Genomic DNA, 57,671 nt, shown 5'->3' on the forward strand with positions numbered 1-57,671 from the left:
TGACGAATTCGAATTGGTCTATCAGTTACAGAACAGTGTTTCATCCCGCGAGGCGACCGGGTTCGAGGTCCTGTTGCGGTGGAACCACCCGACGCAAGGGCGCGTTCCACCGTCGGAGTTCATCCCGATTGCAGAAGAAACCGGGTTGATCCGGGAAATCGGACTATGGGTTCTTCGCACCGCCTGCCTCGAAGCCGCGGAATGGAAATCGCCCTTTGACATTGCGGTCAATGTCGCCCCGCAACAACTTGTGCAGCCGTCATTTGTCGAACATGTCGCGGATATCTTGATGGAATCACGCCTGAACCCCGAACGGCTGGAACTTGAAGTGACCGAGGCCAGCATCATCGACGATCAGGCAACAGCGCTCAAGGCAATGCACAAGCTCAAGGCACTTGGCGTTCGCATTGCGATGGATGATTTTGGCACGGGCTATTCGTCCCTTGCGACGTTGCAGGCGTTTCCCTTTGACAAGATCAAGATCGACCGCAGCTTTGTTCAGGACGTGCACAACAACGAGCAACGCGCCGCCATTGTCCGATCCACCCTCATCCTCGGGGATGCGTTGAACATTCCCGTTCTGGCTGAAGGCGTCGAAATTGAAGATGAGCTGAGTTTCCTAAACGCAGAAAACTGCGATGCAGCGCAGGGTTTCCTGTTCGGCAAGCCCTTGAGCCATGAACAGATGAGACAGTTTGTCGACAAGTCGGAAGATCGCGAAGCGTCCTGATCCAGCATTTTTTGGGCGACGATTTTGATCCGCAAAAAGGGCAGCTTACTGCTGCAAACAGCGGATCTTTTGTCTGACACGCTGTATCAGAGGTCGCGTATTTTCGTTCGCGGTCTCGCTCGGCGCCAGGTCAGGCAAGCGATCACGTTTGGCACGGCGTTTTTCCATCCGGCGGATCATGCGCACGAAATCGTCCAATGTCTCGTCTCCACTCAACTGCGCCTCAGCAGGGGACACAACCTTGCATCCCTGCTGAAGCGAAGAGTGATCACACAGAAAACTCATCAAGAAACTACTCCACTCGTTACGCATACCGTCCAACACGAATCGGTACGAGATACTTATAAAAGTGAATTAAGACTATATTTGGGCATTCATTATCCTATATAAATGACCTTCCGGAACCAACCTTGAATGACCTATCCGATTAGAGCCAATTGCCCCGCTCAGAGTGGCAGCTTACCTGCATATCAGTGTCCCATTTCAACAAGCAGCGCGCTTGGTGCGATCAGTATCAACCTGCATGAACGCGGGGTCAAACCCGGTGTTTTGCCGCCTAGGCCGTTGGATTATATGGCTGTTAACAGGTTCTCGCTTCACTAACGCCCCGAGAAACACGCGGTCTATCACTGCAGACCAGCCTGCCCAGGGCAATGGCCTTGGCTAACCGGATCAACAGAGACCTGCACTGGCGTTTTCTCAAAGCAAACAACCTTAATGCCCGAGGAAAGCCGACCGTTCGATGGACCAGACCAAGATCTTGATTGTTGATGATTTCGAAGAAGACCAGGAAAAACTGATCTCTTTAATCCAAAGCGCGGGCGGGGAATTCACATTTGAGACGGTCAAGACCGGAGATGAGGCTGTTTCCGCCTTTGAAACCCGCGGACATGACTGCGTCATCGTCGATTACCGCCTTGCCCATGAAAACGGGTTGGAAATCCTGGAACGCCTCAAGGCGGTAGATCCGTTCTGCGCCGCGATCATGATATCTGGTCAGGGATCGGAACAAATTGCCACCAACGCCATGAAATCCGGTGCGGTGGACTACCTCGTCAAAGGAAGCATTTCCGGGCTGTCAGTCCGCACCACCATCCAAAGGACAATCAAACGCTGCAAGGAATTCCGCAAAGCGAATACCAAGCAGATGGAACAAAGACAGTTTCTGAACACGCTCGTGCATGACATTCGCGCGCCTTTTATTCATATCCGCAATTCAACCAGCATGCTGGTCGAGGACCTCAGGACAGGCAGCTTCGATGACATTGACACCCTGGTCGATGTGCAAACCGCGGCGCTCAACCACGCAGAGGCGTTGATAAAGACCTTGCAGGCTTACGCTCTGCTGGATGACGAAGTGGGCTTTGCGACGGTCGATCTGAATGACGTCTTCGACCTTCTGGGCAAGATCCTGCGGTCGGGTTCGAAAAGTGCGCATGTGAAGCTGCGCTTTGATACGTTTCCCGACGTCGAAGGCCATTCGCCACAAATCAGCCAGCTGTTCCAAAACCTCATCACTAACGCGATCAAGTTCAACGAGGCGGCTTCGCCGGAGATCCGCGTAGGTTTGGCAGACGAGACCGACAACACTGTCACGGTCTGTGTGGAAGATAACGGCGTCGGTATCGCACCGACGGATCACAAGGCGATTTTTCAGCCCCTCAAGAGGCTATGGAGCAAGGACGAATATGCCGGTACCGGGCTCGGCCTCTCCATCTGCCAGAAAATCGTTGGACGGCACGGTGGCGAGATCTGGTGCGAGTCCGTGCCCGGCAAAGGCAGTAAGTTCTTTGTCAAGCTACGCCGCGCCCGCAAGAACTAAGTCGTCAAGACCTGGGAGCACCTGTTCAAGACGTCGCCTACGGCGCAATTGAGCACGGCCACCCAACAGCGCGCAGAGGCACTTTTTCACCAGCACAGACATGACGTTCCCCCGATGGAGACGCGCTTCTCCTTTTCGCAGCACAAAAAGGTTGATGATTGGTTAAGCCCCCGTCGCAAGATCTCACTCTTCGTTAGCGGTTGAACCCGGAGAGTACGCGGAGATTAGCGACAGGGGATTAAATTGGCGACATCTAAGAAACCCGTAGCAGAAACACCGCCCGAACTCGACTACCGGGCGATCCTGACAATGTTGACCGCGCTGAAACGCGGCGAGTTCTCCAAACGGGTGCCGGAGGGGCTTACAGGTCTCGAAGGTAAGGTCGCAGATGCACTGAACGACCTGGCGGAGATGAATGAAGTCTTTGCCAACGAGATCACCTCTATGGCGGAATCAATCGGAAACGGGCGATTCAAGACCCGCATTTCCAAGGCGCGCCGGCGCGGGGGATGGTCCGCGGGGATTGATGGCGTCAACGAAATTGCCAATGAGCTTGCCGGTCATGCCAACGGGATCGTGACGGTTGTGGGATCGGTTGCCAAGGGTGATCTGCGCCACAAAATCGACATCGACGACCGCGACGAACCCCTTGCGGGGGACTTCCTGCGCCATGCCAAGGTGGTCAATTCGATGGTCGACAAGCTCGATGAGTTTGGCACCGAAGTGACGCGCGTCGCACGCGAGGTTGGCGTTGACGGCAAGCTGGGCGTGCAGGCCCATGTCAAAGGGGTGTCGGGGGCGTGGAAGGACCTGACGGACAACGTGAACCTGATGGCCAACAACCTAACCAACCAGGTGCGCGACATTGCGCAGGTGACCACGGCGGTGGCCCAGGGCGATCTGTCGAAGAAAATTACCGTTGAGGTCCGGGGCGAGATCCTGGAGCTGAAGAATACGATCAACACCATGGTGGATCAGCTTGGATCCTTCGCGGACGAGGTGACCCGCGTGGCCCGCGAAGTCGGGACGCAAGGTGTGCTGGGCGGGGTGGCCGAGGTACGCGGCGTCGCCGGTACATGGCGCGACCTGACCAACAGCGTGAACCAGATGGCCGACAACCTGACCAGCCAGGTACGCAACATCGCGGAAGTGACAAATGCGGTGGCGCAGGGCGACCTGACAAAGAAGATCACCGTGGACGCGCGCGGTGAGATCCAAGACCTCAAGAGCACGATCAACACCATGGTGGATCAGCTTCGGTCCTTTGCGGACGAGGTGACCCGCGTGGCGCGCGAGGTGGGGACCGACGGCGTGCTTGGCGGGCAGGCCGAGGTGCGCGGCGTGTCGGGGACATGGCGCGAATTGACCGAAAACGTGAACTCCATGGCCAACAACCTGACCGATCAGGTGCGCAACATCGCCGACGTTGCCACCGCGATTGCCGAGGGGGATCTGTCGCGCAAGATTACCGTGGATGCGAAGGGTGAGATCCGGACCCTTAAGGACACGATCAACGCAATGGTCGACCGGTTGCAGGGGTTCCAGTCCGAGGTGACCCGCGTGGCCCGGCTGGTGGGTACCGAAGGCACGCTTGGCGTGCAGGCCGAAGTGCGCGACGTGTCGGGCGTCTGGCGCGAACTAACCGAAAACGTGAACCAGATGGCCACCAACCTGACCGATCAGGTGCGCAATATCGCGGAGGTGACGACCGCCGTGGCGAATGGCGACCTGTCGCGCAAGATCACCGTGGAGGTGCGCGGTGAGGTCAACCAGCTCAAGCAGACGATCAACCAGATGGTGGATACGCTCAATGGTTTCGCGTCGGAAGTGACACGGATGGCGCGCGAGGTGGGGACCGAGGGGGTTCTTGGCGGGCAGGCCGAGGTCCGCGATGTGGCCGGTATCTGGCGCGAATTGACGAACAACGTGAACCAGATGGCGAACAACCTGACCAACCAGGTGCGTAACATTGCCGAGGTGGCGCAATCGGTGTCACAGGGCGACCTGTCGCGCAAGATCACGGTGGATGCGCGCGGCGAGGTGCTTGGGCTCAAGGAAACCGTGAACTCGATGGTGGACCGGCTGAACTCCTTCGGGGCGGAGGTCACGCGGCTTTCGCGCGAGGTGGGCGTGGATGGCAAACTCGGCGGGGTGGCCGAGGTCGAAGGGGTGCGCGGCCTCTGGAAAGAACTGACCGACAACGTGAACCTGATGGCCACGAACCTTACCGATCAGGTGCGTGACATTGCGGACGTGACGACGGCGGTGGCGCAGGGTGACCTGTCGCGCAAGATCACGGTGGAAGCCAAGGGCGAAATCCTCGAACTGAAGAACACGATCAACGTCATGGTCGATCAGCTTTCGTCGTTCTCGTCAGAGGTGACGCGGCTTGCGCGGGAGGTGGGCCTTGAAGGCAAGCTCGGGGGGCAGGCCGAGGTGCGCGGGATTTCGGGGACATGGCGTGAGCTGACCGATAACGTGAACCTCATGGCCACCAACCTCACCGATCAGGTGCGCAACATCTCGCAAGTAGCAACCGCGATTGCGCAGGGTGATCTTGAGAAGACAATCGTTGTGGATGCGCGGGGCGAGGTTCTGGACCTCAAGAATACGGTCAATACGATGGTGGACCGGTTGCGGCAGTTTGCCGGCGAGGTGACGCGGGTGGCGCGGGAGGTGGGGACCGAGGGCAATCTTGGCGGACAGGCGCGGGTGGAAGGTGTGGAGGGCACCTGGCGCGACCTGACCGATAACGTGAACCTGATGGCGAGCAACCTGACCGCGCAGGTGCGCGACATCGCCAAGGTGACCACGGCGGTGGCGCAGGGTGATTTGAACCAGAAGATCACTGTGGAAGTGCGCGGTGAGATTCTTGAATTGAAGAACACGATCAACGTCATGGTCGATCAGCTTTCGTCCTTCGCGGACGAGGTGACGCGGGTGGCGCGGGATGTGGGGGTCGAGGGGAAACTCGGCGGGCAGGCGGATGTGCGGGGTGTGTCTGGCACCTGGCGCGACCTCACCGACAACGTGAACCTCATGGCCGACAACCTCACCAACCAGGTGCGCGACATCGCGCAGGTGACCACGGCGGTGGCGCAGGGCGATCTGTCGAAGGAAATCACCGTGGAGGTGCGCGGTGAGCTTCTTGAGCTGAAAAACACGATCAACACGATGGTGCAGCAACTGTCGTCTTTTGCCGATCAGGTGACGAAACTCGCCAGCGACGTCGGCACCGAAGGCATTCTTGGCGGGCAGGCACAGGTGGATGGCGTGTCGGGCATCTGGCACTCGCTGACCGAGAATGTGAACTCGATGGCGCGGAACCTGACCGAACAGGTGCGGGGCATTGCGACGGTGGTGACCGCGGTGGCCGACGGTGACCTGAACCAGATTATCACGCTCGAGACCAAGGGCGAGGTGGCGACCTTGGCCGACACGATCAACGGCATGATCAAGACCCTGTCGACCTTCGCCGACGAGGTGACAAACGTGGCCCGCGATGTGGGTATCGAGGGAAAACTGGGCGGGCAGGCGGACGTGCCGGGCGCGTCGGGCACGTGGCGCGACCTTACCGACAACGTGAACGAGTTGGCCCGGAACCTGACCAACCAGGTCCGCGCAATCGGCGAGGTGGCAACTGCGGTGACGAAGGGCGATTACAGCCAATCGGTACAGGTCGAGGTTCGTGGCGAGATTGCCCTTCTGAAAGACAACGTGAACCAGATGATCTCGACCCTGTCGGATTCGACTGCGATCAACGAACAACAGGACTGGCTCAAGACCAACCTGGCGGCCTTCACGCGGATGCTGCAGGGCGAGCGTGATCTTGCGACCGTGGCGCAGAAGGTCATCAGCGAACTGGCCCGCGTGATCGACGCCCAACACGGCGCCTTTTACCTTGCCGAGACCGTGGACGAGGAGGTGCGCCTGAAGCTGGTGGCGTCCTATGCCTATCGCAAGCGCAAGAATGTCGCGAACGAATTCAAGCTGGGCGAAGGCCTCATCGGGCAATGCGCGCTTGAGAAGCAGTGGATCGACGTCCTGACGGTGCCCGAGGATTACATCCAGATCAATTCGGGACTGGGCGAGAAATCCCCGACGAACATCCTGGTCAATCCGGTCATCTATGAGAACGAAGTCAAAGGTGTTGTCGAACTGGCATCGTTCCACGAGTTTACCGATATCGAGCGGAGTTTCCTTGAGCAGTTCTTCGAAACACTCGGCACGATTATCATCAGTATCGAATCCGGTCAGCGTACCGAAGAGTTGCTGAAGCAATCGCAGCGCCTGACCGAGGAGTTGCAGAACCAGCAAGAGGAACTGCAGCAGACCAACGAGGAGCTCGAAGAAAAGGCCCGCGAGGTCACGAAACAGAACGAAGAGGTTGAGCGGAAGAATATCGAGGTCGAAAACGCTCGCGCCGAATTGGAAGAGAAAGCGAAACAGCTTTCCCTCACATCGAAATACAAGAGCGAGTTCTTGGCGAACATGTCGCATGAATTGCGTACGCCGCTGAACAGCCTTCTTATCCTGTCGCAGCAGCTTGCCGACAACCCGGACAAGAACCTCAACACCAAACAGATCGAACATGCCAAGACCATCTTCAGCTCGGGTCGCGATTTGCTCTCGTTGATCAACGAGGTGCTCGACCTGGCGAAGGTGGAATCGGGGACGATGGCAATCGAAGTCGCCGACCTGGGTCTCGATTCCCTGCGTCAGCGGATCGAACAGAGCTTCAACGCGATTGCGCAGGACAAGAAGCTCAAGTTCGAGATCACCTTCGGCAAGGACCTGCCGGAAGCGATCAAATCGGACGAGAAACGGTTGGTGCAGGTTCTGCGCAACCTTCTGTCCAACGCCTTCAAGTTCACCGAAACCGGTTCCGTCAAACTATCGGTCGATCTGGTGAAAACCGGGTGGCGCCATTCCATTGCCGCGCTCAACAATGCCGAGAAAGTGATCTCATTCGCCGTCACCGATACCGGGATCGGAATCGAAAAGGACAGGTTGGGTGTGATCTTCGAGGCCTTCCAGCAAGCCGATGGTGGCACGAGCCGCCGGTATGGCGGTACCGGTCTGGGCCTGTCGATCAGCCGCGAGATTGCCAACATGCTGGGCGGCGACCTGATCGTCGAAAGCACGGCGGGCGAAGGGTCGACCTTCACGCTCTTCCTGCCGACGCAGATGGATCAGGCACCATCACTTGCGGAACAGGTTGACGAGATCGAGGACGCCGAGATTGTCCCCGAACCAAAGACCAAAACCAAACCTCCTGCGAAGTCCGCCAAGAAGGCCAAGTCCGATCTTGGCGATGACCGGAAAAAGGTTGATGAAAACAGCCGCACCCTGCTCATCATCGAGGACGATCTGTCTTTTGCCAAAATCCTCATGGACCGGGCGCGCAAACATGACTTCAAGGTGCTGGTTGCGGGTACGGGTCAGGATGGTCTGGCGATGGCGCAGCAATACAAGCCCGATGCCATCACGCTGGACCTTCACCTGCCCGACATGCACGGATGGGTGATCCTTGACCGTCTCAAGCATGACCCCGAACTGCGGCACATCCCCGTGCATGTCATGTCCGTGGACGAGGATGTCGAGCGGGGCCTGCAGTTCGGTGCCATTGACGTCGTGCGCAAGCCGCTCGATCCCAAGGCGTTGAACATCGCGATCGAGCGTATTTCCAACTTTGTTGACCGCAAGGTGCGCAACCTGCTGATCGTCGAGGATGACAAGGTACAGCGACAGGCGATTGTTGACCTGATCGGCAACAGCGATGTCGTGTCCCATGGCGTCAAGAGCGGCGAAGAGGCGCTCAAAGTACTGAAACAGAAGCAGTTTGACTGCATGGTCATCGACCTCAAGCTGCCGGGCATCAGCGGGTTCGAATTGATCCAGCACATCCGCGATGACGAAACGCTCGCGAAGCTGCCGATCGTGATTTACACCGGCAAGGAATTGTCGCGCCGCGAGGAGACCCGCCTGAGGAAGCTCACGGACAGCATCATCGTCAAGGGCGTCAATTCGCCGGAGCGTCTCCTGGATGAAACGGCATTGTTCCTGCATCGGGTCGAGGCCAACCTGCCCGACTCCAAGCAGAAGATCATCCGCGAGCTTTACCTGACCGATCCGGCATTGGCGGGCAAGAAGGTCCTGATTGTCGATGATGACGCGCGCAATATCTTTGCCACCACCAGCATCCTTGAACGCTACAAGATGAACGTCGTGAATGCCGAAAGCGGTCAGGACGGCATCAACCTGCTCAAGAGCACGCCGGATATCGACCTGGTGCTGATGGATATCATGATGCCGGAAATGGACGGCTACCAGGCGATGCGCAAGATCCGCAAGATGAAGGGCTTCAAGTCACTGCCGATCATTGCCCTGACCGCCAAGGCCATGCCGGAAGATCGCAGCAAGTGCATCGAGGCCGGTGCATCGGACTACATCGTCAAGCCGGTCGACGCACCGCAGCTTGTCTCGCTGATGCGGGTCTGGTTGTACAAATGAGCAAAAAAGGAATGACCTCCACCCGAAGTGATATACAGGACATAGAGACCACCCTCCTGCTGCAGGGCATCCAGCAGACATATGGATACGATTTTCGCGAATACGCCCGCGCAAGTGTCATCCGGCGGCTCAGGAAATTCATGCGCGATCATGATCTTCCCACGGTCTCTGCCCTGCAAAACCGCGTCTTGCACGACAGTGCCGCCATGTCGAAACTTGTCGACACGCTTTCGGTGAATGTCACGTCGATGTTCCGTGACGCAGAATTTTACCAGGCCTTGCGGAAACATGCGATCCCGCGCCTGCAGACTTATCCCTATCTCCGGCTGTGGGTGGCGGGGTGTTCGACCGGCGAGGAGGCCTATTCATTGGCCATCCTGCTGCATGAAGAGGGGCTTTTGGAGAAAAGCCGGATCTATGCGACGGATTTTTCCGACAAGAACGTGCAACGGGCCAAATCCGGCATCGTCGCTTTGAAATCCATGAAGACCAACACCCAGAACTATATCCGCGCAGGCGGGCACCGGGATTTTTCCGAATACTATTCGGCGAAATACGGTCAGGTGATTTTCAAGAAATTCCTCTCCGAAAAGATCTCGTTTGCGCAACATAACCTGGTCACCGATCAGTCGTTCAACGAGTTTCACGTGATCCTGTGCCGGAACGTGATGATCTACTTCAACAAGAAGCTCCAGGAACACGTGATGCATCTCTTCAACGACAGCATCGCACCCCTGGGCTTCTTGGGATTGGGCGTGAAAGAGGCGATTTTCCCGACCAGTTTTCGGAAGCTCTATTCCGAACACGGGGATGGCACACGACTGTTTCAATTAGTGAACTGATGACGCATCCGATGATCTGTATTGGGGGGTCAAGCGGCAGTATCGAGGTTCTCCACGATATTCTGGCGGGCCTGCCCAAGACCTTCCCAGCCCCGGTGACAATCGTCCTGCACAGGCACCGGGACTCGCAGGAGACGCTTTTGCGCCTGCTCAGGAGCCCGGGCATGCCGGCGATTATCGAACCCTATGACAAAGAGGTACTTTCAAGCGGTGCTGTCTATCTTGCGCCGCCAAACTATCACATGCTGGTGGATGGTACCGCAATCAGCCTGTCGGTAGATCCGCCAATTCGCCATGCCCGGCCAAGTATCGACGTCCTTTTCGGATCGGTGGCGCGATCCTATGGTCCGCGTTGCATTGTCATCATTCTCAGCGGAGCGAATAGCGACGGCGCCCGCGGGGCGGCATGTATCCATCGCCGCGGCGGCCGGGTTCTCGTGCAAGACCCGGCAACGGCTGCCTCTCCGGTCATGCCACAAAACACCTTGCAGCATGTACCGACGGCGCGGGTGTTATCTCCGGCCGAAATCGGCGCTTATCTTCTGAAATTCCTGGCACCGGAGAGGCCGACATGACCGACGCACAACCCAAGCCTCGCATCCTGGTCGTCGATGACGATGCCGGGTCGCGCACGGCCGTCAAAGCGGTTCTCGACGATCTCGATATCGACGTTGTCGAGGTGGAATCGGGCGAAGATGCCCTGCGCGAGGTCCTGCGTCAGGATTTCGCGATGATCATCCTTGACGTGTGGCTCACGGGGATGAACGGTTTTGAGACCGCGCAGGCCATTCGCGAAAGAGAGCTGTCGCGTGAGATCCCGATTATTTTCCTGACCGGTCACGAACAGGCGGAGCTTCAGGTCAACCGAGGCTATGACCTCGGGGCCGTGGATTACATGCTCAAACCCATCGTGGTCGAAAGCCTCCGGGCCAAGGTGAAATTCTCCGTCAAGTATCACCTCGAAATCCTGAAGGTCCGGGAAAACGAAAAGCTCCAGACAGCCTCCCGCAAGCTGGCGGCGCTGGTCTCGGAACTGGAGCGGTCGAACCGGGCGCTGGACGAGTTTGCGTATATCGCCTCGCACGACCTCAAAGAGCCCCTGCGCGGGATTGCGATCAACGCGAATTTTCTTCTGGACGAAGAGATCACCGATCCCGTGCGCAAAAGAGGCGAGCGGATTGTCGAGTTGAGCATGCGCATGGAGCGCCTGATTGCGGATCTGTTGCGGTTTTCCCGGCTCGGGCGCGACGAGAACGTGGATCAGATCGTGAATGTCGCGGAGGTCATCGAAAAGAGCCGCGACCTCTTTGAGGAATTCAAGGACGGTGACAAGACGCAACTGGTCGTCGAGACGCCTTTGCCGGATGTAAAAGCCGATCCCGCACGTGTCCTCACAGTGTTTCAAAATCTGATGTCCAACGGTTTGAAATACAACCAGTCAAATCCCAAGATCATCCGGGTCGGTTTTGCCGATCAGATCGTGATGGATGGTGGGCCGCTGTCGAACGTCTTCTATGTCAGCGATAACGGGATCGGCATCGACGCCCGGTACCATGAGAAGGTTTTCGAGATTTTCACCCGGTTGAACGCCGAAAGCAGCTTTGGCCAGGGGACGGGCGCGGGCCTTGCCTTCGTGCAGCGGATCATCGAGGAGCAAAAGGGCGACCTCACCATTCGTTCCGCCCCGGGTGAGGGATCCACCTTCTATTTTCCCCTTCCGATGGCGGGATAGTAGCCCGTTCGATTGCACTGCACCCCCCGAAAACACCAGGGCGATCAGGGATCGAACCCGCCGGAAATCGCGCCGCTCTCTGGAAAATTAACTTTTGGTTTAGCCGGAAATGGCATGCTTCCGGATCAATCAAGGGACATTCATTCATGTCAAGGGACGACACGCCGCCGGTTGTTCTTGTTGTCGAGAATAATGATGACGATTTCGAAGCGTCTGAAGTTGCGTTCCGGCAACGTCAGGACACGCCCATCAAGGTCGTCAGGTGCACATCCGGACGAGACGCGCTCGACTATCTCCTGGCGGAGGGTCCTCATGCGCCGCCGAATGACGGGGTGCGACCGGGTTTCATTCTGCTGGACCTGAACCTGCCGGGGATGAGCGGTCGCGAAGTGCTGATTCAGATCAAGAAAAACCCGGCGCTTCGGATCATCCCGGTCATCATCATGACCTCATCCACGGATCAGCGCGACGTTGACGAATGCTACCGGCACGGCGCCAACGCCTATGTCAAAAAGCCGATGGACCTCAAAGAGTTCTTCAAGGTCATCTTCTACCTGCAGCAGTTTCTGTTTGATGTCGCCATCCTGCCGGTCGCCGACTGACGCTTATCGGCGTTTCGTTGAGACGACGTCGCACCATTTTCGTTTGCGCCGTCGATGAAAGGCCAAAAAGCCTTAATACCCTGGCTCAGGTCACCTCGATCCGGGTGCCCTTTTCGGCATCAAAAAGGTGGATGTTCCGGGGCTCAAACCCAAAGGACATGGCCGTGCCCGGAGATGACGTGACATGGCCGGGCAGGCTTATGACGATCTGATCGTCGGTACCCTCCAGAAGTCCGTGCAGCAACGTGTTGGCGCCCAGTTGTTCCAACAATTCGACACGAACCTTGATCGGACCGGCCTCATCCGCCACGAGATGTTCCGGCCGCAGCCCAAGCGTGACCTGCCCCGAAACAGGGGCGGTGACGTCGATCGCGGCCCCGTTGCCGAGGGTCAGCGATCCGCTCTGCGCCGTCGCATTCAGGAAATTCATCGCCGGACTGCCGATGAAACCGGCCACAAACACGGTCTGCGGGCGGTCATAAAGCTCGATCGGCGTGCCGAATTGCTCAACATATCCACCGTTCAGCACCATCAACCGGTCGCCCAATGTCATCGCCTCGACCTGATCGTGGGTGACATAGATCGAAGTGACCCCGAGCCGTTGTTGCAGCTTGCGGATTTCAAGGCGCATCTGCACCCGGAGCTTGGCATCGAGGTTTGAAAGCGGTTCATCAAAGAGGAAAACCTGCGGGTCACGCACAATGGCCCTGCCCATAGCCACCCGCTGCCGCTGCCCGCCGGAGAGCTGCCGTGGCTTGCGGTCGAGATAGGGCCGGATTTCGAGGATATCGGCGGCCTCTTCAACGCGGCGGTTGATCTCGTCCTTGGAAATCCGGCGAATCTTGAGGCCATAAGCCATGTTCTGCCGCACACTCATATGCGGATAAAGCGCGTAGTTCTGGAATACCATGGCGATGTCGCGGTCTGCCGGTTCAAGGTCATTGACCCTCTTGTCGCCGATGCTGATCTCGCCGGAGGTCACCGTCTCAAGGCCCGCCACCATGCGCAGCAACGTGGATTTGCCACAGCCCGACGGGCCGACGATCACGATAAACTCGCCGTCCTCGATCTGCCCGTCGATATGGTGCAGCACCTCCGTGTCGCCATAGGCTTTGACCAGTTCTTTGAGGGTGATGGACGCCATGGTTCTCTGCCTATTTATCTGTCTCGGTCAGGCCCTGCACAAAGAGCCTTTGCATCGCGATCACCACGAACACCGGCGGGATCATCGCCAGCAGCGCGGTCATCATGATGATGTTCCATTGCGGGGATTGTTCCGCCGCCTCAAGCATTTGCTTGATGCTCATCACGATGGTGGTCATGTCGGTATCGGTCGTGATGAGAAGCGGCCAAAGATACTGGTTCCAGCCATAGATGAAGAGGATCACGAAGAGCGCCGCGATATTGGTGCGCGAAAGCGGGATCAGGATATCCCAGAAAAACCGCATCGGCCCTGCGCCGTCGATCCGCGCGCTTTCCAGCATTTCGTCCGGGATGGTCAGGAACACCTGCCGGAACATGAAGGTGGCCGTGGCCGAGGCGATGAGCGGGATCGACAGGCCCCAATAGCTGTTGAGCATGCCCAGATCGGCCACCACCTCGAAGGTGGGCAGGATGCGGACCTCCACCGGCAGCATGAGGGTGATGAAGATCATCCAGAAGAAACCCATGCGGAAGGGGAACTTGAAATAGACAATCGCAAAGGCCGAGATCAGCGAAATCGCGATCTTGCCAAAGGCGATCAGGAGCGCCATCGCCAGGGAGTTCAAGAGCATCCGCCAGACCGGTGCGACCTCGGTCCCCGACAGGCCGCCGCCGAAAAGCGTTTGTTTGAAGTTCTCCCAGAAATAGGGGCCCGGCAGCATCGGGATCGGGGCTTGTGTCATGCGCACCGCGTCGTGCGAGGCTGCCACAAAAGTGATCCAGATCGGCAGCGCCACGATGGCCACGCCGAGGATCAAAACGAGATGCGTAATGAGGTTCAGAACGGGGCGATTTTCGACCATCAGTATTCCACCTTCCGTTCGACATAGCGGAACTGGATCACGGTCATGGCGATCACCAGGATCATCAGGATCACCGATTGCGCCGCCGATCCGCCGAGGTCGAGGCCGACGAAACCGTCATTGAAGACCTTGTAGACCAGGATCGTGGTGGCATTTGCCGGACCACCTTGGGTCACCGCGTGGATGATCCCGAACGTATCAAAAAACGCATAAACCGCGTTGATGACCAGCAGGAAGAAGGTGGTGGGTGAGACCAGTGGAAAGATCAGATCCCAGAACCGGCGCACCGGTCCGGCACCGTCAATGGCGGCGGCCTCGATGACCGAGCGCGGGATGGATTGCATCGCGGCGAGATAGAAGAGGAAGTTATAGGCGATCTGTTTCCACGCCGCGGCAAAGATCACCAGCGTCATAGCCTGCTTGCCGTTCAGATAGTGGTTCCAGTCCACCCCGACCATGTCGAGCAGGAAGGGAAAGATGCCAAGCGTCGGGTTGAACATGAATACCCAGAGCGCGCCCGCGAGGACCGGGGCGACCGCATAGGGCCAGATCAGCAGGGTGCGATAGGTGGTTGCCCCGCGCACGACCCGGTCGGCGAAACCCGCGAGGATAAGCGCGATCGACATCGACAGGACCGCCACCGCAAAGGAAAAGAACATCGTGCGCCAGAAGGTCGCCAGGTATTGATCGTCGCCAAAGAGCAGTTGGAAGTTCTCGAACCAGACGAACTCCGTCGACAGGCCAAAGGCATCTTCGATCAGGAAGGATTGATAGATCGCCTGGCTGGCGGGCCAGATGAAAAAGACAAGCGTGATCAGGATCTGCGGCGCGACCAGCAGATAGGGCAGCAGGGACGCCGGAAAATGGACCCGTTTAAGCATCTGAGGTGAGATTGTCCGTCATTGACTTTGACGGCCCGGCGATCCTGACCGCCGAGCCGTACTTTTCCGCGGTGATCAGTTCGCGGAGCGTTCGAACTTGCGCAGCAGGGCGTTCCCGCGTTCGGCGGCAGCATCAAGCGCCTCTTGTGCGGTTTTGTCCCCGGCCCAAAGCGCCTCCATCTCTTCGTTGATGACATCGCGCACCTGCACAAAATTGCCGAAACGCAGCCCGCGCGAATTCGGCGTCGGCTCGTTCAGGCTCAGTTGCTTGATCGCGGTGTCGGTACCGGGGTTGCTGTCGTAGAACCCTTGCGTCTTGCTCAACTCATAGGCCGCGGTGGTGATCGGCACATAGCCGGTCTCCTGGTGCCACCAGGCCTGCACTTCGGGCGAGGAGAGATAGGTCATGAACTTGGCCACGCCCTTGTACTCCTCGTCCTCATGTCCGGCCAGCGCCCAAAGCGTGGCCCCGCCGATGATCGAGTTCTGCGGCGCATCGGCCACGCTTGTGTCAATCGGCAACATGGTCTGACCGAATTCGAACTCGGCCTGCGACTTGATCGAGCCATAATAGGCCGACGAGTTCATCCACATGCCGCATTCGCCATTGGTGAACATCGGCAGGCTGTCACCGCGACGACCGCCATATTTGAACAGGTTGTCCTTGCTCATTGCCGCCACGTTATCGAGACGCGCGGCAACTTTGTCGTTGTTGAAGGTGAATTCGGTGTCGAACCCGGCAAAGCCGTTCTCCTTCGTACCGAGGCCAATATCGTGCCAGGCCGAATAGTTTTCGATCATCACCCAGGATTGCCAACCGAAGGAGAGGCCACATTCCATGCCGCTGTCGACCAGCGCCCGTGCGGCCTTTTCAACGTCTTCCCAGGTCTCGGGCGGGGTCACACCGGCGGCCTCAAGCGCGTCGGCGTTATACCACAATACCGGCGTGGAGCTGTTAAACGGCATCGACAGCAATTCGCCCTCCGGGGTCTGGTAATACGAGATCACCGCGGGCAGGTAGTCGGACTTGTCGAAGGCTTCGCCTGCGTCGTTCATCAGGGTTTCAATCGGATAAATCGCACCTTCGGCAGCCATCATCGTCGCTGTGCCGACCTCGAACACCTGCACGAGGTGGGGATGCTCTTTGGCGCGGAAGGCGGCAACCGCAGCGGTCATGGTTTCGGTATAATTGCCCTTGTAGCTGGGGACGACCTTGTAGTCGGACTGACTGGCGTTGAAATCCGCGGCGATCTTATCGACCCGCTCGCCGTTGGTGCCGCCCATCGCATGCCACCATTGAATCTCGGTCTGAGCAAATGCCACGCTGGCGCTGACGGCCAAAGCGGATGCACTCATAGATAGAATCGTCCAGTTCATGTCAGTCTCCCGTGTTGTTTCCCATGGATCATCAAGCAGCGTTTGCGATAACTCAAGCGAAAAGCCGTAGCAGTTTTGTAACTTCAGACAATGCGTCGATGTCGCTGTTCGGTGTATATTTGGGCGCCGGTCGTGGGAAACTTGGACTCATCACTTGGATGATCCGGGGTCGGTGCATGCTGACACAGATCACCCAACACTAACGGCGTGGCCGGTCCTTGTCTGCGAGGTCGATCAACTCTCGGCTGAAAATCTGCCGCGCAACCTCATCCGGGTCACCCTCGAAATTGCGCGCGGCCATGTGACCGGCATAAACCGCATCGGCGATCAGACCCGGTTGCGCCGCGTCCCCGATCAACTCCAGCGTCCTGAACGGCGTGCCGTCCGCATCCTGTCGTCGCTGCAACGCGTCAAAGAGCGCGACCTCGCGCTGCCGTTCGGTCACCAGCACCACCGCGGCACAGGGAAGAGACGTCTCGGCCCCGGAATAGGTGCAAGCGACGTCGCAGGACGATGCCCCGATGGCAGTCACGGCGTGATTTGCCATGATCCTGACGCCCCGCGCGATCAGGGATTTCTGAATGCGGGTCTGTTCCAGCGTGTTTTCCGTCCATGGCGAGACAATGGGAGATGGCGTCACCAGAGTCACCTCGTGTCCCGCCACGCTCAGATGATCGGCCAGCACGCCGCCAAGGTAGATCTGATCGTCGTCATAAATCACGACTGGGCCGCATGTGGGGAGGTGCCCTTCCATGATATCATCCGGTGTCAGGATCGCCATCCCCTCGGCCATCGGCAGCGGTTTGCGGCGATGACGGCCGACGCCATCGCGCCGCCACCGCGCGCCCGTCGCCACAAAGACGTTGGGGATGCCAAGGCCCACGATATCATCGGCAGTGAGCGCACTTTCCCGATAGATCGAGACATTTGCACGCTGTTGCAGGTCATGGATCCGATGATCCGCGACCCGCTTCCACGCCCCGAGGCCGTGCAGCCCGGCCTCCCGCGCGGCGCGGCCGCCAAGTTGGCCGGTACCCTCCGCCAGGGTCACCTCATAACCGCGTTTTGCCAGTTGCATGGCGCATTCAAGGCCCGCAGGCCCTGCGCCGACCACCAATGCGGCGTCTTCACGAACCTTGGGGGCGATTTTCTCGGGATGCCAGCCACGCCGCCATTCCTCGCCCATGGTCGGATTCTGGGTGCAGCGGATCGGGATGCAGAGATTGTCGCAGGACACGCAAATATTACACCCGATACATTCGCGGATCTCGTCGATCCGTCCTTCTTCGATCTTCCGCGGCAGGAACGGATCAGCAATCGAGGGCCGCGCGGCACCGATGAAATCCAGAACACCCTTGCGGACCAGCGACGCCATCATGTCCGGTGAGGTAAACCGCCCGACCCCCACGACCGGCTTGGTCGTCACCTGTTTGACGAAGTCGATATAGGGGTTCTGATAACCCTCGTTCGGCTCAAAACGCGAGGTGGCGGAGTCGTTGGACCAGTCCGAGACATTCACATCCCAGAGATCCGGCATTTCAGCCAACATCTCCACCACGGCGCGGCCTTCTTCCGCCGCCTGCATGCCGTCGCTTCCACTCATCTCATCGACCGCGAACCGCATGGCGATGGCGCATGTGTCGCCGACCGCCTCGCAAGTCTCCTCCAGCACTTCGCGCAGGAGCCGCACACGGTTTTCCAATGACCCGCCATATTCATCCATCCGGTCGTTCAGGTCCGGCAGGAGGAAATGATGCAAGAGTGTCATGCGATGCCCGGCATAGACGTAAACGATATCGAACCCCGCGTCCCTGGCTCGCCGCGCGGCGTCGCGATGCCATTGGCGGAAGGCGCGAATGTCGGATTTGTCCATGGCGCGGGCCTGCCGCGGGCTTAGGCCATGAACGACCGCATCAGACGGGGCCAGGATCGGGGCGCGAGTGACCTGATTGGCGACGTGATAGCCGTTATGGGCCAACTCGATTCCCGCCAGCGATCCGGCCTCGTGGATCGCCTCCGTCACCAGTTGCAAAGGCGGCAGGTCGTTATCGTCCCACAGCCGATGCTCGGGAAAGGGTGACAGATCCGATGTCGGGTGGATTTCAGTTTCCTGATTGCACACCACGCCCCAACCGCCCTCGGCCTTGATCCGGCGTAACGTCGCCTCGGCCTGCGGATGCAAATGTCCCATCCCGGTACAATGCGGCACCTGATAAAACCGGTTTTTGGCGGTAACAGGGCCGATTTTCACCGGTTCGAACAGGATGGAATAGGGGTCATTCATGGGGTGGCAGCCTTTGGGAAAACCTGACCAAAGACTGACCAAGTGCCGGTGCGCCTGTCAATCGCCTCGACCGCTGCTGTCCGCGGCTCCCGCCCGATTTGGCGCGTGGCAACCGCCTATTGCTTGACGGTCTCGACGTCTTCTTCATCGACCAGTTCGGCATCCGGCACATCGGGATCCGACACCGGCACGGTATTGTCTTCGCCCTCATCGCCGGTCTGATCTTCGATGGCCCCCACGATCAGCGGCAACATCTCGACCCCGGTCGAACTGCTCACCGGTGCCGCGGGCGGCGCGGTACAACTCAGCGTATCGAAGGACTGGCAATTGTCGCAGGCTGGCACCCACTCCGCGTGGATATGATGGCAATTGTCGCAGACCCATTGCGGTCCCCGCGGCGCCGACAGCGCCCGCGCCAGCCACCCTTTGACCACCGCGTCGGACGCGCCCTCACCCCGTTCGACCGCCGCCATGATCGTCAAGGCGCGGGCATCCGGATCCACCTCGGCCAGATCCCCAAGCGCCCGGCGGGCGGCGGGGAAATCCTCGGCAGCGATATGAAGCTCCGCTTCGAGCAGTTTGGTCTCACGGTCTTCAGGGTGGGTCCTGAGCAGTTTAGCAAACCGCTTCAGCCGTGCCTGCGGCGTCTCATCCGGCTCTATTTCAGCGAAAACCGCGGCCAGGTCCGGGTGCGGCCGGGCATCCCATGCCTTCTTGATGACCCGCGCGGCGTATCTGTTTGACCCTTTTTCGATATACCCCCGCGCGGCCAGAACGGCGGCGGGGATCAGGTCGGGCGACAAACGATTGGCTTCGATCGCGGCTTCGCGGGCCTCGATATCGTTCCCTTCGTCCAGGATATCGCGCGCCTCGGAGAGCGCCAGAACCGCATCGCGCCGCTTGTGCACATCGCGCGGCAGCGTGCCATGTTTGAGCTTGGCGTTGAGCGTCTTGCGCGCGCCGGTCCAATCTTCGTTCTGCGCCTGGAGGGTGAGCAGTGTATCCTGGATCTCGGCATGTTTCGGCTTCAGCGCAAAGGCCGTCTCAGCCAGTTTCAACGCCGTGTCCGTGTCGCCATCGGCAAGTTTCTGGCGCAGGATCCCACGCACACCCACAAACCGCGTCCGTTCGTTTTTCAGCAGCCGCTTATAGACCTCTTCGGCCTTGCGCCGGTTGCCAGACATCTCCGCGGCCTGCGCGGTAATCAGGTTGGTCAGCTCCGGTTTGCGCAGATAGCGTTCCGCGCGGCTGGCCTTGGACATGGCCAACTCCCCCTCGCCAGAGGCAAGCGCCATCATGCCATCGGACAAGGCCTGGTAGCCCTTTTGCTGCCGGTTACGGTCGAAATACCGCGAAATTGCGGTTTCGTCGCCGTTGATGAACCGCAGGACCGCCACCAGAAGAGAGGCCAGTTTCAGGAAAACCCAGATCGCGACAATCAGGGCCAGAAGGGCAACAACGGCGGTGATCGGTGTCAGGTTCAATTCCTGCCCGGCCATCACGATCCGGACGCCCCCTTCAAGCTCCAGCAGGTAACCCGCGCCAAAGGCCGCTGCCGCGACAAGGGCAATGAAAACAACTATCTTGGTAATCGACCACAGCATTACGCTTGCCCTCTCGGTATCAATTTAGCTTCGCGCTCAATTCCTGCGCGGCGGAAACGGCATCCTTGCGGCTTTGGACCTGGCCGGTCCAACCCGCCAACTCTGCGCGGCCTTCATCGGGAAGGGCTTCGATCTCGGCCAGGGCATCGGCAAGTCGGCCTTCGCGCACCGCCGCCTCAACCCGCGACAGAACCGCGTCGGGATCGTTGCCCTCACGCGGCTCCAGTGACCTCGCCCCAAGTTGCGTCCGCAAAAACGCACCAAATCCGCTGCCTTCGGTGTCTCCGGCGGCATCCCGTGATGCCGACAGCGCGGCGCGGGCCGCATCCGGGAAACTCTCCTGCAGCGCCGTCAAAGAGGCCACGCCGCCCGAGGCAGGTTGCGCCAGCGCGTCCGGCACGGCTACGCCCAACCCTTCGAGATCCGCAAGTGCCGCATCATACCCCGTCCCGGCATCCAGCGCCGTCATGACCCGGGTCAGCGCCGCCCGCTGCAACGTCGCCTGCGCGGCAGCCTGGGCGTTTTCTTCGAGGATCGCAGAATGTTCGGTCATCGCATCGACCGCGGCACGCAGGTTATCGAGTTCCTGCTGCTGCGCGGCCAGCGCCGCACCAGAGGCGCCGTCGCCAACCGGCTCGCTGGCAAGATTCGACAAGCGTGACTCCAGCTCGGTCATACGGTCCGCTAGGCCGGCAATGGCCGCCTGATTGTCTGATTGCGCATCCTCAAGACCGCTAAGGTCACCCCCCAGTTCAAGCGCCTCGGCCCGGCTGGTCAAATCGGACAACAGGGCCGTCTGATCGTCGATCTTACGCTGCAATTCCGCGATCAGGGCCTGATCCGCGCCGGGTTCCGGCAGCACGAAACGCGCCAGGCCAAAACCAATCGCGGCCGCAACCAGCCCGCCCAGAACCATGGGTACGAAGCCGCCCTGCCGAATGACAACGGGTTCGGGTGCCGGACGCGGCGCGGGTGCATCCTCGGCGGCATAAGCCGTCGTACCCTCGGTGTCATCTTCGGATTTGTGCTCGGCCGGGTCGGGTTGCTCTTCGGCGTTTTCGGCATCCTCAGCGGCCGTTTCATCGTCTGCGTGTTCGATTTCCGCCCCGGGCTCCTCGGGCGCTTCAACCGGATCGGTTTCCTCTACGATCTCGGCATCTACCACGTCTTCGATGGGTTTCTGGTCGCTCTCGGGAACTTCGGTCGCATCATCAGCGGCCATTTCTTCGACCTCGGATTTCTCAACCTTCGAAGATTTCTTTTTATTCGCCAACGTCAGCCACCCTTTTCGAATCTCGCACCGCTACGACACCTCAACGACCTTACTGCGCCCGTTTTCCTGTCTCAAGCGACTTCCCCTGATCGACCAGCCGCTGGATCACATCCAGCATCGCGGCGGCATCGGGCCGTTCGGCCACGATGAGTTCACCATCAAAGCCATCCGGCACCATCGCAGCCACCGCAGCACTCAGGGCAACAACAGTCATTTTAGGTCGCCCCTTGCCATTGGCGAAGAATAATTGCGCGGTGCGGGGCGAGAACAGGGGAAGAATGACCGGTCCATCCCCCCGAAGCAGCCGTTGCGCCTGATCTGACAGCGGATTCGGCACCTGCCGGTAAAGCACCGCCTCACTTGTTGGAATGCCACTTGCGCCAAGCCGCCGTGCAATATCGCCCACGGATCGGTCACCCCGGATATGCAGGCACGGACCGGTCACGGCGTCCGATTGCACGCGCACGACCAGATCATCCGCGGCGCCCGAGGATGAAATTGCGGTCAGCCCATGATCGCGCGCCACCTGCGCCGTCGCGTCACCCACGCAATAGCAGGTGATATCGCGCCGGTCGCTGGCCCTTGCAAAAGCCTCGACACCATTGCGCGAGGTGAAGATCAGCCGTGTGATGCCGTCCAGATCGGGCAATTCCCCGGCAAAAACAATCTTCAACAGCGGTGAGATTTCGATGGCGACGCCACATCCGACCCGCTGCCTGATCGCGTCGGCAAACAGCGCGCCTGCCGGGTCGGGCCGGGTGATCAGGATCGTGGGCGTCATCAAAGCTCTGGTGTTGTTTGCCGGACGCTCCGGTGATACCTGCCAGAGGGGCAACACGCAACGGGCGACCAAATGAGCACGGCGCTGACACTTCTGGGGCTTGAAAGCAGCTGCGACGATACGGCGGCAGCGGTGGTGCGGATCGTACCGGGCCAGCCCGCGCAAATCCTGTCATCCGTCGTTCATGGGCAGGAAAGCCTGCATGCAGATTTCGGCGGTGTTGTCCCCGAAATCGCCGCACGTGCCCATGCCGAAAAACTCGATATTTGCGTGAAACAGTGTCTAACTGAAGCCGATTGCGGCCTTGACGATCTCGATGCCGTGGCAGTGACTGCAGGGCCGGGGTTGATCGGTGGCGTGATGTCCGGTATCATGTGCGCCAAGGGGATTGCGGCGGGGGCCGGTCTGCCCCTCGTGGGGGTCAATCACCTGGCCGGGCATGCCCTAACGCCGCGCCTGACGGACAACGTGCCTTATCCCTATCTCATGCTGCTGGTTTCTGGCGGGCATTGCCAGCTCCTGATCGTTCGCGGCCCTGATGATTTCACCCGTTTGGGCGGCACCATCGATGACGCCCCCGGTGAGGCATTTGACAAGACGGCGCGCCTTCTGGGCCTGCCACAGCCCGGGGGGCCTTCGGTAGAGCGCGCCGCCACCAAGGGTGATGCCACGCGGTTCAGGTTTCCCCGCCCCCTGCTCGACCGCGACGGGTGTGACATGTCCTTTTCCGGTCTCAAGACCGCTTTGCTGCGCACCCGCGATCAGGTTGTGACGGAGAAAAGCGGCCTATCGCGCCAGGATCGCGCCGACCTCTGCGCCGGGTTTCAGTCGGCAGTGGCGGATGTGCTGGTTGAGAAAACACGCCGGGCGCTGGCGCTTTATCTCGCCGAGAAACCGGGAGTGGCCAGTCTGGCCGTCGCCGGGGGTGTTGCGGCAAATAGGGCGATTCGAGGTGGGTTAGAGACTGTTTGCGCCACGGCAGGTTGTCAGTTTATGTCGCCTCCACTCGCGCTCTGCACCGATAACGCGGCGATGATCGCCTATGCCGGGGCCGAATTGTTTTCAGTAGGTCAGCGCGACGACATGACCCTTGCCGCGCGGCCCCGATGGCCCCTGGATAAATCCAGCCCCGCGCTGCTTGGAAGCGGCAAGAAGGGGGCCAAGGCATGATTTACGTGTTTGGAGCAGGTGCCTTTGGGACCGCGCTGGCGATCTCGATTGCCGGGAATGGTCCGGTCACCCTCTGGGCGCGGGATGCAGAAAACGCCACCGAAATAGGCAAAACCCGTGAAAACGCCGCGCGTCTGCCCGGTGCGGCCCTTCCTGCGCCAATGAACGTCACCGCGGAGATGCCGCAGGTGACAGCCACCGATATCTGCCTCTTGTCGGTCCCGACACAGAAACTCCGTGGTTTTTTGACCGAGCACGGTGAACACCTCTCCGATGCGCATCTGGTCGCGTGCTGCAAGGGCGTCGAGCATGGAACCGGTCTGGGGCCGGTTGAGATCATCGCCGAAATCGTGCCAACAGCGGTCCCTGCGATGTTGACCGGGCCGAGCTTTGCCCATGACATTGCCAAGGGAATGCCCACGGCCCTGACCCTCGCCTGTGCCGATGACGCAGCAGGGGAGGTGCTGCAGCAGGCGCTGACCACTCCCAATCTACGGCTTTACCGCACCACCGACACCATAGGCGCGCAATTGGGCGGTGCTTTGAAGAATGTCGTGGCGATTGCCTGCGGCGCGGCGATGAGCGCAGGCCTGGGCGAAAGCGCGCGAGCAGCCTTGATGACCCGCGGTTTCGCCGAAATGTCGCGTATGGCCGCCGCGTTGGGGGCCGAACCGGACACGCTCGCTGGTCTTTCCGGCTTCGGCGATCTGACGCTGACCTGCACCTCGGAACAATCCCGAAATTACCGTTTTGGGCAGAGTTTGGGTCGAAACGAGCCTTTTGACGCCGCGATCACGGTTGAAGGCGTGGCGACCGCCCGAGCGGTGCAGGAACAGGCCAACGCGATGACAATCGACATGCCGATCACCGACACGGTCGTGGCCCTGACAGATGGAAAATTGCGTGTCGACCAAGCCATGGATATGCTGCTCTCACGACCACTAAAGGAAGAATGATGCTGATTGCCCTGATTGCCCGAGACAAACCCGGTGCCCTGCAAATCCGTCTGGATACGCGCGATGCCCATGTTGCCTACCTCAAGGAGACCGGCGTATCGCAGGCCGGGCCGCTTTTGGATGACGAGGGGCAGATGTGCGGGTCGCTGATCGTGCTGGATGTCCCGGACATGGCGGCGGCGCGGGCCTGGGCCGACAAGGACCCGTATGCCCATGCCGGGCTTTTTGCCGATGTGCAACTAATCCAATGGAACAAGGTGATCTGAGCGATGCAATACTGGCTGTTCAAATCCGAACCCTCCACCTGGAGCTGGGACGACCAGATGGCCAAGGGCGATATCGGCGAGGAATGGGACGGCGTGCGCAACTATCAGGCGCGGAATTTCATGCGCCAGATGGAGATCGGTGATCGCGGGTTCTTCTATCACAGCCAGACCGAAAAGGCGGTTGTGGGCATTGTCGAGGTTGTTGCCCTGGCACACCCCGACAGCACCACCGACGATGAACGATGGGAATGCGTGGACATCAAGGCCATCAGCCCGGTCAAGACACCCGTGACGTTGGAGATGATCAAAAATGATCCGCGTCTGGCCGAAATGGTGTTGGTGAAAAACTCGCGCCTGTCGGTTCAACCGGTGGCCGAGGCCGAATGGCGGATCGTATGTGAGATGGCCGGAGTCGACCCCTAGGGCGGGGCGTTGAAACAGGTTGAAAGACGAGGGAGGGAAAGATGGAAATTCTGAACGTGTTGGTGGCGGGGATTGCGTCCTATGCCTTTGGCGCGGCATGGTACATGACCTTGTCCAAGCCGTGGATGGAAGCCTCTGGGGTTGAGGTTGGCGCCGATGGGAAACCCGCCAACAATTCAAACCCGGTGCCGTACCTGATCGCCTTTGTCATGGCGATCATCGTCGCGGGCATGATGCGGCATGTCTTTGCGCTGAGCGGGATTGATACCTTTGGCAAGGGGCTGGTTTCGGGCCTTGGCATCGGGCTTTTCATGTCGAGCCCTTGGCTTGCAACCTGCTATGCGTTCGGGGGCAGGCCCTTCAAGCTGACCTTGATCGATGCAGGCTACGTCACTTTCGGCAGCGCCATCATGGGCGCGGTCCTGACGCTTTTCTGAGGCGCAAAAACGAACGGAGGATGCAGGCAAATACGCCGGCACCCTCCGTTTCCCCACGTGCTCCCTACACACCACACGCGTATCTCGAATTAGGTTCCGGCCATACTGGCCTATGCGGTGGACCATAGACCAGGTTCGGTTTTTTCACAAACATCAAGTAGTTAGAATTCGTCTCAAAAGACGCAAAGCAAAACGCCCGCCGGTGGGCGGGCGCATCTCATGCTCGGATGGCAAGATATCAGCCGTAGACTGACTCTTTCCCGAAATGCTTGGTCAGCATGTAGTAGACGACAGCGCGATACTTGTTGCGCTCGGAACGGCCATAGGTGTCGATCACCTGATTGATCGCGTCCATCAATTGCGGCCCATCGGCCAGACCCAGTTTCTTGACCAGAAAGTTATCCTTGACCGTTTCAAGCTCGGCCGGTTGTCCGGCGGCCACGGTCGATGCGTCGGCGTCGTAAATCGCCGGGCCGCAGCCGATTGTCACCTTGGTCAGCAGATCCATATCCGGTGTCATGCCGCATTTGTTACGCAGGTCGTCCGCATATTGTGCGATCAGATCGTCACGTCGTCCCATTAAAGTCTCCCTCCTGTCCGGCAACATGCCGGCTCATTCCACTATTCAGCCCCAAGCGGTGCTGGCGACACGATAACCACTGAGGCCATCTGCTCAAAGGGAAAACTTGATGGCTTCTCCCCGTCGGCCATCAACGGCACAAACCCCACCCGCTGCCCTGCAGGTGAAAATGGTCCGCGTGGAGCGCGTTGTAATCGGGGCCGAGGCTGACCGGGAACCAGAGGCATGCGCTGGCAAACGCATCTCGCAGGAAGCGTGCGGTGGCGTCCTCGCCATCCCAATCGGCTTTGAGCCGGATCACCCGGCCATCTTTCGTGCGGAAGCCGGAGATGTCGATCGCATCCGCCGTTGCGTGACTGCTCATGCGCCCACCGGAACCGCCGGGGGTTCGTATCTGGCGACAATTATAGCTTGAGAAATGGCGGATATCGCTCACCTGCGTGTCCAGATGCCGTGCCGCCGCGACTTGAAGCCCGTGCTTTTCCCACATGGCGAGGCGCAAGGCGGTTTGGCATCTCGTCTCAACCCGGGGCAGCCGGGCATTGCCAACCTCCGTCAAGGCAATGCGGGGGGTGATGTGGCATTGCGGACTGTCCTGTAACGGCGCCAAGCGGGTGAATGCCGCGCCTTCCAGTGCCTGCAAGCAGGCGGCATCGGAGGAAAGCGCGTTGCGAAGTTTCCATTTTGTCAGGCCGGTCAGGGGGGCCTCGACATCAAGCGGAGTGAAGGGGTGCCAGGGGTCCGGAAGTGGCGATTTCGGGTGAAACAGGGTCACATATCCACCGAACAGGACCACGATGAGACCCAAACGCAAAACCGCCCGACGCAAGGCCGGGCGGAATGCTTTCCAGTCGTAGCGCATCCGCTCAGTAGCGGTAGTGCTCGGGCTTGAACGGTCCCTCGGGGGTCACACCGATGTAAGACGCCTGATCCACGCTCAGCTCGGTCAGCTTGACGCCGATCCGGTCAAGGTGAAGCCGCGCAACCTTCTCATCAAGGTGCTTGGGCAGGATATAGACCTGGTTGTCGTACTCATCGCCCTTGGTCCAAAGCTCGATCTGCGCCAACACCTGGTTGGTGAAGCTCGCCGACATCACGAAGGACGGGTGCCCGGTGGCATTGCCGAGGTTCAAAAGACGCCCTTCGGACAGAAGGATCAGGCGATTGCCCGACGGCATCTCGATCATGTCCACCTGGTCCTTGATGTTGGTCCATTTGTGGTTCTTCAGGTTCGCCACCTGAATTTCATTGTCGAAATGGCCAATGTTGCCGACGATCGCCATGTCCTTCATCTCGCGCATATGCTCGATGCGGATCACGTCCTTGTTGCCGGTGGTGGTGATGAAGATATCGGCGCTATCGACAACATCTTCGAGACGCACGACCTCGAACCCGTCCATGGCGGCCTGCAGCGCGCAAATAGGGTCTACTTCGGTGACTTTGACCCGTGCACCGGCCCCGCGCAGGGACGCAGCGGAGCCTTTGCCCACATCGCCGTAACCCATGACAACGGCAACCTTGCCCGCCATCATCGTGTCGGTGGCGCGGCGGATACCGTCGACCAGCGATTCCTTGCAGCCGTATTTGTTGTCGAATTTCGACTTGGTGACGCTGTCATTCACGTTGATGGCCGGGAAGGGCAACTGGCCCTTCTTGTGCAGATCATAGAGGCGATGCACGCCTGTGGTTGTTTCCTCGGAAACGCCCTTGATCGCATCCCGGGTCTTGGTGAACCAACCCGGTGTTTCGGCCATACGCTTCTTGATCTGCGCAAAGATGACCTCTTCTTCTTCCGAGGTCGGTGTTTCGATCAAGCCGATCTCGCCCGCCTCGACTCGCGCGCCCAGCAGGACGTAAAGCGTGGCGTCGCCACCATCGTCGAGAATCATGTTCGCGCCTTCGGGGAACATGAAGGAGCGGTCGAGGTAATCCCAATGCTCTTCCAGCGTCTGGCCCTTGACCGCAAAGACCGGCGTGCCGCCTTCGGCAATCGCGGCAGCCGCGTGGTCCTGCGTCGAAAAGATATTGCACGAAGCCCAGCGGACATCCGCCCCCAGAGCCACCAGCGTTTCGATCAGAACGGCGGTCTGGATCGTCATGTGCAGGCTGCCGACAATCCGCGCGCCTTTCAGGGGTTTGCTCTCACCGTATTCGTCGCGCAGCGCCATCAGGCCCGGCATTTCCGTCTCTGCGATATCGAGCTCTTTGCGGCCAAACGCCGCCAGGCTGATATCCTTGACCATATAATCTTTCGCCATACCCGTGGCTCCTTCAAGCAATCTGTTTGTGGGGCAGATAGCATCAGAGTCCCGGTTCGGCAATGCGGCTTCGAGCGGCGCGCCCGAGCGTCGGCATCGCGGTGCCGTCCAGAGGCCGCAATATCGTGGTGTTTTGATGCCGCGCAGGCAATCAATTATGCGTCATCGCGCGACAGTATGACCGCCCGTCCCGTGTCGCCGTTCGCTCAGCGGTCAGGAGTTAGCTCTCGGTGCCTTCCGGCTCATCGAGCAGATGCGCCTGGTACCAATCCGTGCCGGTCGCGACGATACAGGCCATGCCTTCCGGCGTGGTCAGGATCACGGTGAAGGTGCCGGTCTCTTTCGACGCCCAAACCTCGACCACCGAGCTTTTGCTTTGCGAGGCCTGCAGCCCGCCACCGGCGAAGCTCTCTGAATACTTGGTCTTCAACCGCTCGACGACCATATCGCGCTTGGCACAATTCGCGGCAAACGCCGGCAGGGACGCCACAATCAGAGAGATGCTCAACCCCGCCCCGATCAGATGCTTGTACATTGCAAGCTCCTTTTCATTTTTTAGGGGGCGGTACGCAAAGGGAGGATTGCGTACCCCCCAAACTGCATTGCTTCTTTCGCGAACGTGACGAATGTTCAAGTCCCGATCACGAAATGGCAGCAGATCGTGAGGCAAGAGTGCGACCGAAATGTGGCAGAAATGTGGCAACCGGTGGTGCCGATGCCTAGCTGTGCTTCTGATGACGCATTTACATGGGCCAGCCCCGCAGGCTAGGCACGAAAACACCGCGAAGGATGGGATGAACCATGTCACAGAACCGGAAGATCGGCTTTTCAAGCGCCGCCGCGCGGGTGCAATACCTCTTGCTCATGGGGCTTTTCCGGCTGGCAGTGACGCGCGGCCTCTATGGCCGTTTCGCGCGGGGTCTGGGCCGTGTGTTCTCGCCGCAAAACGCGGTTTTTGTCCGCCAGGGCGACGAGCCGCCGTTCAAGATCTATCTCAACGACGGCTACTGGACCCGGTTTGCGCTTTATCACACCGACTATGAGACCGAGGTCGAGACCGTGTTGCATCACGCGGCGGGGCATACGGATGTCTTTTGCGACCTTGGCGCCAACAAGGGGTATTGGTCGGTCCGGGCCGCGCCGCTCTTTTCGCAGATTCATGCGGTCGAGGCGGCGGCCGGGACGTTCGCGTCCCTGACAGAGAATGTCGACACCCTGCCGAATGTCACCCGTCACAAACGGGCGATTCACGCGGAATCGGGTCGAAAGTTGCAATTCCTGAACGTCCCGCTCAGCCACGCATCGGCCCGGATCGCGGAGGCAAACGAGGGTGCCGATGAAACCGTCGAAACCATTGCGATTGATGACCTGATCCCATCTGGGACGGCGGCATTGATAAAGCTCGATGTTGAAGGGGCAGAAATCGCGGCCTTCGATGGTGCAGGGCGGGCGCTTTCGGACGGGTCGGTGTTCATCTACGAGGATCACGGCAATGACCCCGCGTGCCTGCCGAGCGCACATGTCCTTAAAAACCCCGAAAACAGTGTCTATTTCGTCTCAAACACGCCCCGGAAGCTCTGTACCGTGGCAGAGATCCGCGCGGTCAAGACGGACCCTTTCAAGGGTTACAATTTTCTGGTGGCGCGAGCGGAATCGGAATTGTTGCGCGCCATCCTCGAAGGCTTTGCAAAACCGGGCGGGTGAGGCTACGAGTATCGAACCCAACCCGCGAGAGTAATCCCCCGTGCGAAAACCCCGTGCCTGGCAAAAGATGCTATCCGGTCGCCGCCTCGACCTGCTGGACCCGACCCCGGTGGATATCGAGATCGAGGATATTGCCCATGGGCTGTCCTTCGTGGCGCGATGGAACGGGCAAACGCAGGGGGATTTTGCCTATTCGGTGGCCGAACATTCGCTGCTGGTTGAGAATCTTTATAGCCGTCTGAACCCCAAGGCGCCCGCGAAATGGCAACTCGCCGCACTTTTGCACGATGCGCCGGAATACGTCATCGGCGACATGATTTCGCCGGTGAAAAACGCCGTTGGGCCGGGATATGGGGAGCTGGACCTGCGGCTGACCGCGGCCATTCACCTGCGGTTTGGCCTGCCTGCGGCGGTGCCGCTTGCGGTCAAGAAGCAGATCAAGAAAGCCGACAAGATCAGCGCATGGATGGAGGCGACCCGCATCGCCGGTTTTTCCGAGGCAGAGGCCAACCGGTTCTTCGGCAAACCGGATGCGTCGATCATAGATGGTTTGGAACTGCGTCTGCGCCCGCCGATGGACGCGCGGAACGATTATCTGGCCCGCCACGCGGAATTGCTCGCGCTGATCTGAGCCATGTCACAGGAACCCAAAGGCACACTCTATTACGTCGATGGATCGCCATTTGCCCGTTTGATCCGAGTTTTGGTGCGCGAGTGGACCTATCCCACCACCGAAGTCAAACTGCCCTTTCCCCTTCCAGACGATTTCTTTGACCTGTCTCCCCTCGGTCAGGTGCCTGTGTTGCGGACAAAAGAGAAGGTGCTGTTTCCAACGGCCGCAATTGCATCCCATTTATCCGAAGCGACCGGCCAGAAACCCTACGATACGCAGCTCTTGGCCGCACTTTTATCATGGGCCGACAGTTTAGTGGCCGCGTTTTACCAGGAATGGGCCGGGTTGGTTCCGGTTCCGAAGAAAAACGCTCTCGGGTTTGATCCGGCGACATGCAACCTTGAACGGGTAGGGCCATTCCTCGACTGGGTTGCCCAAAGGATCGACCCAAAAACGCCGGGCGCGCCGGAGTTTGCGTTGGGTTGTATATTGAACTGGGTCGATTCCCGCAGACCTATCGACTGCAAGCACCCAGAGGTCATTACGGAACTGATCCGCCGCCTTGGCGACCGGGCCAGCTTTCAGGAAACGGTGCCAGCGCCCTGGTCTGCGGACTAACGGGGCGACCTTTTGGCCAGAATACGCTGCAACGTCCGGCGGTGCATGTTGAGCCGCCGGGCAGTTTCGCTGACGTTGCGGTCGCAGAGCTCATACACCCGCTGAATATGTTCCCAGCGCACACGATCCGCACTCATCGGGTTTTCCGGCGGCGGCGGCAGCTCGTCTTCGCTGGCCAGCAGGGCATTTGTGATATCCGTCGCATCCGCCGGTTTCGACAGATAATCCGTCGCCCCGATCTTGACGGCGGCAACGGCGGTGGCAATTGCGCCATACCCGGTCAGGACGACAACCCGGCTGTCGGGGCGACGTTCGCGGATCACCTCGACCACATCGAGGCCGTTGCCGTCCTCAAGCCTGAGGTCGCAAACCGCGTAGGCCGGCGGCCGGGCCGTCGCAATCGCCTTGCCTGCGGCCACCGATCCGGCGGTTTCCACGGCAAATCCACGTTTTTCCATGGCCTTGGCCAACCGACGCAAAAATGGTTCGTCATCATCGAGGAGAAGAATGGATTTATCCTCGCCAATGTCGCGCAGGTCTTCAGCCATCGTTCACTCCCATTCGGCGCAAGTTCAAAAAAGCGTAGCCCGAGCCGCAGGTCAGGTCAAACACCTACCCGTGCCACTCAGCCGATCTCCATGAAGCACTGGATGCGCTCGGCCATCTCTTCGGCCGTGTCCTCGCGCCGGAAAAACTCCATGAACCCCTTTTCGGGAAACATCAGGTAGCTCTGCGTGGAGTGGTCAACGAGGTAAAACTCCTCGTCCCCCTCGTCGGGTTCGTGGATCTTCGAATAGGCGCGATAGGCCTTGCTTGCGACGCTGATCTGTTCCTCGGAGCCGGTCAGCCCGAGCATCCGCGGGTGCATATAGTCGGTAAATTCCCGCACGACCTCGGGCGTATCGCGCTTGGGGTCAACGGTAATGAACACCGGTTTCACCATCAGGCCACGCTCTTCGAGGATGGCGACCGCATCGGCATTCCGCGCGGCATCAATCGGACAGACATCCGGGCAGAAGGTATAGCCGAAATAAACCAGCGTTGGCTTATCTATCACCTCCTTTTCGGTCACCGTGTCACCGGTTTCACTGACCAGCGTGAAAGGGCCGCCGATTGCCGCGGCGCCACCCGCCACGGAGGTGGCCCGGCATTGGGCATATTCGTCATCCGGCGCGAAAAAACTCGTTGCGGCGTACATTCCTGCAAGGCCGAGCACCACCAGAGCGGCGGCGAAAATCGCAACATTGCGTGTCATGGCGTAATCCTTACTCTGGTCGATGATGGTGTTGTCGATTGCATATCTAACACCGCGAACGGAAACCACAACGGGACCAAGGCGCGCAGATGACAGATATGACGACGGACCCGATCAAGTCACGCGACAGGGGCAATTGGATTCGTCTGCGGACACTGGTTCTGCTGCGTTGGTGGGCGATCGCCGGGCAGCTTTCCGCATTGCTCATTGCGCAGCGGGTCTATGCGCTTGATCTCGAGATGGGGCTCTGTTTCCTGGTTATCGGCGTGTCGGTGCTCAGTAACCTGGTTGCCTTTTTCGTTTACCCCGAAAACAAGCGGCTGCGCGAAACGGAGACCATGCTGTTCGTGCTCTTCGACATGCTGCAGCTCGGTCTGATGCTGCATCTGACGGGGGGCCTCAACAACCCGTTTTCGATCCTGATCGTCGGGCCGGTCACCGTGGCAGCCTCGGCGCTGTCATCCCGGTCCACCCTGTTCCTTGGCCTTGCCGCGATTGCCATCGTGTCGATGCTGATGGATTATCACCTTCCCTTGCAGACCGAGCAGGGTTTCGTTCTGCGGGTCCCGGATGTGTTCCGGTTCGGCAATTGGGTGGCGATCGTGATCGCGGTGATCTTTCTTGGGGTCTATTCCCGCTGGATCGTATCTGAAATGCAGGCCATGTCCGACGCGCTGGAGGCGACGCAGATGGCCCTGGCACGGGAGCAGAAACTGACCGACCTTGGCGGGGTCGTCGCCGCTGCCGCCCATGAGATGGGAACACCCCTGGCCACGATCAAACTAACCAGTTCCGAGCTGGCCGACGAATTGGACGACGCGCCCGAGCTTCGCGATGATGCGCTTTTGATCCGCGAGCAGGCGGATCGGTGCCGCGACATTCTCCGCTCCATGGGACGGGCGGGCAAAGACGACCTGCACCTGCGCAAGGCACCGCTCATGTCGGTCGTCGAAGAGGCGGCCGAGCCGCATCTGGAGCGCGGCAAGACCGTGCATTTCGATGTCGATCTCGACCCCGAGAAGGAACGGAATCAACCGATCATCCTGCGGCGTCCGGAAATCATTCACGGGCTTCGCAACCTGGTGCAAAATGCCGTCGATTTTGCCGCAGCGAATGTCTGGATCGAAAGCGGCTGGACTGACGAGCGCATCACCCTGCGGATCATCGACGATGGCAAGGGGTTTCCGTCCCAGGTTCTGTCACGGGTGGGCGAGCCTTTTGTCAGACGCCGGTCCCAAAGCGATCCGCGCAGACCGGGATATGAGGGGATGGGATTGGGCCTATTTATCGCCAAGACACTGTTGGAGCGATCCGGCGCGGATATCAGCTTTGCAAACGGGCCGGAAACGACCCCCGCCGATGCCGCGGGCGCCGCGCGGACAGGGGCGGTTGTCGAATTGTCATGGCCCCGGCAGGACATCGACGCGATGTCAGATCAGAACCGGCGGCCAGAGGCCAAGAATGAGCAATTCACGATCTGACAAATGATCAGGCTGTTTACCTTGGTTAACCTTGCCTTAACCAAGTGAAGGCAATCTGCAGGTGGGGACGTCCAGCAAGGGAATCTGTCTATGGATGGAAATACTGTCTTCAACCTGGCCGGCATTTTTGCGATTTCGGTCATCGGATCGCTTGTCGTCCTTTGGATTTTCGGCGCGGTTCTGGGCAGTGGACGACGATCCAAAGGGACCCTCGCGTCACAGGCAGTCACCGAGAACACGATCCTGTTTCGAAATGGCGTGATCGACGGCCATGACCTGAATGCGCTCAGTGCCCTTGGAACGGTCGAGGACTGGAATGACCTGCGCGCCTGGCTGAGTGACCGGTTTGCCGATCTGCCGGAATACCTGCCGGACGATCAGACGCAGACATCGACCTACCACACCCATGACCGCATCAATGACGAGGCGACCGTGACCATCGCCGCCAGCAAGGGCATGACCTGTGTCACTCTGGTCGATCCCATCGAATGCCAGCCCGTGGACCGGCATCAGGCCATGCGCCTCAAGACCGCGCAGGCCGAAGATCACCTTGCACTGATGACCGCCCCTTGCGCGATCTGGAAGACCAACACCGAAGGGGTGGTGACCTGGCGCAACGCGGCCTGCACCCGCCTGCTGGGCGAGCAGTTGGGCCATGTGATGGAGAATGTCGAGATCCCTGAGGAACCCAGCGACAGCGCCAGTTCACGGATCGCAATCCCGCATCCCCATGGCAACGCCACGATCTGGTGCGATGTGGATGTGTTTTCGACAGAACGCGGCGCGATCCACTACGCCACGGATGTCACCAACGCCGTCCATGCCGAAGCGGCGCAGCGCGAATTCGTCCAGACCCTGACCAAGACATTTGCCAATCTCACGACCGGCCTGGCGATCTTTGACCGCAACAAGCAACTTGCATTGTTCAACCCGGCGCTGGTCGACCTGACGGCCCTGCCCGCAGAATTCCTGAGCGGCCGGCCGAGCCTCATGAGCTTCTTTGACAACTTGCGAGACCGGCAGGTGATGCCGGAGCCAAAGAACTACGCGGATTGGCGGGCGCAGATCAACGCGATGATCGAAACCGCCTCGGACGGGTTTTACCAGGAAACCTGGTCTCTTCCCTCGGGGGTCACCTATCGCGTGACGGGCCGTCCGCACCCCGATGGCGCGGTTGCGTTTCTCTTCGAAGACATCACGGCTGAGATTTCCCTGACCCGCCGTTTCCGGGCGCAAAATGACCTGCGCCAGTCGGTGATCGACAAACTCGACCATGCGGTGGCGGTGATCGCAGCGAACAATGTGGTGATCTTCTGCAATGCGACCTGGACGGACATGTTCGGCGTTGACCCGGATACCAGCTTTGCCGAATTGGGCATTCGCGATCTTGTGACCATCTGCGCGCAGAAATACCCGCATCCGGACTTCTGGCAAACGGTCGAGACGCTGGTCACCGGTCCGTCTCTGGCTGGGCCTGTCGAAGAGGTGATCGACACCGAGACCGCCGGGCCGCTTCATTGCCGCCTCGTGCCCGTGGTGGGCGGCGCGGCGATCATCTGCCACCCGATCTCGCAGCCCGCCCGGAGCGTCAAACCGGAACCCGTCGCCTCCTGATCCCTGTTGCAGGCAGGTGCCGCGCGTGTAGTGTCGGGGCATGTCCGCGAACACCCGTCAACTCACCCTCGACACGCCGGAGGCAACCTGCGATCTGGCACGCGCCCTGGGGCCGCATCTCGTCCCGGGCGACACGGTGCTGCTGTCTGGGGGTGTCGGCGCGGGCAAGACGCATTTCGCCCGGTGCCTGATCCTGTCGTTGCTGGACACGCCCGAGGACGTGCCGTCCCCCACCTACACGCTGGTGCAAAGTTACGATGGCATAGCGGGAGAGATCTGGCACGCGGATCTCTACCGCCTCACCGATATCGGCGAGATTGACGAGCTTGGCCTGACGCAGGCCTTTACCGACGCGATCTGCCTTGTGGAATGGCCCGACCGCCTTGGGGGTTACGCGCCCCGTCCCGCCCTCAGCCTGTCCTTGGAAGCGCCCTCCGGCGATGATAGACGGGTGGCGACACTGGATTGGGAAGATCCGCGATGGGACGACAAGATGCGCAAGGTGCTCAATGACTGATCGCGCGGCGCTGGCGCAGGCCTTTCTGGCGCAGACCGAATGGGCCGATGCCACATCCTCGCTGCTTGCGGGGGATGCCTCCAACCGCAAATACCACCGGCTTTGGCGAGAGGGGTCGCCGGAAACCGCCGTGCTGATGGATGCGCCGCCGGATAAGGGCGAAGATGTCAGGCCGTTTGTCCGCATCGCACAGCATCTTACAACTGTCGGGCTCAGCGCGCCGCGCATCTTTGCCGAGGACGCGCAGCATGGGTTCCTTCTCCTCGAAGATCTGGGCGATGCCCTTTTTGCGCGCGCAATCCCCGAGGACCCAACCCTTGAGCCGACGCTTTATACCGCGGCGACCGATGCGCTGATAGTGCTGCATGAGGGTGCCACACCGCCCGGCCTCGCGGCCTATGATGCCGATATCATGACGGATATGGCCGCGCTTGCCTTTGATTGGTATGCGACCGGCGCGGGCGTGCCGAACCAGGGGGCGTGTCAGGCGTTTCACAAGGCCATGCACGCAGTTCTAATCCGGCACGCCGCCGACGCGGAAGTCTTGATACAAAGAGACTATCACGCCGAAAACCTGCTCTGGCTGCCGGAACGTGACGGTGTTGCCCGCGTTGGGTTGCTGGATTTCCAGGACGCGATGGTGGGTCACCGCGCCTATGATCTCGTCTCGCTCCTGCAGGACGCGCGGCGCGACGTTCCTCCCGCAATCGAAGCCGAGATGATCGCCCATTACGTCACCGTCACCGGTGCCGACCGGGAGGCGTTCGAAACCGCCTATCGCTGCCTCGGGGCGCAACGTAATTTGCGGATACTCGGGGTCTTCGCCCGGCTGTGCATGCGCGACGGAAAGCGCGGGTATATCGACCTGATCCCGCGGGTCTGGCACCATCTGCAGGCGGACCTGACCCATCCGGCATTGTCGGAGGTCGCAGCTATCCTTGCCAATGGCCTGCCGGAACCCACGCCCGCCGTTTTGCAGAAACTGAGTGATAAATGCGCGACCGTCCCGGCTCTGTAATGCTCTTCGCCGCCGGGTTCGGCACCCGCATGGGGGCGCTGACCGCCGATCGGCCGAAACCGCTCATTCCCGTGGCCGGAACGGCGCTCATCGACCATGCGCTCGGGTGGGTCACCGCATATGATCCTGAAACGATCGTCGCCAACCTGCATTACCTGCCCGATCAGATCGAAGCGCATCTGGAGGGGCGCGGAATCCGCTTTTCGCACGAGGTGCCCGATATCCTTGAAACCGGCGGGGGGTTGCGGGCGGCTCTGCCGCAGCTCGGCCCCGAGCCTGTCTTCACGATGAACACCGATGCGGTCTGGCGCGGGCCGAACCCGCTGTCCTTTCTCGCGGAACGCTGGAACCCGACCGAGATGGATGCCCTGCTCCTTTGCATTCCCGGGGATCAAGCCCTGGGCCATAGCGGTGCGGGCGATTTCCGGATCGACAAGACGGGTCGCGCCACCCGCGGTCCGGGCCATATCTACTCCGGGCTGCAGATCATCCGGACCGATGGGCTCGCGGCGGTCTCCGACCGCAAATTCTCGCTCAATCTGCTTTGGGATGAGATGCTGGGGCGCCGCCGCCTCTTTGCCGCGTCGTATCCCGGGCAATGGTGCGATGTGGGGCAGCCCGAAAGCATCCCGCTGGCCGAACGGCTCCTGGAGGGGGGCGATGTTTGACCCGTCGGAGACGCCGCGCGTCTTTGGCGTGCCGTTGGGGGTCGATTTCCCGCGCGCTCTGGTCGAGGGCCTGATCGAGCGCCATCGGGACCAACCGCCCGACGCCCTGGCCCGGGTGCAGTTGATCGTCAACACGCGGCGCATGGCCCGGCGCATCCGGTCGCTTTTCGATGCCGGTCCGGCGCTGCTGCTGCCGCGCATTCACCTGGTGACCGATCTGGGGGAGCATTGGGACCTGGCCCATATTCCCGATGCCGTGCCGCCCCTGCGCCGCCGCCTTGAACTGGTTCAACTCCTCTCGGCGCTGCTGGAACGCGCGCCCGATCTGGCGCCGCGCGCATCGCTCTACGATCTGGCCGACAGCCTGGCCGCCTTGATGGACGAGATGCACGGCGAAGGTGTCTCGCCCGATGCCATCGACCGCCTGGATGTTTCCGACCAATCCGGCCATTGGGAACGGATCAAATCGTTTTTGGGCATTGTTAGACACTATTTCGAGACCGGGACCGAGACCCCGGATGCCGAGACACGTCAACGTATGGTGATCGAACACACGATCCGCCGCTGGCAGAAGGCGCCTCCCGATCATCCGGTGATCGTCGCCGGGTCAACCGGGTCGCGGGGTGCGACGCATATGTTGATGAAGGCGGTGGCCGCATTGCCCAAGGGGGCGGTGATCCTGCCGGGGTTCGATTTCGACATGCCCGACCCTGTTTGGGAGGCATTGGCCCCGCAAATGCGCAATGGGCAGGCGTCCCTGCCCGCCGAGGATCATCCGCAATACCGGTTCTATAAGTTCACGACAGAGCGTGGCATGACCCCGGGCAGGGTGGCGCCTTGGGTGGATCATGTGCCGGTCAACGAGCCACGCAACCGGGTCATGTCCCTCGCCCTGCGCCCTGCTCCTGTCACCGATCAATGGCTCCGCGATGGCCCGAAACTTAATCAGATCGACGTTGCGATGCAGGATGTCACTCTGATTGAGGCGCCCACGCCCCGGCAGGAGGCGCTGACAATCGCCATGCGGTTGCGTCAGGCCGCGGAAGAAGGGCAGACGGCAGCACTGATCACACCCGACCGGAACTTGACGCGGCAGGTCACGGCGGCGCTGGACCGGTGGAACATCCTGCCCGATGACAGCGCCGGCACGCCGCTTCATCTCTCGCCACCCGGGCGTTTTCTGCGCCATGTGGGCGATCTCTTTCGCAAACGGCTCAGTGCCGAGCTGCTCCTGACGCTACTCAAACACCCCCTGACCCATAGCGGCGGCGCGCGTGGTCCCCATCTGCTTCTGTCGCGCGAATTGGAACTGCACCTCCGCCGCTACGGCCCGCCCTTTCCGACCGCTGAGGATCTCAGAACTTGGGGGAAGAGCCGCAAGGAAGAGCTTGCGCCCGATTGGATCAACTGGGTCTGCGCCTGTTTCACGGGTCACGAGCCGGGGGGCGCGTTACCGTTGGAGGCCCGTGTGTCGCGCCACCTGGCGCTTGCCGAACGTCTTGCGCAGGGCAGCCGTGACGACGGATCGGGCAAGCTCTGGAACGGGGATGCGGGACGTGAAGCGCAGGTGGCGACACAGGAACTCCTGACCGAAGCCGCGCATGGCGGTGACATCAATTCCAGTGACTATTCCAGCCTTCTTCACGCTATTTTGAGCCGAAAAGAGGTTCGCAATCCCACCGATCCGCATCCGAATATCCTGATCTGGGGGACACTTGAGGCTCGGGTGCAGGGGGCGGACCTGCTAATCCTCGCCGGGTTGAACGAAGGGAGTTGGCCCGAGGCGCCCACGCCCGATCCGTGGCTTAACCGGACGTTGCGCAACGATGCCGGGTTGCTCCTGCCGGAGCGGCGGATCGGATTGTCGGCCCATGATTTTCAACAAGCAGCGGCGGCGCCCGAGGTGTGGCTGTCCCGATCGATCCGGTCGGATGATGCCGAAACGGTGGTGTCGCGGTGGCTCAACCGGTTGCAAAACCTGCTGCATGGCCTGCCGGAGCAGGGCGGTACAGAGGCGCTGGACCGGATGCGCGCGCGAGGGCGGCAATGGCTTGACCGGGCAGCAAAACTGGAAGAGCCCGGAGAGACCAGGCCGGCCCATCGCCCTGCACCCTGTCCGCCAAGAGCCGCCCGGCCCAAGCAGCTTTCGGTGACCGAAATCAAGCGTCTCGTCCGCGATCCCTATGCGATCTATGGCAAACATGTGCTTGATCTGCGCCCGCTCGATCCGCTGATGCGCGCGCCCGATGCTTTGCTGCGCGGGATCGTGCTGCACGAGGTTCTGGAGAAATTCATCCGCGAAACCCGCAACGCCCCGGAAGCGTGCACAAAGGAACGTCTGATGGCGATTTCAGTCTCTGTTCTCGCCAAAAACGTGCCTTGGGCCGAAGCGCGCGCGACCTGGCTGGCCCGGCTTGAGCGTATTGCGGACTGGTTCGTGAACGGCGAGATCGCGCGGCGAACCTTGGCCGACCCGGCGGCGTTCGAGGCGAAATCCCGCACGGAACTGCCGGACCTGGACTTCACTCTGACCGCGACGGCAGACCGGATCGACATTGATCGCAACGGCAACCTCCACCTTTACGATTACAAAACCGGCGCGCCGCCCAGCAAGGATCAGCAGACCTATTATGACAAACAACTCCTGCTAGAGGCCGCGATGGCGGAGCGGACTGGCTTTGACGAGATCGCACCCGCGTCGGTCGTCCGCGCGGTTTACATCGGGCTTGGGTCCGGCGGTAAGGAGGTGGACGCCCCATTGGAGAGCGAGCCGACCGGACAGGTTTGGGCGGAATTCCATGACCTGATAGCGGCCTATTTGCAGGATGATACCGGATACCCGTCGCGCCGCGCGATGGAGAGCAAGCGCGACCGGGGCGACTACGATCAACTGGCTCGGTTCGGTGAGTGGGACATCACCGAACCGCCGGTCAAGGTGAAGCTGCCATGACCCGCGATGCGGCCACCCAACGGCAGATTGACGCCGCGCAGCCGGGGCGCTCGACCTGGCTGTCGGCGAATGCGGGCTCTGGCAAGACCCGCGTTTTGACCGACCGGGTGGCACGGCTTTTGCTCGAAGGTGTCGAACCGCAAAATATCCTTTGCCTGACCTATACCAAGGCCGCGGCGAGCGAGATGCAGAACCGCCTGTTCAAACGTTTGGGCGAATGGGCGATGCTGTCAGACCCGGAATTGACCGGACAATTGGTGCAACTTGGCTTGCCCGGGGGCATCGGTGGCGAACGGCTTCAGGATGCAAGGCGGCTTTTTGCCCGGGCGATTGAGACGCCCGGTGGCCTTAAGATCCAAACCATCCACTCCTTCTGTGCCGCGCTCCTGCGGCGGTTTCCGCTTGAGGCCGGTGTCAGCCCCCAGTTCACCGAAATGGATGATCGCGCCGCCACCCTGCTCCGGGCCGAAATTGTCGAAGAGATTGCCGACGGTGCCGAGGCGCACCGCCTGGAAACGGTGGCCCGGTACTATTCCGGCGACAGTTTCGAGGATCTGACCGCCGAGATCGTGCGCCACCGGTCGCGGTTTGAAGAGGGGGCGGGCGGCACGGATTTCGCCGCGGTCTTCGGTCAGCCTAACGATCTCACCCCCGAAGGCGTCGCCGATACCGTCTTTCTTGGCAGCGAGCGTGCGCTTCTGAACGATTTGATACCGGCGCTCTCCGCCAGCGGGGTCAACGATCAGAAAGCCGCGGACAAACTCCAAACCCTGACCATGTTGGACGCGGAGGCATTGCCGGTGCTGGAGTCGGTTTTCCTGACCGGTGCCGGTGCGAAAGACCCGTTTTCGGCCAAGATAGGGTCTTTTCCGACGAAAAACTGCCGGGCCGCGATTGCGGGGATCATGCCGCAAATCGAGGCGTTTATGCAGCGCGTCGAAGATGCCCGCGAGGCGCGGTTGGCCTGCGATGCCATTGCCAAGACCAAGGCTCTGCATGCGTTTGCGGCGGAATTCCTGCCCGCCTATCACCACGCCAAGCAATTGCGCGGATGGCTCGATTTCGACGATCTGATCCTGCGGGCACGGGATCTGCTGGTCGATCCTCAGGTGGCCGCCTGGGTGTTGTTCCGGCTCGACGGTGGGATCGACCACATCCTTGTGGACGAGGCGCAGGACACCAGCCCCGTCCAATGGCAGGTGATCGAACGTCTGGCGCAGGAGTTCACGAGTGGCCACGGCAGTCGAAGCGACCGGCCCCGCACGATCTTTGTGGTCGGTGACAAGAAGCAATCAATTTACTCGTTCCAAGGCGCGGACCCCAATGAGTTTGATCGGATGCAAGCGGACTTCGCGGCGCGCCTGAAGGATACCGGTACTCCCCTGCAACAGATGGAAATGGAATATTCTTTTCGTTCCTCTCAGGCGATCCTGTCCTTGGTGGACCAGACCTTCAAAGGTGCGGAAAAATCGGGTTTTTCGCCGGAACAGGGTCACAAAGCGCATAAATCGAACTTACCCGGACGGGTGGATCTATGGCCCTACGTTGCCCCGCCGGAGGCGGAGGAGAAACCCCCGTGGCATACGCCTGTCGATGTCAAATCAGCCAATGACCCGAGCGTGGTTCTTGCCCGGCAAATCGCGACCGAGATCAAGCGCCTGGTGGGTAGCGGCCACCCGATCCCGTCGAGTGATCCGACAGATGGCAAACACCGATCGAAGCCCGCGCAACCCGGTGACTTCCTAATCCTTGTGCAGCGCCGGAGCGATTTGTTCCACGAGATCATCCGCGAGTGCAAAGCGCTCGACCTGCCCATCGCAGGCGCAGACAGGCTCAAGGTCGGGGCGGAAATTGCCGTGCGGGATTTGGCCGCGCTCTTGTCGTTTCTCGCCCTCCCAGAGGATAGCTATTCCCTGGCTGTCGCGTTGAAATCGCCGCTTTTTGGTTGGTCCGAAGGATCGCTCTATGATTTGGCGCAGGGGCGGGCGGCGCGATACCTGTGGCGGGAGCTGGACAACCGCGCAGCGGATTTTCCGGACACGATCGAGATCCTGCGCGACCTACGCGACCACGCCGATTTCCTGCGGCCCTATGACCTCATCGAACGCATCCTGACGCGCCACGGGGGCCGCCACCGCTTGCTCTCGCGCCTGGGTCCAGAGGCGGGGGAGGGCATTGATGCCCTTCTGAGCCAGGCGATGAGCTATGAGCAGAAGTCGGTGGACAGTTTGACGGGCTTCCTGGTCTGGCTCGAGTCCGACGATATGGAAATCAAGCGGCAGATGGATGCGGCGGGCAACCGTGTCCGGGTCATGACGGTTCATGGCGCCAAGGGGTTGGAGGCGCCGGTGGTGATCCTGCCCGATACCGGCAAGCGCACATTGGTCATCCGGGATCAGATCATAGCGTCCGATGACACCGCGCTCTGGCGGTCAGCGGCGGATGCCGCGCCGCGCCAGATCATCGAAGCCGTCGACAAAGCCAAGGAAGAGCAGATCGCGGAGCGCGATCGCCTGCTCTACGTGGCCATGACCCGCGCCGAGAAATGGCTGATCGTGGCCGCGGCGGGGGAGAAAGGCAACAAGGGCGAGACCTGGTACGAGAAGATCGAGGCCGGGATGAATGCGAGCGGTGCGATGCCTTTCGCGTTTGCAGAAGGTCAAGGATTACGCCTCGAATACGGTGATTGGGCAGAAATAGAGCCTAATCACGTGGATCCAAAAGAGAACGCGCCCGTGACTCTGGATCCATTCTTCGGCGATCCGGCACGCCCTGCCAAGGCGGCTCCAAAGACACTTAGCCCGTCGGAACTGGGCGGCGCAAAGGCGCTTGCGGATGAGTACGGGCTGGATGAGGAGGCCGCCAAACGCCGGGGACGGCAAATACACCGGCTGTTGGAATTCCTGCCGCAAGTCGGTCAGCCGCTCTGGTCGGAGACCGCCGGGTATCTTCTGGCCCATGGCACAGATGCCGCGACCGGGGCGGAGCTTGACGCATTGCTGAGCGAAGCCGCTCATGTGCTGACCAGCCCCGCGCTTTCCCATCTCTTTGCCGACAGCACTCTGGCCGAGGTGCCGATCACCGCCAACCTTGCGGCGCTTGGCGGCAGGCGCATCCACGGCACCATCGACCGGCTCGTGTTGACACCAGACGAAATCCTGGCAGTGGATTTCAAGACCAACGCTGTCGTGCCCGACACGCCGAACAGTGTACCCGACGGTATCTTGCGGCAATTGGGGGCCTATGCCCATGCGCTTGGCCAGATCTATCCGGACCGCCGGATCGCCACCGCGATTCTCTGGACCCGCACGGCACAACTTATGTCACTGCCACACGATCTAGTGACAGATGCCCTCAACACCACCCAGATATCTTGACGCGCCCCGCCCGCCTCCATAGGTTCAGCACGAACCGCTGCTACTCTCAGGAGAACTGATCATGGCCACTGTTGCCGTAACCGACGATACTTTCGACGCCGAAGTCAAAAACTCGGACATCCCCGTTGTGGTGGATTTCTGGGCGGAATGGTGCGGCCCCTGCAAACAGATCGGCCCGGCGCTCGAAGAGCTGTCGGATGAGCTCGACGGCAAGGTCAAGATCGTCAAGGTCAATGTCGATGAAAACCCGAACGCACCGTCGCAAATGGGCGTGCGGGGCATCCCGGCGCTGTTCCTGTTCAAGAATGGCGAGGTCGTGTCGAACAAGACCGGCGCGGCCCCCAAGGCGGCCCTTCAGGGGTGGATCGAAGAAAGCATCTGATCCACGGGGATCATCCAATGGAAAGGGTCGCCTTGGGCGGCCCTTTTTCATGCCTGCGCCCTATCGTCTGCCCTCATGTTCCGATGAAACGGACCTCCCCCGCCTCGATGATCGCGGCGCTGAGATGTCCAGTGCGATAGGCGCCTGTGTCGACGGCGATACGCCCTGCGGTCACCCCCGCTTCGTCCACGATGAAATGCCCGTGAACCATCCACAACCCGTCCTGCCGCGGCTTTCGCAGGAAATCCGGATGCCCCCACAAAAGACCATGACCGCGGCGCGGCTCGATCGGCTTTCCGGGGTCACCACCCGCATGGGTCACGACAACATTGCCGCTCTGCCACATGAGCGGCAGCGCCCTGAGCCAGGTGATAATCGCGGGGTCCATCTGCGCCATCAATGCGTCACGGGCGGCAATCAGATCACTTTCATTCTGCATGTCGGCAGGCACAGGAATGCCACAACTCTCCAATGTGCGATCGCCGCCATTCATCAGCCACCGGTGGCCCGATCTGGCTGGGAAGTCGATGAAATCGAGCATCATGGCCTCGTGATTGCCCTTAAGCGCGATCATGTTTTCCGGGTAGCCGAGAGTGAGTCTCCGGACCCGCGACAGCACCCCGGCGCTCTCCGGTCCGCGATCCACGTAGTCCCCGACGAAGACAATTGGTATCCCCGGCACTTCGGACCGGAGCTGCTCCAGGACCCGCATCAGGAGGGCATCGCACCCATGGACATCGCCGATCACGGCAAAGGTGGACTTTGGCGCAATCGGCGCGTCGAAACCGCGGCTTTTGTGCCGCCATGGGGGAAGGAGCCGAAAAGGGTTCGGCATAGATCAGGTCCGTAACCAATTGAAACTAAGGTAATACATCACAGCTTTCCGCATCGGGAACATAAGTTGATTTATCACCATCCACCCAAATCGCTATGCTCGAATCGTGAGATGGCAAAAGATGGGTCCGTTGTGATGCGCTGATGTCATGATGGGTGGCCCGGAGGGTTTGGAGTGAGATGACGGCGCGTGCGGATACCGGCCGGTCAAAACTGCGTCAGGCGTGGCGCAAGGGCCGCGTCCTCCTGATCTGGGCGTTCGGTTTTTCGATCTGCGTCAACATGCTGATGCTGACCGGGCCGCTTTACATGCTGGCGGTCTACGATCAGGTGCTGACCTCCGGTTCGGTCGATATGCTGGTGGCGCTGACCGTGCTGGTCATGGCGCTTTACCTGCTGATGGCGGTGCTGGACTATGTGCGCGGTCGTGTCCTTGCCCGTATCGGCGCACGTTTTCAGACCCACCTGGACGGGCGGCTTTTTGACATCGTGATGCGCCGGTCGGCCAACCCTAAGTCGCGGCAGGCAAACACGCGTGCTTTACGTGATCTGAGCGCGATACAACGCTTGTTTCTCTCCCCGGCGCTGATTGCCGTGATGGACATGCCATGGACCCCCCTTTTTGTTGCGGCGATTTTCCTGTTTCACCCGACGCTTGGATGGCTCGCCGTTGCCGGCGGCGCGGCGATCATTGCCCTGACCGCGATCAACCAGATTGTGACCGCCAAGCAGGCGCGGCGGGCGCAAATGACGTCGCAGCAGGCGCAAGCCTTTGCCGATCAGACCCAGGCGGCAAGTGAAATCGTCCTGACGCAGGGCATGCGGGCGAGCATGACCGACCGCTACAAGACCCTCAGGAACCAGGCGCAACACGAGGATATCAGCGCAAATGATTCGTCGGGTGTATTTACGTCACTCATCAAGGCGTTCCGGCTGTTCCTGCAATCCGCGATCCTGGGCCTCGGGGCGTTTTACGTGATCCAGGGGGCACTGAGCCCGGGGGCCATGATTGCCTGTTCGATCCTGCTGGGCCGGGCGCTGGCACCGGTTGAACAAGCGATGAGCAACTGGCCGGTGTTGCAAAGGGCTCGGGCGGGCAGACGGTCGTTGATCAACCTGTTCTCGGAGATGCCGCCGAACGATCCCGACACCGTTTTGCCACCGCCGCAGGGACGCATGACACTGGACAGTGTTTCCATCCAGCCACCCGGGAGTCGGACACCTCTGTTGCGAGAGATCACCTTCGAGATCGCACCAGGACAGGCACTCGGCGTGATCGGGCCAAGCGGCTCCGGCAAATCGTCACTGGCGCGGACCCTTGTCGGGTTCTGGCCAGTAGCATCAGGTGTGTTGCGGCTCGATGGGGCAACGCTCGACCAGTACCGTGCCGATGATCTCGGCAGATATATCGGTTACCTGCCGCAGAGCGTCTCACTTTTCGAGGGGACCGTTGCCGAGAACATCCGCCGCATGGCGCCCGAGCCGAATTCCAAGGCAGTCATTCTTGCCGCGAAACGCGCCAATGCGCACAAGATGATCATGGCCCTGCCGAATGGGTATGACACCTATCTTGAGGGTAATGACTGCGTGTTGTCGGGTGGGCAGCGTCAACGCATCGCTCTTGCCAGAGCCCTTCATGGCGATCCGGCCATGTTGGTTCTGGATGAGCCGAACTCGATGCTCGACACAGAGGGCGCAGAGGCGTTGAACCGCACCGTGCAAGAGTTGAAGGCGGATGGCAGAGCCGTCATCATCATGACCCACCGCCCGCAGGCGATTGCGCAATGCGACCTGTTGATGGTGATTGAAGGCGGCGTGATCAAAGGCTTCGGTCCGCGCAATGATGTGCTTGAAAAGACCTATCCCAACATCAGCCGCATCCGCGAGATTGCCGCAAAGAGGTCGGCCCCATGAAGGCGGGCTCTGTTCACGATCCTGACCCTCGTTGGAGCGCGTCCACGCCCTTGGTGGCGGCTGTTATCTCCCTTCTGATGTTTGGTCTATTTGCCGTTTTTTGGGCCGAACAGAGACTGGTTTCCGGCGAAATTCCCCTTCAGGGAATGTTGGTGCTGCACTCGGGACAGGCCGCCGATACAACACAGGGTCTGAGCGTCAGGGCAGAGCTCGATCCCTGGACCTCGCAACAGGTTGAAGAGGGTCAGGAGGCGATATTGCATCTCCGATCCGTGTCGGATGCCCCTCCGCTGGATCTTGAGGCGGAAGTGATCGCCATCACCCGCAAGGATCGGGGCACAACGATTTTCCTGCAGCCCCGGTCAGGCGAATTGCCGAAGGTCGAGGGGTTGGCGTTGCTCAACGGTTCGCCGGTGGCGGTCTCTCTCCTGACCGGCGAAAGATCGGTCCTGCGGCTCCTGTTGGATCCAGTGGCCGGTGTCATTTCGCGCAGCAAAAGCGATCAAGCCCCGGACAACACCTGACGCAACAGGGCAACAGATTTTTCGAATTCTGCGCAATTGCCATCGGAAGTGGCGCCAAGCCGTTAACTTTGCTAGGTTTTCGCCAAGGCCCACGAAAAAGGCACATCAAAAGTGTCGCAAAAAGGGTCAAACGAGGCAGTAAAAGAGCAGTTCCTATGCGCATTGTCCTAACCATCGGGGCAGGTTTGATCCTGTCGGGCTGTACCGTTGGCCCGATGTACAAGACACCCGAAATTGATTTGCCTGACCGGTATTCCCTTGTGGCCCCGGTTACCAAGGCCAGCACCCGCGACCTCAACTGGTGGACAGATTTCAACGATCCGGTCCTAAACACGCTGGTGCGTGAAGGGATGGAAGGCAATCTTGATGTTGCCGAGGCGCGTGAACGTGTCCGCGAGGCGGAGGCCAATGTGCGCCGGGACAGTGTGGCCCTTTCCGGCAATGGCGAGGTCGAGGCGACCGGCAACAGCCGCGCGGGCGAGAATGTGCAGGTCAGCCTGACAGGGGCTTTTGGTCTTGGTGGGCGGACGCAATGGGCCACCAGGGCAGCAAATCAGCGGCTCGAAGCGGCCGAAATCGGTGTGGGCGAAGCGCGTCGTCTGCTTCTGTCCAACCTGGGGACGGCTTATGTCGATATGCGTTTCCTGCAAAGAAATCTTGAGACCCGTCAGCAGGACCTGCGGTCGCGCCGCCGGACGTTGCGGGATCTGAACAAGCAGTTGGATGTCGGTGCGGCAACCAAGCTGGACGTGTTGCGCGCCGAGGCGCTGGTATCCGAAACGCAGGCGGAGATTCCTGCCATCACCGCGGACATCATCCAGCAACGCAATCGGATTTCGACCCTGCTGGGCGTGCCGGTTGGCGAGTTGGGCGTCGATCTGGGCTACAAGGGGACGCAACCGCAGCCCAGAGGCGTGGCAGAGATGGGCGTGCCGGCGGATCTGCTTCGGGCGCGGCCCGATATCCGCCTGGCCGAACGGAACTATGCCGCGGCTGTGTCAGATGTCGGTGTCGCAGAGGCGTCACGTTATCCCAGCCTCAGCTTGAGCGGTCTGGTCACCGCGCCGCTGAACAGTGGATCATGGAACGAAAGTATCGTTGCGGGCCTGTCCGTGCCGGTCTTTTCGCAACCTTCACTCAAGGCGTCGGCCGAGGGTGCAGAATCGCGGGCGCAGCAGGCCTACCTGGTCTGGCGGCGCACGGTCCTGGTCGCGATCGAGCAGGTGGAAACCGCCCTTGCCGAACTGCGCGCTGCAAACCAAGCTGTGCGCGCCTCCCGCAAGGTGGTCGAGTTGAACCAGCGGTCACTTGATCTGACCCGCCGCCTGTTGGTGGAAAACGGGGATACGACAGTGCTTGACCTGATCGACCGCGAGAGATCAGTTTCCAATGCACGGGCAATATTGGCGGCAAACAAACGGGACCTGGCCAATGCCTATATCGCGCTACGGGTGGCCCTTGGCGTCGGCCACGAAGAGGTGGTCGATGAGGTGACGCGCAATTCGGTGATGACCGTCGATCAGATCGCGGTGGAGTAAGGTCGGTAGAACTTACTCACCAGCGTCTTCGACGAGGTGATCGCGATAGAAAAGCGCCACCAGGACGCCGCCGACGAACCCGCCGAGGTGGGTTTCCCAGGCGACATTCTTGTCGAAGCCGTAATACATGAAGACGTTCAACAGGATCAGGACCGTGACAGGCCAAATCACCGATGCCGCTTTGACCGCGATTGTTGCATCTGTTTGAAAAGTATAGACTATATTCCACCACACAAGCGCACCGGCAAGCCCGAAGAGGGCACCGGAGGCGCCGACCATCGGCTGGAACGACGTGGTGAAAACGACAAACACCAACGCCCCCGTCAGTGTAGAAACCGCATAGACGATGAGAAATCCGATCTGGCCGACGTCGCGGATAACGGCCACCCCGAGCGACACCAGGGTGACCATGTTGAAGATGAGGTGCATGAGGCCGCCATGCACGAAGGCGTAGGTCAGAAACATGGTGAAGGGCTGTGCCGCATAGTTCGGAATCCAGCCATGTAAAAGGCCCGGCCAGAATGCCGCGTTCTGATAGGTCAGAATCCTCAGGCGAGGCATGCCCAAAAGGCCGGCATCGGCCAGTTGCAACGTGAGTTCAACGAAGGTCGAGCTCAGCAGGAAGAACAGGATCACCGGGGACCAGATGCCAGATTTCGCGTCGTCGTCCATCACGGAACCCGGATTTCAACGTCCTGATCCGGCCCCCTGCGGCGATGCCATGGCATCTCAGCGCAGGAGGTTGAAATCACGGTTCAGGGTCAGGAAGATCGACGTCGAGTCCGATTTGCCCGCAAGGTCCTCGTCACGGATCCGGTATTCGACCCCGGTCGACATGCTCCAATCTTCGGTCACCCGGCGGTTATAGCTCGCCGAAACATCGGTTCGGCGGGTGTCGTCGTTATTGACGCCGCCCGTCGCTTCGGAAAGGCCGAAGGACAAATCAAAACCGATGCTCGAAATGCTGTTGATCTCGTGATCGTACCCGAGGTCGGCGGTGGTTGTGACCCGCTCTTCGTCTTCACTGCTGGTCGAGACATTCCGGTTCAGGCCGACGCTGATGACACCGGTCGGCATGTCCCGAGTGTAATTCAAGCTCCCGACCAGGTCGGGATCGCCGCTTTCATCCTGTGTCGCACCAATCTCTATGGCGAACTGGCCGGTGGGCAACGTGAAGGTACGACCGACATTGACCGTGTGCCGCGCGCCATCCTGATCGCGGGATGTCGAATAGGATGTGTTGATCGACCCATCCGGCATCAGATAGTTGAATGACAGGCGCCCCGTTGCGCCCGAGCTTGTCGAACTGATGCCATTCAGTTCTTCGTCGATTTCCGTATAGCCGATCGCGGCTTCGAAACTGGCCCGCTGCGACAACTGCTGACTAACACCGATTTCGACCGCATTGGTGTCACGCTCGGTATTCAGGGCGTCGTCTTCCTCGAAATGATCGAAATTGTAAGACGCAAACCCGGTGGTAACCTCCGTGAACCGGAAATTCGCACGGACGCCCGCGGCATAGCGGAAATTGTCTTCGAGGTTAGCAGATTGCTGATCGTAGCTGATGCCGCGAATACTTGCGTCGAACACGAAGCCGAGCGGCGCGTTGCGTCCGGTTTCAAGGCTGGCGCCAAGATCATAATTGCGTCGGATGCCCGACCCTTCGAGATCATCGAAATCGGGCGGCAGGATGCGCTGGCCATTGGCGTCGGTCAGATCGCCAATCGCCGGCGTGAAGGAAATGTCGCTTTCACGGTAGCTGCCATCGACGTTCAGAACGGCGTTGGGGCTCTGAAGCATGTAGTTGAAAGATAGCTGCGGTTCGACGATCCCGGTGTCGATATCGCTGTTCGACGGCAATTCTCCGGCGCGCAACTTGATCCCCGCGTTAACTCCGAGGGATTGGTTGGACGTCGCCGTGTTAAGACCAAAGGTTAATGTGGTCGTGGACAGGGTCGTGTTGCCTTCTTCGGGCGTTTCCAGACCCAGGTTATCGCCTGTTTCGAACCGCTGCTCGACACCCAGTGTCATGGAAATCCCGCTCTCTTCCTGGGCAAGCGCCGGAAGAATGAAAAGCGTCAATCCACTCGCTGCTGCTGCGCGAACGATTTGTTGTTTTGCCAATACTGCCCCCTCAAGATCGGGTTGTTTTTATTCGAACAATCGTCTTTGCGGCACAATGATCACGTCGCCCGATTCCATGACCGTCGTGCCGATGCTGGTTTTTCCTGCAAGGATGTCTTTGTAGTTCACGTTGTAGATCCGCTCTTTCTTGGACTTGTCCGTGCGGCGGAGTTGGATGCGCTTTGTGGCGGCGAATTGCGAGAAGCCTCCGACCTGCGCCAGAGCCTGCAACATGGTGGTGCCACGCTCGACCGCATGGGCGCCCGGGTTCGCGACTTCACCAAGGATGTAGATCGTATTGGTGCTTTTGGCGGCGCTTACGGTCGCCTTCGGCGCGGCAAGCTGCGACAGCGAGACGAAAACGGTGGGCTCGGTGGCGAAATTCGACGCCAACGTGGCGATCACGTCACTGCGCACTTCTTCGACGCTGCGGCCGCCCGCCTTGATGTTGCCTGCGAGCGGCAAAGAAATCCGCCCGTCCGGCAACACGATGGCATCCCGGTTGAGTGTCGCATCTTCGAGAACTTCGACACGCACCACATCCCCGGGTTTGATCCGATAGCTGTCTTGAGCGGACGCCGTTGCCGAGATCACGGGAACAAGCAGCAGAACTGCCAGGAGATGTGTGATGATACGTTTCATGATGAACTCTCGATTCTTTCAATATCAATACGCTTAGCCTTAAAAATAGGCTGTAATCCAAAGTTACGGAAGCATTTTTTAACGAATAGGCACGAATTGCCCCTGTTCTTGCGCCACTCGTGCCAGCCACGCAACAATTTTGGTGCCAGACCCGAATTGTATCAACTTTGAAATACCTTAACGGTCCTTTCATTGTTTTGCCCCAATTATGACCAAGAATTGCACGTCTCGGCCCGCAGGCTGCTTTCAATCGGATCTTGAGGGTTGGGAGCCTTTTATGAGGAGCTGGCTTGAAATGGTTGTTTTTGTACTAGCGAGTGTTTTCTGCGGATTGGTCGCGGCAATCGCGGCTCTCATCTCCGGCATGTCCCTCCTGTTGGCCTTCGCGATCTATGTCGGCGTAGGCATCTCAGCGATGGCGCTGGTACTGGTCCGGGCGGTGATTTGCCTGCACCTCAAGGGCTCTGACGAGCCGCTGACGACAACCGCATAAGCCTTTAGATACAAAGATCTATTTCCCGACACCAGCCATTTGATAGTCCTTGATGTAGCTGCCGATAACAGATCTTCGGCAGCATGCCTCATTCCGAATCGAATCACTTGGGTGGGAATTGTTTCTGATTTGGAAACGAAACCTGTTTTTTCAGCGAATGTCGCCGATCTCAGACCAGTAAAACGGTCATTCTTTGAGGATTTTCGGCTCAGTTTTTAAAAACTTTGAAAAAAACCTTAGAATATACACGCCTAGGGTGTATAACTGGAGATGTGGCTTTTTTTTGGCCGCATAATGTACTAAAAATGTAAATGATTTCGGACTGATCCATTTAGTGTGCAGTGCTTTGGGGGGCAGGTCGAAACGAGTAACCATATTGTGGGAGTTTACAATGAAACTAGCAATTGGCGCAGCCATCAGTTCGCTGTTTTTGGCGACTGCTGTAAGTGCAGCATCACTTTCTATTGTCGGGGGTGCGGACGTTACCCTGGATGGTAGCCATAATCCTAACTACGCACCGCTTGCGGCATTTGATCCCGCCTTGGTGCCGACCGTCGGTGACGGCGACACAATCAAAGCCTTTGGTTTTGGAGGTGACGCATTCGACACCAACAACGGCTTGGCGCTGAGCGATAAGAGCAAGATTAGCATCATGTTCCTTGGCAAAGATGCCAATGCGTCCAATACAGTCTTCAATCTTGCAGGCGGAAGTCTGTCAAATAATGGGGCTGCTGGCGCAACAATTTCGGCTGTGGACCTTCCGGACTGGATTGCATTGGCGTTTGAGACGATCAAGGACGCTGGTCCTGAAAGCATCACGAACAATGTCGGTCAAACTGATCCGTCACTGTCGATGGCCTTCTACCAAGAGAACTCGAAAAACGTTCTAGCGTTCTTCGGCGACGGCCGCGGCGACTCGGACTATGACGACATGGTCGTTCGGATTTCGGTTGTTCCGCTTCCGGCGGGTGGTCTTCTTCTGCTGAGCGCCATGGGTGGCTTCGCAGTGGTTCGCCGCAAGAAGAAAGCCTAAGGATTTCTTCATAGAGTTTTGAGAGGGGCCGCAAGGCCCCTTTCTTTTTGTGCGATCGTCGTTCTCGGGTCGCACAAGAACGAGCGGATGGCCCGGCGCTGCAACGGGCAAACAACCCGCCATCGCGTCGACCACCGATGCGCATCTTGCAGGCACCCCACGACCAATGATCCTGGGTAAAGCGCCCCACAGAGCAATTCTCAGATCTCCGCTAGGCACGTCCAAGGCAATAGGCGGCTTGACCGTTGCAGCGTCGATTGGCTAGCGAGATAGCCGTGAGGAGAGCTTTGGCGAGGCAGCGAAGTTGTGACGATCACCAACGAAGAAGGGCGCCCCGCTACCGGGACGCCCTCAATAATTGGTTAGACCCCTCGGGTTATTCGCTGGTCGCCGGGGCGCCCAACTCTTCAAGGATCTCACGCGCCTTGACCAGTTGCGGCAGGGGGTTTTCTCCGGCAATGTCGATCGCTTTCTGCAGCTGCCTTTTGGCATCCTCTTTGCGATCCAGGGCGACATATGTGCGCCCCAAATGATACTGCACCAACGGATCGTTCGGCAGGCCTTCCGCAGCGGGTTCAAGGTGTTTGACGGCCTCTTCGTAGTTTCCACGGCGATATTCGATCCAGCCGTAGGTGTCCTGCAACGCAGGAATTTCGATGCCGCGCAGGCGACGCGCGACCGCATAGGCCCGGTTCAGGCTTTCTTCGCTATCCATATGCGTGGCGATCAGGCTCGCCAGGTTGTTGGCGATGACGATGTTGTTGCTGTTGCGCTCATAAAGATCTTCGTAGATCGCAATCGCCCCGTCAAAATCCCGGTCACGTTCAAGGATTTCCGCCTTGAGGAAATACACGTCGGTTGCACCGGGGACCTGATCGGCGATTGCCACCTGCTCATCCACCAGCTTGCGCGCTTCATCTTCGCGGTCACTCGCCATGTAGATGCTGTAAAGGGTGCGCAGGACGCGGTCGTTTCCGGGGAAGTCGTTCAGGAGCGAAACATAAATCGCCTCCGCCTCGGCCCGTTCATCCTTCACCAGGTGCAGACCAGCTCGCAGGTTCCGTAGGTTTCCATCCTCCGGGCTTTCGGCAAGACGTGCCTCGACCAGGGTTACGGCCTCGTCGATATTTCCGGCCTGAACCTGGGTTTCGACGAGCGCGGCAAAGGCGGGCAGGCCATCTTCACCTTCCGAAAGCTGCCGGAGATATTCGACCGTTTCGTCGACACGATCCTGCTGGAGCATCATTTCCGCTTGCACCGCATTGGCGATGTTCTCAGACTCTTCGGTTTCGATCGAGCGCAGCTTCCAGATGATGCGCTGCACTTCGTTCCAATCCTTGTTCTGCAGTTGGATGGCGACCATGGCCTGCAGCAGTTCAAGGTTGTTTGGGTTCTTCAGCAAAGCCTCATCAAGAACGGCTTCGGCCGCCTCGGTCCGTTCAAGACCCGTCAGGTAATTCGCATAGCGCAGCGATTCCGCCGGCGCTTGTTCTGACAGTTCAACAGCAAGCGAATACCGCTCCCCGGCAAGCTCGCGATCGCCGGCCCGCTCATGCGCCGCGGCCATCAGGGTCATGATCTCGGCATCCCGGGGGGCCTGCGCCAGGGCGGTCCGCAGATCAATGATCGCGTCACCGGTCTGGTCTTCGTCGATGTACCAGGCCGCGCGCATTTTCAACGCGCCAACGTGGCTGCTGTCGCTTTCGATGATTTCTTCGATCCGCGCGCGGGCGCCCACGGGGTTACCAGTGGCCGTCTGCATCCGCGCCAAGAGAAGTTTGACATTATTGGTCACCTCATCCGGCTCTTCGACACCATCGACGAGCTTTTCAAGCTGGGCCATCGCCTCGTCCTGCTTGCCATCGTCAAAATCCATCGACGCCTGAACTGCAACAAACCGCATCGGGTTTTCGAGGGTTTCAACGAGCCGGTCCACTTCGGCACGTGCCGCTTCGGCGCCACCGGTCAGGCGGAGAAACTGAATAACGGCCATGTGGGCTTCGTCATCCGCATCGGGACGATTTGCCAATTCCCGAAGGAACGCCTCGGCACCGTCATTGTCGCCCTGATTGACATACCACCCCATCAGAAGCTGGCGGGCGGGTTCGTCCTCGGGGAAGGTTTCGACCATTGTGCGTAGCGTATCGCCCAGGGCTTCCATCTGGCCGGAATTGGCCTGAACACTGACCTTGGTCGAGTGCAGATCATAGTTCTGAGGCTGCTGCTCAAGGCCGACATCAAGCACGGGAATGACTTCTTCGTACCGTTCATTCCGGATCAGAAAATCGACAACGATACGGCGGGCGATGAAATTGTCCGGGTTTTTCTCAAGCGCCTGGAAAGCATCCATGGCGATCTTGTCGGCCTTGTCAAAATTTTCATCCGTGATGGCTTGGGCATATTGCAGCGCGGTGTTGACGACTTTGACGCGCGGGTCATCGGGGGCCAGTTCATAGGCCGCTTCGACATGACGTTTGGCTTCGTCCCAGTCACTTCCGGTGATTGCCATTTCGGCCAGTTCGGTCCGGGCTTCGATATTGTCGGGATACTGTTCGGCGACGCGGGTAAACTGCGTATAGGCGCGACCGCGATTTCCGTTCGCCAGATGCGCGCGCGCCGCGGCAAGGCGCGCTTCCTTATGTTGCGGGTTCAGCTTGAAGACGTTCCGGAACTCGACCAGAGCACGGGACACATCCCCCTCTTCCAACAATGCCATTCCGGTCTGGAAGTGTCTTTCCGCTCGTTCCTCCGAGCTTTCGCAGGCGGCAAGCGCCACGAAGGCCGTGAGAAGAAGAGCTGACGCAGGGGGGAAACGCAGACGCATGATGATTGACCCACTTTCATGTAATTCCGCCGGCACCGGCCGTTCGGTGCAGCTTCACCAAATTGATAGATAACGCCCGCGAACAAGCGCAAGCGTTATCAGTAACCAATGATTGTGGTGAAATTTAGCAACCGGTTCCGCGCAGTACAACACCAACAGTCGAAAGGACGATCGATGCATCCGTCGACAGGCTGACGTCTTCGTAGTAGCGGTTGTCGAATTTCGCGCGGGCGGCAAAGGTCGACTTGTTCCGGTCGGAGATCTGCCAGTAGCCGGTCACGCGAGGACGCAGCGCATAGTAAGCGCGGCCCGGGTAGAGGTCACGTTGTTCGGGCATCATCGGGCGCGGGCCCACGATGCTCATGTCGCCGATCAGGACATTCCAAAGCTGGGGCAGTTCGTCCAGCGACGTCTTGCGCAGCATTTGTCCGGTCGACGTGATCCGCGGATCCTCAGCAAGCTTTTGCTTTTCTTGCCATTCGGCGCGGGCACTTTTGTTTGTCTTGAGGTGGTTCTCGAGGCGCGCTTCGGCGTCATGAACCATCGTCCGCAGTTTCCACATGGTGAAGACGCGACCATTTTTGCCGATCCGCGACTGCTTGTAGAAGGGGTTGTGGCCATCCCGGGCAACCAACAGGGCCAGGAACAACACGACCGGCACCACGATGGGCGCGGAAATCAGGACAAGAGCGCAATCGAACAGGCGTTTGAACACATGTCTGTAGGCGCCTTTTTGCAGATTACTAAAGTCAGTTAATGGGGCGACTTTTTCAGCAAATGCAAATCTTGTTTCAAAATCATTGTCTTGGATGCTCATCGTACACAGCGTCCTTAATCATTACCACGGTTCATACTCACAGCCCGAAAAAACGGGCCACACAACTTCTGCTCTATCGACTTAGATTTTATTATAATCGACGACAAGATCGACGACATTTTTATTTAACTATTTTGTACCATTCGCAGAGCAACATTCAAAGGATATTCCGAGATTAACACATTTGTTACATG

General features: G+C 59.7%; 48 protein-coding genes (1 of these 48 running past the window's edge). 28 read left to right on the top strand and 20 right to left on the bottom strand.

Translation table 11 applies throughout. The features are described 5' to 3' along the window. From RBB29_RS09645 to RBB29_RS09675, 7 genes are all read left to right on the top strand, one after another. On the top strand, positions 1–730 hold the 3' end of the coding sequence (locus RBB29_RS09645; RefSeq protein ID WP_306114852.1) for a bifunctional diguanylate cyclase/phosphodiesterase. Its footprint begins 1,316 nt before the window's first position; only the last 730 of its 2,046 coding nucleotides appear in the window; the start codon falls outside the window, past its left edge; it ends in the stop codon at positions 728–730. 742 nt (positions 731–1,472) lie between these two features. Further along, entirely contained in the window at positions 1,473–2,552 is a 1,080-nt protein-coding gene (locus tag RBB29_RS09650) for a hybrid sensor histidine kinase/response regulator (RefSeq protein ID WP_306114854.1), read from the top strand. A gap of 243 nt (positions 2,553–2,795) precedes the next feature. Next, positions 2,796–9,065 carry a HAMP domain-containing protein gene (locus RBB29_RS09655; RefSeq protein ID WP_306114855.1) on the top strand — a complete coding sequence of 2,090 codons (6,270 nt, stop codon included), beginning with the start codon at positions 2,796–2,798 and terminating at the stop codon, positions 9,063–9,065. Continuing rightward, positions 9,062–9,907: a protein-glutamate O-methyltransferase CheR gene (locus RBB29_RS09660; RefSeq protein WP_306121136.1), complete on the top strand. Its 846-nt coding sequence runs from the start codon at positions 9,062–9,064 to the stop codon at positions 9,905–9,907. Before RBB29_RS09655 ends, RBB29_RS09660 begins: the two co-directional genes overlap by 4 nt. Positions 9,908–9,918: 11 nt before the next feature. Continuing rightward, positions 9,919–10,482 (top strand): chemotaxis protein CheB, encoded by a 564-nt coding sequence (locus RBB29_RS09665; protein ID WP_306121137.1) that lies wholly within the window; start codon positions 9,919–9,921, stop codon positions 10,480–10,482. Beyond that, positions 10,479–11,639, top strand: coding sequence for a response regulator (locus RBB29_RS09670; protein WP_306114858.1), 1,161 nt, complete (start codon positions 10,479–10,481; stop codon positions 11,637–11,639). The genes RBB29_RS09665 and RBB29_RS09670 overlap by 4 nt, the downstream gene beginning before the upstream one ends. A gap of 146 nt (positions 11,640–11,785) precedes the next feature. Further along, entirely contained in the window at positions 11,786–12,241 is a 456-nt protein-coding gene (locus RBB29_RS09675; RefSeq protein WP_306114859.1) for a response regulator, read from the top strand. Positions 12,242–12,326: 85 nt separating this feature from the next. On the opposite strand, the gene RBB29_RS09680 is transcribed toward RBB29_RS09675, so the two are convergent. From RBB29_RS09680 to RBB29_RS09715, 8 genes are all read right to left on the bottom strand, one after another. Next, complete coding sequence (locus RBB29_RS09680; RefSeq protein WP_306114860.1) at positions 12,327–13,385, bottom strand: sn-glycerol-3-phosphate import ATP-binding protein UgpC; 1,059 nt, start codon at positions 13,383–13,385, stop codon at positions 12,327–12,329. A 10-nt stretch (positions 13,386–13,395) separates the two neighbouring features. Then, the gene (gene ugpE, locus RBB29_RS09685; RefSeq protein WP_306114861.1) at positions 13,396–14,247 is read right to left on the bottom strand and encodes a sn-glycerol-3-phosphate ABC transporter permease UgpE; all 852 of its coding nucleotides are present in this window, start codon (positions 14,245–14,247) and stop codon (positions 13,396–13,398) included. Next, a complete protein-coding gene (gene ugpA / locus RBB29_RS09690) occupies positions 14,247–15,128 on the bottom strand; it encodes a sn-glycerol-3-phosphate ABC transporter permease UgpA (RefSeq protein WP_306114862.1) in 882 nt (293 codons plus the stop codon). Before ugpA ends, ugpE begins: the two co-directional genes overlap by 1 nt. 75 nt (positions 15,129–15,203) lie before the next feature. Further along, positions 15,204–16,505, bottom strand: coding sequence for a sn-glycerol-3-phosphate ABC transporter substrate-binding protein UgpB (ugpB, locus tag RBB29_RS09695; RefSeq protein ID WP_306114863.1), 1,302 nt, complete (start codon positions 16,503–16,505; stop codon positions 15,204–15,206). A 199-nt stretch (positions 16,506–16,704) separates the two neighbouring features. Continuing rightward, positions 16,705–18,789, bottom strand: a complete 2,085-nt coding sequence (locus RBB29_RS09700; protein ID WP_306114864.1) for an FAD-dependent oxidoreductase — start codon at positions 18,787–18,789, stop codon at positions 16,705–16,707. Between the two features lie 116 nt (positions 18,790–18,905). Beyond that, on the bottom strand, positions 18,906–20,393 hold the full coding sequence (locus tag RBB29_RS09705; protein ID WP_306114865.1) for a heme biosynthesis protein HemY: 1,488 nt from the start codon (positions 20,391–20,393) through the stop codon (positions 18,906–18,908). Positions 20,394–20,412: 19 nt separating this feature from the next. After that, positions 20,413–21,666: a COG4223 family protein gene (locus RBB29_RS09710; protein ID WP_306114866.1), complete on the bottom strand. Its 1,254-nt coding sequence runs from the start codon at positions 21,664–21,666 to the stop codon at positions 20,413–20,415. Positions 21,667–21,715: 49 nt separating this feature from the next. Then, positions 21,716–22,447: a uroporphyrinogen-III synthase gene (locus tag RBB29_RS09715; protein ID WP_306114867.1), complete on the bottom strand. Its 732-nt coding sequence runs from the start codon at positions 22,445–22,447 to the stop codon at positions 21,716–21,718. A gap of 72 nt (positions 22,448–22,519) precedes the next feature. On the opposite strand from RBB29_RS09715, the gene tsaD reads away from it, so the two are divergent. From tsaD to RBB29_RS09740, 5 genes are read left to right on the top strand one after another with little or no spacing between them, the layout of a single operon-like run. Then, positions 22,520–23,617 (top strand): tRNA (adenosine(37)-N6)-threonylcarbamoyltransferase complex transferase subunit TsaD, encoded by a 1,098-nt coding sequence (tsaD, locus tag RBB29_RS09720; RefSeq protein ID WP_306114868.1) that lies wholly within the window; start codon positions 22,520–22,522, stop codon positions 23,615–23,617. Then, positions 23,614–24,573, top strand: coding sequence for an NAD(P)H-dependent glycerol-3-phosphate dehydrogenase (locus RBB29_RS09725; RefSeq protein WP_306114869.1), 960 nt, complete (start codon positions 23,614–23,616; stop codon positions 24,571–24,573). Before tsaD ends, RBB29_RS09725 begins: the two co-directional genes overlap by 4 nt. Beyond that, the gene (locus RBB29_RS09730) at positions 24,573–24,839 is read left to right on the top strand and encodes a YciI family protein (RefSeq protein ID WP_306114870.1); all 267 of its coding nucleotides are present in this window, start codon (positions 24,573–24,575) and stop codon (positions 24,837–24,839) included. The genes RBB29_RS09725 and RBB29_RS09730 overlap by 1 nt, the downstream gene beginning before the upstream one ends. Positions 24,840–24,842: 3 nt before the next feature. Continuing rightward, complete coding sequence (locus RBB29_RS09735; protein WP_306114871.1) at positions 24,843–25,262, top strand: EVE domain-containing protein; 420 nt, start codon at positions 24,843–24,845, stop codon at positions 25,260–25,262. Positions 25,263–25,303: 41 nt separating this feature from the next. Then, a complete protein-coding gene (locus RBB29_RS09740) occupies positions 25,304–25,699 on the top strand; it encodes a DUF1761 domain-containing protein (RefSeq protein WP_306114872.1) in 396 nt (131 codons plus the stop codon). A 238-nt stretch (positions 25,700–25,937) separates the two neighbouring features. Here RBB29_RS09740 and RBB29_RS09745 read toward each other — a convergent pair whose 3' ends face one another. The 4 genes from RBB29_RS09745 to RBB29_RS09760 all read right to left on the bottom strand — a co-directional run bounded on the left by RBB29_RS09745 (position 25,938) and on the right by RBB29_RS09760 (position 29,072). Continuing rightward, complete coding sequence (locus tag RBB29_RS09745; protein ID WP_306114873.1) at positions 25,938–26,279, bottom strand: DUF2853 family protein; 342 nt, start codon at positions 26,277–26,279, stop codon at positions 25,938–25,940. 130 nt (positions 26,280–26,409) lie between these two features. Continuing rightward, complete coding sequence (locus tag RBB29_RS09750) at positions 26,410–27,141, bottom strand: extensin family protein (RefSeq protein WP_306121138.1); 732 nt, start codon at positions 27,139–27,141, stop codon at positions 26,410–26,412. A gap of 4 nt (positions 27,142–27,145) precedes the next feature. Continuing rightward, positions 27,146–28,537: an adenosylhomocysteinase gene (ahcY, locus tag RBB29_RS09755; RefSeq protein ID WP_306114875.1), complete on the bottom strand. Its 1,392-nt coding sequence runs from the start codon at positions 28,535–28,537 to the stop codon at positions 27,146–27,148. 220 nt (positions 28,538–28,757) lie between these two features. After that, positions 28,758–29,072 carry a hypothetical protein gene (locus RBB29_RS09760; protein WP_306114876.1) on the bottom strand — a complete coding sequence of 105 codons (315 nt, stop codon included), beginning with the start codon at positions 29,070–29,072 and terminating at the stop codon, positions 28,758–28,760. A gap of 266 nt (positions 29,073–29,338) precedes the next feature. On the opposite strand from RBB29_RS09760, the gene RBB29_RS09765 reads away from it, so the two are divergent. The 3 genes from RBB29_RS09765 to RBB29_RS09775 all read left to right on the top strand — a co-directional run bounded on the left by RBB29_RS09765 (position 29,339) and on the right by RBB29_RS09775 (position 31,472). Further along, positions 29,339–30,241, top strand: coding sequence for an FkbM family methyltransferase (locus tag RBB29_RS09765; protein WP_306114877.1), 903 nt, complete (start codon positions 29,339–29,341; stop codon positions 30,239–30,241). A 67-nt stretch (positions 30,242–30,308) separates the two neighbouring features. Beyond that, complete coding sequence (locus RBB29_RS09770; RefSeq protein ID WP_306114929.1) at positions 30,309–30,872, top strand: HD family hydrolase; 564 nt, start codon at positions 30,309–30,311, stop codon at positions 30,870–30,872. A 3-nt stretch (positions 30,873–30,875) separates the two neighbouring features. After that, a complete protein-coding gene (locus RBB29_RS09775; protein WP_306114878.1) occupies positions 30,876–31,472 on the top strand; it encodes a glutathione S-transferase family protein in 597 nt (198 codons plus the stop codon). Here RBB29_RS09775 and RBB29_RS09780 read toward each other — a convergent pair. After that, positions 31,469–32,020 (bottom strand): ActR/PrrA/RegA family redox response regulator transcription factor, encoded by a 552-nt coding sequence (locus RBB29_RS09780; RefSeq protein ID WP_306114879.1) that lies wholly within the window; start codon positions 32,018–32,020, stop codon positions 31,469–31,471. The two genes, RBB29_RS09775 and RBB29_RS09780, sit on opposite strands and share 4 nt — an antisense overlap. Positions 32,021–32,097: 77 nt before the next feature. After that, a complete protein-coding gene (locus RBB29_RS09785; RefSeq protein ID WP_306114880.1) occupies positions 32,098–32,727 on the bottom strand; it encodes an SCO family protein in 630 nt (209 codons plus the stop codon). Between the two features lie 89 nt (positions 32,728–32,816). Here RBB29_RS09785 and regB point away from each other — a divergent pair, with 89 nt between their 5' ends. The 8 genes from regB (at position 32,817) to trxA (ending at position 44,734) form a co-directional block, all read left to right on the top strand. Beyond that, complete coding sequence (gene regB / locus RBB29_RS09790; protein ID WP_306114881.1) at positions 32,817–34,208, top strand: sensor histidine kinase RegB; 1,392 nt, start codon at positions 32,817–32,819, stop codon at positions 34,206–34,208. A gap of 90 nt (positions 34,209–34,298) precedes the next feature. Further along, positions 34,299–35,822 (top strand): PAS-domain containing protein, encoded by a 1,524-nt coding sequence (locus RBB29_RS09795; RefSeq protein ID WP_306114882.1) that lies wholly within the window; start codon positions 34,299–34,301, stop codon positions 35,820–35,822. 40 nt (positions 35,823–35,862) lie between these two features. Then, a complete protein-coding gene (tsaE, locus tag RBB29_RS09800; protein WP_306114883.1) occupies positions 35,863–36,339 on the top strand; it encodes a tRNA (adenosine(37)-N6)-threonylcarbamoyltransferase complex ATPase subunit type 1 TsaE in 477 nt (158 codons plus the stop codon). Next, entirely contained in the window at positions 36,332–37,357 is a 1,026-nt protein-coding gene (locus RBB29_RS09805) for an aminoglycoside phosphotransferase family protein (RefSeq protein ID WP_306114884.1), read from the top strand. The genes tsaE and RBB29_RS09805 overlap by 8 nt, the downstream gene beginning before the upstream one ends. Continuing rightward, positions 37,333–38,025 carry a nucleotidyltransferase family protein gene (locus tag RBB29_RS09810; RefSeq protein WP_306114885.1) on the top strand — a complete coding sequence of 231 codons (693 nt, stop codon included), beginning with the start codon at positions 37,333–37,335 and terminating at the stop codon, positions 38,023–38,025. Before RBB29_RS09805 ends, RBB29_RS09810 begins: the two co-directional genes overlap by 25 nt. Beyond that, on the top strand, positions 38,018–40,975 hold the full coding sequence (gene addB, locus RBB29_RS09815; protein ID WP_306114886.1) for a double-strand break repair protein AddB: 2,958 nt from the start codon (positions 38,018–38,020) through the stop codon (positions 40,973–40,975). Before RBB29_RS09810 ends, addB begins: the two co-directional genes overlap by 8 nt. Continuing rightward, entirely contained in the window at positions 40,972–44,352 is a 3,381-nt protein-coding gene (addA, locus tag RBB29_RS09820; RefSeq protein WP_306114887.1) for a double-strand break repair helicase AddA, read from the top strand. The genes addB and addA overlap by 4 nt, the downstream gene beginning before the upstream one ends. Before the next feature lie 61 nt (positions 44,353–44,413). Then, a complete protein-coding gene (gene trxA, locus RBB29_RS09825) occupies positions 44,414–44,734 on the top strand; it encodes a thioredoxin (RefSeq protein ID WP_306114888.1) in 321 nt (106 codons plus the stop codon). A gap of 73 nt (positions 44,735–44,807) precedes the next feature. Here trxA and RBB29_RS09830 read toward each other — a convergent pair whose 3' ends face one another. Further along, positions 44,808–45,569: a metallophosphoesterase family protein gene (locus RBB29_RS09830; RefSeq protein ID WP_306114889.1), complete on the bottom strand. Its 762-nt coding sequence runs from the start codon at positions 45,567–45,569 to the stop codon at positions 44,808–44,810. 179 nt (positions 45,570–45,748) lie between these two features. Here RBB29_RS09830 and RBB29_RS09835 point away from each other — a divergent pair, with 179 nt between their 5' ends. The 3 genes from RBB29_RS09835 (at position 45,749) to RBB29_RS09845 (ending at position 49,544) form a co-directional block, all read left to right on the top strand. Next, complete coding sequence (locus RBB29_RS09835; RefSeq protein WP_306114890.1) at positions 45,749–47,482, top strand: type I secretion system permease/ATPase; 1,734 nt, start codon at positions 45,749–45,751, stop codon at positions 47,480–47,482. A 152-nt stretch (positions 47,483–47,634) separates the two neighbouring features. Then, a complete protein-coding gene (locus tag RBB29_RS09840) occupies positions 47,635–48,006 on the top strand; it encodes a hypothetical protein (RefSeq protein ID WP_306114891.1) in 372 nt (123 codons plus the stop codon). A 155-nt stretch (positions 48,007–48,161) separates the two neighbouring features. Further along, positions 48,162–49,544 carry an efflux transporter outer membrane subunit gene (locus tag RBB29_RS09845; RefSeq protein WP_306114892.1) on the top strand — a complete coding sequence of 461 codons (1,383 nt, stop codon included), beginning with the start codon at positions 48,162–48,164 and terminating at the stop codon, positions 49,542–49,544. Positions 49,545–49,556: 12 nt separating this feature from the next. Here the strand turns inward: RBB29_RS09845 and RBB29_RS09850 are convergent, their stop codons facing one another. Genes RBB29_RS09850 through RBB29_RS09860 form a run of 3 tightly spaced genes read right to left on the bottom strand, consistent with a single transcriptional unit; the run spans position 49,557 to position 52,310 of the window. Further along, the gene (locus RBB29_RS09850) at positions 49,557–50,216 is read right to left on the bottom strand and encodes a rhomboid family intramembrane serine protease (RefSeq protein ID WP_306114893.1); all 660 of its coding nucleotides are present in this window, start codon (positions 50,214–50,216) and stop codon (positions 49,557–49,559) included. A gap of 57 nt (positions 50,217–50,273) precedes the next feature. Then, positions 50,274–51,668 (bottom strand): hypothetical protein, encoded by a 1,395-nt coding sequence (locus RBB29_RS09855; RefSeq protein ID WP_306114894.1) that lies wholly within the window; start codon positions 51,666–51,668, stop codon positions 50,274–50,276. A gap of 27 nt (positions 51,669–51,695) precedes the next feature. Then, entirely contained in the window at positions 51,696–52,310 is a 615-nt protein-coding gene (locus RBB29_RS09860; protein WP_306114895.1) for a polysaccharide biosynthesis/export family protein, read from the bottom strand. A 295-nt stretch (positions 52,311–52,605) separates the two neighbouring features. On the opposite strand from RBB29_RS09860, the gene RBB29_RS09865 reads away from it, so the two are divergent. After that, the gene (locus RBB29_RS09865; protein WP_306114896.1) at positions 52,606–52,803 is read left to right on the top strand and encodes a hypothetical protein; all 198 of its coding nucleotides are present in this window, start codon (positions 52,606–52,608) and stop codon (positions 52,801–52,803) included. A 391-nt stretch (positions 52,804–53,194) separates the two neighbouring features. Continuing rightward, on the top strand, positions 53,195–53,836 hold the full coding sequence (locus RBB29_RS09870) for a VPLPA-CTERM sorting domain-containing protein (RefSeq protein ID WP_306114897.1): 642 nt from the start codon (positions 53,195–53,197) through the stop codon (positions 53,834–53,836). Positions 53,837–54,212: 376 nt separating this feature from the next. Here RBB29_RS09870 and RBB29_RS09875 read toward each other — a convergent pair whose 3' ends face one another. Further along, positions 54,213–56,660, bottom strand: coding sequence for a tetratricopeptide repeat protein (locus RBB29_RS09875; RefSeq protein ID WP_306114898.1), 2,448 nt, complete (start codon positions 56,658–56,660; stop codon positions 54,213–54,215). A 124-nt stretch (positions 56,661–56,784) separates the two neighbouring features. Continuing rightward, the gene (locus RBB29_RS09880; RefSeq protein WP_306121139.1) at positions 56,785–57,477 is read right to left on the bottom strand and encodes a sugar transferase; all 693 of its coding nucleotides are present in this window, start codon (positions 57,475–57,477) and stop codon (positions 56,785–56,787) included. Positions 57,478–57,671 lie beyond the last annotated feature (194 nt).

This window comes from Roseovarius sp. MMSF_3359 (genome assembly GCF_030733385.1).
Lineage (GTDB): Bacteria > Pseudomonadota > Alphaproteobacteria > Rhodobacterales > Rhodobacteraceae > Roseovarius.

What these genes read in the sequence shown, in the direction of transcription:
- RBB29_RS09650 (WP_306114854.1), top strand. Translation starts at nt 1,473, where the DNA reads ATGGACCAGACCAAGATCTTGATTGTTGATGATTTCGAAGAAGACCAG.
- RBB29_RS09660 (WP_306121136.1), top strand. Translation starts at nt 9,062, where the DNA reads ATGAGCAAAAAAGGAATGACCTCCACCCGAAGTGATATACAGGACATA.
- RBB29_RS09665 (WP_306121137.1), top strand. Translation starts at nt 9,919, where the DNA reads ATGATCTGTATTGGGGGGTCAAGCGGCAGTATCGAGGTTCTCCACGAT.
- RBB29_RS09670 (WP_306114858.1), top strand. Translation starts at nt 10,479, where the DNA reads ATGACCGACGCACAACCCAAGCCTCGCATCCTGGTCGTCGATGACGAT.
- RBB29_RS09675 (WP_306114859.1), top strand. Translation starts at nt 11,786, where the DNA reads ATGTCAAGGGACGACACGCCGCCGGTTGTTCTTGTTGTCGAGAATAAT.
- RBB29_RS09680 (WP_306114860.1), bottom strand. Translation starts at nt 13,385, where the DNA reads ATGGCGTCCATCACCCTCAAAGAACTGGTCAAAGCCTATGGCGACACG.
- ugpE (WP_306114861.1), bottom strand. Translation starts at nt 14,247, where the DNA reads ATGGTCGAAAATCGCCCCGTTCTGAACCTCATTACGCATCTCGTTTTG.
- ugpA (WP_306114862.1), bottom strand. Translation starts at nt 15,128, where the DNA reads ATGCTTAAACGGGTCCATTTTCCGGCGTCCCTGCTGCCCTATCTGCTG.
- ugpB (WP_306114863.1), bottom strand. Translation starts at nt 16,505, where the DNA reads ATGAACTGGACGATTCTATCTATGAGTGCATCCGCTTTGGCCGTCAGC.
- RBB29_RS09700 (WP_306114864.1), bottom strand. Translation starts at nt 18,789, where the DNA reads ATGAATGACCCCTATTCCATCCTGTTCGAACCGGTGAAAATCGGCCCT.
- RBB29_RS09705 (WP_306114865.1), bottom strand. Translation starts at nt 20,393, where the DNA reads ATGCTGTGGTCGATTACCAAGATAGTTGTTTTCATTGCCCTTGTCGCG.
- RBB29_RS09715 (WP_306114867.1), bottom strand. Translation starts at nt 22,447, where the DNA reads ATGACGCCCACGATCCTGATCACCCGGCCCGACCCGGCAGGCGCGCTG.
- tsaD (WP_306114868.1), top strand. Translation starts at nt 22,520, where the DNA reads ATGAGCACGGCGCTGACACTTCTGGGGCTTGAAAGCAGCTGCGACGAT.
- RBB29_RS09725 (WP_306114869.1), top strand. Translation starts at nt 23,614, where the DNA reads ATGATTTACGTGTTTGGAGCAGGTGCCTTTGGGACCGCGCTGGCGATC.
- RBB29_RS09730 (WP_306114870.1), top strand. Translation starts at nt 24,573, where the DNA reads ATGCTGATTGCCCTGATTGCCCGAGACAAACCCGGTGCCCTGCAAATC.
- RBB29_RS09735 (WP_306114871.1), top strand. Translation starts at nt 24,843, where the DNA reads ATGCAATACTGGCTGTTCAAATCCGAACCCTCCACCTGGAGCTGGGAC.
- RBB29_RS09740 (WP_306114872.1), top strand. Translation starts at nt 25,304, where the DNA reads ATGGAAATTCTGAACGTGTTGGTGGCGGGGATTGCGTCCTATGCCTTT.
- RBB29_RS09745 (WP_306114873.1), bottom strand. Translation starts at nt 26,279, where the DNA reads ATGGGACGACGTGACGATCTGATCGCACAATATGCGGACGACCTGCGT.
- RBB29_RS09750 (WP_306121138.1), bottom strand. Translation starts at nt 27,141, where the DNA reads ATGCGCTACGACTGGAAAGCATTCCGCCCGGCCTTGCGTCGGGCGGTT.
- ahcY (WP_306114875.1), bottom strand. Translation starts at nt 28,537, where the DNA reads ATGGCGAAAGATTATATGGTCAAGGATATCAGCCTGGCGGCGTTTGGC.
- RBB29_RS09760 (WP_306114876.1), bottom strand. Translation starts at nt 29,072, where the DNA reads ATGTACAAGCATCTGATCGGGGCGGGGTTGAGCATCTCTCTGATTGTG.
- RBB29_RS09765 (WP_306114877.1), top strand. Translation starts at nt 29,339, where the DNA reads ATGTCACAGAACCGGAAGATCGGCTTTTCAAGCGCCGCCGCGCGGGTG.
- RBB29_RS09770 (WP_306114929.1), top strand. Translation starts at nt 30,309, where the DNA reads ATGCTATCCGGTCGCCGCCTCGACCTGCTGGACCCGACCCCGGTGGAT.
- RBB29_RS09775 (WP_306114878.1), top strand. Translation starts at nt 30,876, where the DNA reads ATGTCACAGGAACCCAAAGGCACACTCTATTACGTCGATGGATCGCCA.
- RBB29_RS09780 (WP_306114879.1), bottom strand. Translation starts at nt 32,020, where the DNA reads ATGGCTGAAGACCTGCGCGACATTGGCGAGGATAAATCCATTCTTCTC.
- RBB29_RS09785 (WP_306114880.1), bottom strand. Translation starts at nt 32,727, where the DNA reads ATGACACGCAATGTTGCGATTTTCGCCGCCGCTCTGGTGGTGCTCGGC.
- regB (WP_306114881.1), top strand. Translation starts at nt 32,817, where the DNA reads ATGACAGATATGACGACGGACCCGATCAAGTCACGCGACAGGGGCAAT.
- RBB29_RS09795 (WP_306114882.1), top strand. Translation starts at nt 34,299, where the DNA reads ATGGATGGAAATACTGTCTTCAACCTGGCCGGCATTTTTGCGATTTCG.
- tsaE (WP_306114883.1), top strand. Translation starts at nt 35,863, where the DNA reads ATGTCCGCGAACACCCGTCAACTCACCCTCGACACGCCGGAGGCAACC.
- RBB29_RS09805 (WP_306114884.1), top strand. Translation starts at nt 36,332, where the DNA reads ATGACTGATCGCGCGGCGCTGGCGCAGGCCTTTCTGGCGCAGACCGAA.
- RBB29_RS09810 (WP_306114885.1), top strand. Translation starts at nt 37,333, where the DNA reads ATGCGCGACCGTCCCGGCTCTGTAATGCTCTTCGCCGCCGGGTTCGGC.
- addB (WP_306114886.1), top strand. Translation starts at nt 38,018, where the DNA reads ATGTTTGACCCGTCGGAGACGCCGCGCGTCTTTGGCGTGCCGTTGGGG.
- addA (WP_306114887.1), top strand. Translation starts at nt 40,972, where the DNA reads ATGACCCGCGATGCGGCCACCCAACGGCAGATTGACGCCGCGCAGCCG.
- trxA (WP_306114888.1), top strand. Translation starts at nt 44,414, where the DNA reads ATGGCCACTGTTGCCGTAACCGACGATACTTTCGACGCCGAAGTCAAA.
- RBB29_RS09830 (WP_306114889.1), bottom strand. Translation starts at nt 45,569, where the DNA reads ATGCCGAACCCTTTTCGGCTCCTTCCCCCATGGCGGCACAAAAGCCGC.
- RBB29_RS09835 (WP_306114890.1), top strand. Translation starts at nt 45,749, where the DNA reads ATGACGGCGCGTGCGGATACCGGCCGGTCAAAACTGCGTCAGGCGTGG.
- RBB29_RS09845 (WP_306114892.1), top strand. Translation starts at nt 48,162, where the DNA reads ATGCGCATTGTCCTAACCATCGGGGCAGGTTTGATCCTGTCGGGCTGT.
- RBB29_RS09850 (WP_306114893.1), bottom strand. Translation starts at nt 50,216, where the DNA reads ATGGACGACGACGCGAAATCTGGCATCTGGTCCCCGGTGATCCTGTTC.
- RBB29_RS09860 (WP_306114895.1), bottom strand. Translation starts at nt 52,310, where the DNA reads ATGAAACGTATCATCACACATCTCCTGGCAGTTCTGCTGCTTGTTCCC.
- RBB29_RS09865 (WP_306114896.1), top strand. Translation starts at nt 52,606, where the DNA reads ATGGTTGTTTTTGTACTAGCGAGTGTTTTCTGCGGATTGGTCGCGGCA.
- RBB29_RS09870 (WP_306114897.1), top strand. Translation starts at nt 53,195, where the DNA reads ATGAAACTAGCAATTGGCGCAGCCATCAGTTCGCTGTTTTTGGCGACT.
- RBB29_RS09875 (WP_306114898.1), bottom strand. Translation starts at nt 56,660, where the DNA reads ATGCGTCTGCGTTTCCCCCCTGCGTCAGCTCTTCTTCTCACGGCCTTC.
- RBB29_RS09880 (WP_306121139.1), bottom strand. Translation starts at nt 57,477, where the DNA reads ATGAGCATCCAAGACAATGATTTTGAAACAAGATTTGCATTTGCTGAA.